This is a genomic window from Vibrio sp. NFR, assembly GCF_027587095.1.
GTDB lineage: Bacteria > Pseudomonadota > Gammaproteobacteria > Enterobacterales > Vibrionaceae > Vibrio > Vibrio harveyi.
In genome coordinates, this window is record NZ_JAPPTN010000004.1 from 173015 (window position 1) to 230685 (window position 57671).

Annotated in this window: 52 protein-coding genes (2 of these 52 running past the window's edge); 26 read left to right on the forward strand and 26 right to left on the reverse strand. The window is 44.0% G+C overall.

The window, feature by feature from the left end; all coding sequences use genetic code 11:
* From OH463_RS09520 to OH463_RS09545, 6 genes are all read right to left on the reverse strand, one after another.
* On the reverse strand, positions 1–620 hold the 5' portion of the coding sequence (locus tag OH463_RS09520; RefSeq protein ID WP_017189021.1) for an amino acid ABC transporter permease. Its footprint begins 301 nt before the window's first position; only the first 620 of its 921 coding nucleotides appear in the window; its start codon is at positions 618–620; the stop codon falls past the left edge of the window.
* Positions 621–698: 78 nt separating this feature from the next.
* Positions 699–1517, reverse strand: coding sequence for a transporter substrate-binding domain-containing protein (locus tag OH463_RS09525; protein ID WP_005451692.1), 819 nt, complete (start codon positions 1515–1517; stop codon positions 699–701).
* Between the two features lie 9 nt (positions 1518–1526).
* A complete protein-coding gene (locus OH463_RS09530; protein ID WP_009703114.1) occupies positions 1527–2324 on the reverse strand; it encodes an amino acid ABC transporter permease in 798 nt (265 codons plus the stop codon).
* Between the two features lie 3 nt (positions 2325–2327).
* Positions 2328–3062 (reverse strand): amino acid ABC transporter ATP-binding protein, encoded by a 735-nt coding sequence (locus OH463_RS09535; protein WP_005451695.1) that lies wholly within the window; start codon positions 3060–3062, stop codon positions 2328–2330.
* A gap of 135 nt (positions 3063–3197) precedes the next feature.
* Complete coding sequence (locus OH463_RS09540; protein WP_269991130.1) at positions 3198–3836, reverse strand: lysoplasmalogenase; 639 nt, start codon at positions 3834–3836, stop codon at positions 3198–3200.
* Positions 3837–4102: 266 nt separating this feature from the next.
* A complete protein-coding gene (locus OH463_RS09545; RefSeq protein ID WP_005451698.1) occupies positions 4103–5251 on the reverse strand; it encodes an iron-containing alcohol dehydrogenase in 1149 nt (382 codons plus the stop codon).
* Positions 5252–5432: 181 nt separating this feature from the next.
* Between OH463_RS09545 and OH463_RS09550 the strand changes: the two genes are divergently transcribed.
* Positions 5433–6314 (forward strand): AraC family transcriptional regulator, encoded by an 882-nt coding sequence (locus tag OH463_RS09550; protein WP_269991133.1) that lies wholly within the window; start codon positions 5433–5435, stop codon positions 6312–6314.
* Between the two features lie 277 nt (positions 6315–6591).
* Positions 6592–9756, forward strand: coding sequence for a chitinase C-terminal domain-containing protein (locus OH463_RS09555; RefSeq protein ID WP_239212079.1), 3165 nt, complete (start codon positions 6592–6594; stop codon positions 9754–9756).
* Between the two features lie 102 nt (positions 9757–9858).
* Here OH463_RS09555 and glgC read toward each other — a convergent pair whose 3' ends face one another.
* From glgC to OH463_RS09575, 4 genes are all read right to left on the reverse strand, one after another.
* Complete coding sequence (gene glgC, locus OH463_RS09560; protein WP_269991135.1) at positions 9859–11073, reverse strand: glucose-1-phosphate adenylyltransferase; 1215 nt, start codon at positions 11071–11073, stop codon at positions 9859–9861.
* 387 nt (positions 11074–11460) lie between these two features.
* Positions 11461–13215: a formate--tetrahydrofolate ligase gene (locus tag OH463_RS09565; RefSeq protein WP_269991137.1), complete on the reverse strand. Its 1755-nt coding sequence runs from the start codon at positions 13213–13215 to the stop codon at positions 11461–11463.
* Positions 13216–13452: 237 nt separating this feature from the next.
* On the reverse strand, positions 13453–14757 hold the full coding sequence (locus OH463_RS09570) for an inosine/guanosine kinase (RefSeq protein ID WP_009700365.1): 1305 nt from the start codon (positions 14755–14757) through the stop codon (positions 13453–13455).
* 130 nt (positions 14758–14887) lie between these two features.
* Positions 14888–15361 (reverse strand): CreA family protein, encoded by a 474-nt coding sequence (locus OH463_RS09575; protein ID WP_005451711.1) that lies wholly within the window; start codon positions 15359–15361, stop codon positions 14888–14890.
* A gap of 213 nt (positions 15362–15574) precedes the next feature.
* On the opposite strand from OH463_RS09575, the gene OH463_RS09580 reads away from it, so the two are divergent.
* The 3 genes from OH463_RS09580 to OH463_RS09590 all read left to right on the forward strand — a co-directional run bounded on the left by OH463_RS09580 (position 15575) and on the right by OH463_RS09590 (position 18820).
* On the forward strand, positions 15575–16084 hold the full coding sequence (locus OH463_RS09580; RefSeq protein WP_269991139.1) for a flavodoxin: 510 nt from the start codon (positions 15575–15577) through the stop codon (positions 16082–16084).
* Between the two features lie 72 nt (positions 16085–16156).
* On the forward strand, positions 16157–17911 hold the full coding sequence (locus OH463_RS09585) for an HD domain-containing phosphohydrolase (protein WP_005451713.1): 1755 nt from the start codon (positions 16157–16159) through the stop codon (positions 17909–17911).
* Positions 17912–18151: 240 nt separating this feature from the next.
* Positions 18152–18820 (forward strand): HAD-IA family hydrolase, encoded by a 669-nt coding sequence (locus OH463_RS09590; protein ID WP_269991140.1) that lies wholly within the window; start codon positions 18152–18154, stop codon positions 18818–18820.
* 567 nt (positions 18821–19387) lie between these two features.
* Here the strand turns inward: OH463_RS09590 and OH463_RS09600 are convergent.
* The gene (locus OH463_RS09600; RefSeq protein ID WP_269991142.1) at positions 19388–20818 is read right to left on the reverse strand and encodes a methyl-accepting chemotaxis protein; all 1431 of its coding nucleotides are present in this window, start codon (positions 20816–20818) and stop codon (positions 19388–19390) included.
* Between the two features lie 609 nt (positions 20819–21427).
* On the opposite strand from OH463_RS09600, the gene OH463_RS09605 reads away from it, so the two are divergent.
* Together OH463_RS09605 and OH463_RS09610 are read left to right on the forward strand one after the other, a co-directional pair.
* Positions 21428–22024 (forward strand): acyl carrier protein phosphodiesterase, encoded by a 597-nt coding sequence (locus OH463_RS09605; RefSeq protein WP_269991144.1) that lies wholly within the window; start codon positions 21428–21430, stop codon positions 22022–22024.
* Positions 22025–22099: 75 nt separating this feature from the next.
* Entirely contained in the window at positions 22100–23353 is a 1254-nt protein-coding gene (locus tag OH463_RS09610) for a DEAD/DEAH box helicase (protein ID WP_017819590.1), read from the forward strand.
* Positions 23354–23383: 30 nt separating this feature from the next.
* Here OH463_RS09610 and OH463_RS09615 read toward each other — a convergent pair whose 3' ends face one another.
* A complete protein-coding gene (locus OH463_RS09615; protein WP_269991146.1) occupies positions 23384–24172 on the reverse strand; it encodes an EAL domain-containing protein in 789 nt (262 codons plus the stop codon).
* A gap of 197 nt (positions 24173–24369) precedes the next feature.
* Positions 24370–25002: a hypothetical protein gene (locus OH463_RS09620; RefSeq protein ID WP_050937648.1), complete on the reverse strand. Its 633-nt coding sequence runs from the start codon at positions 25000–25002 to the stop codon at positions 24370–24372.
* Positions 25003–25132: 130 nt separating this feature from the next.
* Here OH463_RS09620 and OH463_RS09625 point away from each other — a divergent pair, with 130 nt between their 5' ends.
* The 3 genes from OH463_RS09625 to OH463_RS09635 all read left to right on the forward strand — a co-directional run bounded on the left by OH463_RS09625 (position 25133) and on the right by OH463_RS09635 (position 26655).
* Positions 25133–25375 (forward strand): DUF2164 domain-containing protein, encoded by a 243-nt coding sequence (locus OH463_RS09625; protein ID WP_009696700.1) that lies wholly within the window; start codon positions 25133–25135, stop codon positions 25373–25375.
* A gap of 174 nt (positions 25376–25549) precedes the next feature.
* Positions 25550–26089: a cytochrome b gene (locus OH463_RS09630; protein ID WP_017819592.1), complete on the forward strand. Its 540-nt coding sequence runs from the start codon at positions 25550–25552 to the stop codon at positions 26087–26089.
* A complete protein-coding gene (locus tag OH463_RS09635; RefSeq protein ID WP_005451734.1) occupies positions 26086–26655 on the forward strand; it encodes a YceI family protein in 570 nt (189 codons plus the stop codon). The genes OH463_RS09630 and OH463_RS09635 overlap by 4 nt, the downstream gene beginning before the upstream one ends.
* 125 nt (positions 26656–26780) lie before the next feature.
* Here the strand turns inward: OH463_RS09635 and focA are convergent, their stop codons facing one another.
* Positions 26781–28232, reverse strand: coding sequence for a formate transporter FocA (gene focA, locus OH463_RS09640; protein WP_005451736.1), 1452 nt, complete (start codon positions 28230–28232; stop codon positions 26781–26783).
* 286 nt (positions 28233–28518) lie between these two features.
* Between focA and OH463_RS09645 the strand changes: the two genes are divergently transcribed.
* Both OH463_RS09645 and OH463_RS09650 read left to right on the forward strand, forming a co-directional pair.
* On the forward strand, positions 28519–29424 hold the full coding sequence (locus OH463_RS09645; protein ID WP_005441888.1) for a LysR substrate-binding domain-containing protein: 906 nt from the start codon (positions 28519–28521) through the stop codon (positions 29422–29424).
* 297 nt (positions 29425–29721) lie between these two features.
* Positions 29722–30201: a DUF1097 domain-containing protein gene (locus OH463_RS09650; RefSeq protein ID WP_005451739.1), complete on the forward strand. Its 480-nt coding sequence runs from the start codon at positions 29722–29724 to the stop codon at positions 30199–30201.
* A 126-nt stretch (positions 30202–30327) separates the two neighbouring features.
* Here the strand turns inward: OH463_RS09650 and OH463_RS09655 are convergent, their stop codons facing one another.
* A complete protein-coding gene (locus OH463_RS09655; protein ID WP_005451741.1) occupies positions 30328–31962 on the reverse strand; it encodes a DUF2813 domain-containing protein in 1635 nt (544 codons plus the stop codon).
* Between the two features lie 537 nt (positions 31963–32499).
* Here OH463_RS09655 and OH463_RS09660 point away from each other — a divergent pair.
* The 4 genes from OH463_RS09660 to OH463_RS09675 all read left to right on the forward strand — a co-directional run bounded on the left by OH463_RS09660 (position 32500) and on the right by OH463_RS09675 (position 37098).
* A complete protein-coding gene (locus OH463_RS09660) occupies positions 32500–34242 on the forward strand; it encodes a bifunctional metallophosphatase/5'-nucleotidase (RefSeq protein WP_050941251.1) in 1743 nt (580 codons plus the stop codon).
* Positions 34243–34771: 529 nt separating this feature from the next.
* Positions 34772–35791 (forward strand): TerC family protein, encoded by a 1020-nt coding sequence (locus OH463_RS09665; RefSeq protein WP_017819595.1) that lies wholly within the window; start codon positions 34772–34774, stop codon positions 35789–35791.
* A 279-nt stretch (positions 35792–36070) separates the two neighbouring features.
* Entirely contained in the window at positions 36071–36262 is a 192-nt protein-coding gene (locus OH463_RS09670; protein ID WP_005451745.1) for a hypothetical protein, read from the forward strand.
* A gap of 137 nt (positions 36263–36399) precedes the next feature.
* Positions 36400–37098 carry a DUF1223 domain-containing protein gene (locus OH463_RS09675; RefSeq protein WP_005451746.1) on the forward strand — a complete coding sequence of 233 codons (699 nt, stop codon included), beginning with the start codon at positions 36400–36402 and terminating at the stop codon, positions 37096–37098.
* Between the two features lie 5 nt (positions 37099–37103).
* On the opposite strand, the gene OH463_RS09680 is transcribed toward OH463_RS09675, so the two are convergent.
* The 5 genes from OH463_RS09680 to OH463_RS09700 form a co-directional block, all read right to left on the reverse strand.
* Entirely contained in the window at positions 37104–38009 is a 906-nt protein-coding gene (locus OH463_RS09680; RefSeq protein WP_033007657.1) for a homocysteine S-methyltransferase family protein, read from the reverse strand.
* A 194-nt stretch (positions 38010–38203) separates the two neighbouring features.
* The gene (locus tag OH463_RS09685) at positions 38204–38761 is read right to left on the reverse strand and encodes an alkylphosphonate utilization protein (RefSeq protein WP_258456025.1); all 558 of its coding nucleotides are present in this window, start codon (positions 38759–38761) and stop codon (positions 38204–38206) included.
* A 268-nt stretch (positions 38762–39029) separates the two neighbouring features.
* Positions 39030–39239, reverse strand: coding sequence for a YgdI/YgdR family lipoprotein (locus tag OH463_RS09690; protein WP_005451749.1), 210 nt, complete (start codon positions 39237–39239; stop codon positions 39030–39032).
* 135 nt (positions 39240–39374) lie between these two features.
* The gene (locus tag OH463_RS09695; protein WP_253649667.1) at positions 39375–41819 is read right to left on the reverse strand and encodes a VolA/Pla-1 family phospholipase; all 2445 of its coding nucleotides are present in this window, start codon (positions 41817–41819) and stop codon (positions 39375–39377) included.
* Between the two features lie 22 nt (positions 41820–41841).
* Positions 41842–43092, reverse strand: coding sequence for an outer membrane protein transport protein (locus tag OH463_RS09700; protein ID WP_005451753.1), 1251 nt, complete (start codon positions 43090–43092; stop codon positions 41842–41844).
* 412 nt (positions 43093–43504) lie between these two features.
* On the opposite strand from OH463_RS09700, the gene OH463_RS09705 reads away from it, so the two are divergent.
* On the forward strand, positions 43505–44533 hold the full coding sequence (locus OH463_RS09705; RefSeq protein ID WP_050567825.1) for a site-2 protease family protein: 1029 nt from the start codon (positions 43505–43507) through the stop codon (positions 44531–44533).
* 133 nt (positions 44534–44666) lie between these two features.
* Here OH463_RS09705 and OH463_RS09710 read toward each other — a convergent pair whose 3' ends face one another.
* Positions 44667–45452: a M48 family metallopeptidase gene (locus OH463_RS09710; RefSeq protein ID WP_005451756.1), complete on the reverse strand. Its 786-nt coding sequence runs from the start codon at positions 45450–45452 to the stop codon at positions 44667–44669.
* A gap of 227 nt (positions 45453–45679) precedes the next feature.
* On the opposite strand from OH463_RS09710, the gene OH463_RS09715 reads away from it, so the two are divergent.
* The 5 genes from OH463_RS09715 to cutA all read left to right on the forward strand — a co-directional run bounded on the left by OH463_RS09715 (position 45680) and on the right by cutA (position 48727).
* Positions 45680–46114, forward strand: coding sequence for a hotdog fold thioesterase (locus OH463_RS09715; protein ID WP_009701824.1), 435 nt, complete (start codon positions 45680–45682; stop codon positions 46112–46114).
* Between the two features lie 16 nt (positions 46115–46130).
* Positions 46131–46364, forward strand: a complete 234-nt coding sequence (locus OH463_RS09720; RefSeq protein WP_269991149.1) for a DUF3389 domain-containing protein — start codon at positions 46131–46133, stop codon at positions 46362–46364.
* A 79-nt stretch (positions 46365–46443) separates the two neighbouring features.
* A complete protein-coding gene (locus tag OH463_RS09725; protein ID WP_005451761.1) occupies positions 46444–48150 on the forward strand; it encodes an SgrR family transcriptional regulator in 1707 nt (568 codons plus the stop codon).
* Entirely contained in the window at positions 48134–48385 is a 252-nt protein-coding gene (locus OH463_RS09730) for a hypothetical protein (RefSeq protein ID WP_269991150.1), read from the forward strand. The genes OH463_RS09725 and OH463_RS09730 overlap by 17 nt, the downstream gene beginning before the upstream one ends.
* A 9-nt stretch (positions 48386–48394) precedes the next feature.
* Positions 48395–48727 (forward strand): divalent-cation tolerance protein CutA, encoded by a 333-nt coding sequence (gene cutA / locus OH463_RS09735; RefSeq protein ID WP_017189039.1) that lies wholly within the window; start codon positions 48395–48397, stop codon positions 48725–48727.
* On the opposite strand, the gene OH463_RS09740 is transcribed toward cutA, so the two are convergent.
* Positions 48689–49285 (reverse strand): DUF2238 domain-containing protein, encoded by a 597-nt coding sequence (locus OH463_RS09740; RefSeq protein WP_005451764.1) that lies wholly within the window; start codon positions 49283–49285, stop codon positions 48689–48691. The genes cutA and OH463_RS09740 overlap by 39 nt on opposite strands.
* A gap of 222 nt (positions 49286–49507) precedes the next feature.
* Here OH463_RS09740 and OH463_RS09745 point away from each other — a divergent pair, with 222 nt between their 5' ends.
* Together OH463_RS09745 and OH463_RS09750 are read left to right on the forward strand one after the other, a co-directional pair.
* Positions 49508–50347 (forward strand): isopenicillin N synthase family dioxygenase, encoded by an 840-nt coding sequence (locus OH463_RS09745; protein WP_005451765.1) that lies wholly within the window; start codon positions 49508–49510, stop codon positions 50345–50347.
* Between the two features lie 113 nt (positions 50348–50460).
* The gene (locus tag OH463_RS09750; RefSeq protein WP_005451766.1) at positions 50461–51081 is read left to right on the forward strand and encodes a DNA-J related domain-containing protein; all 621 of its coding nucleotides are present in this window, start codon (positions 50461–50463) and stop codon (positions 51079–51081) included.
* Between the two features lie 103 nt (positions 51082–51184).
* On the opposite strand, the gene OH463_RS09755 is transcribed toward OH463_RS09750, so the two are convergent.
* The 4 genes from OH463_RS09755 to tesA form a co-directional block, all read right to left on the reverse strand.
* Entirely contained in the window at positions 51185–52840 is a 1656-nt protein-coding gene (locus OH463_RS09755) for an ABC-ATPase domain-containing protein (protein WP_005451768.1), read from the reverse strand.
* A 72-nt stretch (positions 52841–52912) separates the two neighbouring features.
* On the reverse strand, positions 52913–54823 hold the full coding sequence (locus OH463_RS09760; protein ID WP_199449439.1) for a bifunctional diguanylate cyclase/phosphodiesterase: 1911 nt from the start codon (positions 54821–54823) through the stop codon (positions 52913–52915).
* 218 nt (positions 54824–55041) lie between these two features.
* Entirely contained in the window at positions 55042–56241 is a 1200-nt protein-coding gene (gene fabV / locus OH463_RS09765) for an enoyl-ACP reductase FabV (protein WP_005451770.1), read from the reverse strand.
* Positions 56242–56324: 83 nt separating this feature from the next.
* Complete coding sequence (gene tesA, locus OH463_RS09770; protein ID WP_038898930.1) at positions 56325–56927, reverse strand: multifunctional acyl-CoA thioesterase I/protease I/lysophospholipase L1; 603 nt, start codon at positions 56925–56927, stop codon at positions 56325–56327.
* Between tesA and OH463_RS09775 the strand changes: the two genes are divergently transcribed.
* Both OH463_RS09775 and OH463_RS09780 read left to right on the forward strand, forming a co-directional pair.
* Positions 56926–57627 (forward strand): ABC transporter ATP-binding protein, encoded by a 702-nt coding sequence (locus OH463_RS09775; RefSeq protein ID WP_038898931.1) that lies wholly within the window; start codon positions 56926–56928, stop codon positions 57625–57627. The two genes, tesA and OH463_RS09775, sit on opposite strands and share 2 nt — an antisense overlap.
* Positions 57618–57671, forward strand: partial view of an ABC transporter permease gene (locus tag OH463_RS09780; protein WP_269991156.1) — the beginning only. 2403 nt of this gene lie beyond the right edge of the window; 54 of the gene's 2457 nt are visible here — the first part of the coding sequence; its start codon is at positions 57618–57620; the stop codon falls past the right edge of the window. Before OH463_RS09775 ends, OH463_RS09780 begins: the two co-directional genes overlap by 10 nt.

Genomic DNA, 57671 nt, shown 5'->3' on the forward strand with positions numbered 1-57671 from the left:
TCCCACTGTCCTTTATCGACACTTTGTAAACCAGCACGAACCACCTCAGCAATGTAAGCGGAAGAGAGCAAGCCTACGCAGAGAACTCCTGACGCTAGGTTCTCCCACAAATTCGCCGGACCAAAGAAGAAGCTTTGCAGTGCATTGGGTTCGCCGCGATAGTTGCGAAGTAGATCTTCTAACCCAAGTAACGGGATTAATTGGTTTGAAATAAAAAAGTAGAAAATAAAGACGAATACCAATGGTGGAATATTTCTCACCAACTGAATAAACGCGTTGGCAGGTGTGCGAAACCAAGCCGATTCCGAGAAGCGGGCTAAGCCAAGTAGGGTGCCTAATATAAGTGCGAAGCTAATGCCCCATAAACTCAGGCGTAACGTTGAAATCAAGCCTTGAAAAAAATATGGCAGCCCACCATCAGCACGCGGAGTAAACAACAAATCAATGGCTTCTTTCCAATGCCAGATGTAGTTCACCCCTACGGTGGAGCGGTGGTAAAGCCAAACCCCAACTAACGCGCAGATGGCAAGCAACACCCAATCAAGTAGGTTAAAACGGTTTAAGAAAAAGCCTGACTTTGTTTTGGTTGGTGCAACACGAGTGGTGGTTTGTCCGCTCAAGGTTTGACTCCGATAGTAAAGAGAGGACCGACCCTTCATTCGAGTCGGTCTGTGTATTCGATGTATTAGTTTTTGCGTTTATTGACCGTGTGCCACTTGGTCTTGCCAATCCAGTGTTGAGAACCAGTATTCGTAGCGCTCATCTAACCAACCGTCTTGGGTACGTGCTTCTATCCATTTGTTGAAGAAGGCTTTTTTGTCTTCTTCACCTAAGCGAACGGCAAAGGCTTCGTTACCTTTGGATAGACGCTCAGTAAATGGAATGAACAACTTATCCGCGTGTTTGATCGCTTCATGCTCAGGTTTAGGGCTCGATGCAATCACCGCATGTGCATTGCCGTTTAGAACTTCTTGGAATGCTTGTGCGTCATCATCAAATTGAAGGATTTTTGCTTTCGGGAATGTTTCACGCGCTACTTGAACGGTAAAAGCACCACGACGAGCTGCAATTTTCACTCGGCGAGAATCAAAGTCAGAAAACTCGCTAAAGCCAGCTGCCAGTTCTTTGTTCGCTGCAACTTGAACACCTGAGTGTGAGTAAGGTTCAGTGAACAGTACGCTCTTAGAACGTTCTGGAGTAATCGACATACCGCCAATGATAACGTCAAATTTCTTGGCTAGTAGAGCAGGGATGATTCCGTCCCATGCTGTTGGTACGAACTCAACCTTCAGACCTGAATCTGCGGCTAGGCGTTTAGCGACATCAATTTCAAAGCCAATCAGTTCGCCTTGTTTATTTCGCATTGCCCAAGGTACGAATGTCGACATACCAACGCGAAGTGTGCCTCGTTCCTTGATTTGATCTACGTTTGGTGTTGCTGCTTGCTCATTGGCTAACGAAGGTAGAGCAATCGCAAGCCCCAATAATGCAGTAATGGTCGCTTTGAATAACTTCATGTTATCTCCTTATAATTTGCGCCAACTGGCTCCTAGTTTGTGTTCTAGCCAAGCGGATAAGCCAGAAAGTGATAATGTGAGAGCAAGGTAGATTGCTGCCACAGTAAACCAAATTTCAAATGGCATCGCCGTTTCCGATACGATGTTTCTTGCCTCGGTCGTTAAGTCGAATATTGCCATAACACTCACAATCGAAGAGTTTTTAATCAATGACACGACTTCGTTCGTCAATGGCGGCAGGGTGCGCTGAAGCACCTGCGGTAGGATCACGTCTTTGTATGCAAAGAAAGGCGATAAACCTAGCGTCTTCGCTGCTTCAAATTGACCTTTTGGAATGCTGTTCAAGCCTGCTCGGAAGATCTCTGCCGTATATGCACCTTGGAAAAGCGACAACGCCAACACCGCAGTGCTGAATCGATCTAAACCAATGACTGGTCCAAACACAAAATAGAGCAGGTAAATTTGTACCAACAGCGGCGTATTACGAATCAGTTCCACATAAGCTGTGCCAATCGCGTTGCCTACTTTGGAATTGCTCAAACGCAATAAAGCGGTGATTAAACCAATGACCAAAGTGAAGAATAGACTAATGGCAGAGATTTTTAAGGTAACGATGAGCCCATCGACCAATTCTGCTGGCCACCATTCACCATCTTCGTAGAAGGCAATGTAGTCGGGCACGCGCTCCCATTGCCATTGGTAGCCCATGGCTTGAGCTCCTGAATCGAGCACCCAAATAATCGCAATCAAAAGAATCGCAATTTGTAATATGGCTTGTAAGACCGGTTTAAGGATTCGAACAACCATAGGCTAGTAGCTCAGGATTTGATTTAAGAATGCTTGCGTACGTGGGTGTTGTGGTGTTTCAAATAGTGCAACGGGGGAGTTCATCTCGATGATTTCACCTTCGTCCATAAACACAACACGATTCGCTACTTTCTTTGCAAAGCCCATTTCATGCGTCACACAAATCATGGTCATGCCGCTCTGGGCAAGTTCTACCATGACATCTAACACTTCGTTGATCATCTCTGGATCAAGTGCTGATGTTGGTTCGTCAAATAAGAGAAGGTCCGGCTCCATACAAAGCGAACGGGCAATGGCAACACGTTGCTGCTGACCGCCGGATAGTTGAATCGGATATTTGTTTGCTTGCTCTTCAATGTTGACGCGCTTGAGGTAGTGCATCGCTCGCTCTTCTGCTTCTTGCTTCGACAGTTTTAATGTACGAATTGGCGCGAGAGTAAGGTTTTCTAAAACGGTCAGATGCGGGAATAGATGGAAGTGTTGAAACACCATGCCGACTTTACCCGGCTTATGGGTTTTGGCGTTAGCTGGTTGCTCAAAGACGTTGAGTTCACCTTCTTGGATAGATTCTAAGTGATTGATACAACGAATAAGAGTGGATTTACCTGAACCGGAAGGACCACAAACAACAACGATTTCACCGGTATGTACTGAAAAATTAATATCTTTAAGTGCGTGGTATTCTCCATACCACTTGTTTACGCCGCTGAATTCAACAACGATATTTTTTTCTTTCAAGGCTGCCAACTTTTAGAATAAATTTCTTTCTACAATAACAAGTTATTAACCGTATTGCACCTGTTTATAAGGGTTAAACTGTCCAACTGGTGAGCAAATAACTCATTACAAAACTACCTGATAATGTAGTCAATTTTAAAGAAAACGGATCACTATCGCGAAGACAGACATGGTGATCAGAAACTGAGCTGAATAGTAGGTTGTCATGACGACTTGACGTGAAAATATCGAAGTGCTGCCAAAGCGCTCAAAGGCAAGCACAACGCCAGACATAGTGAAGATGAAACTGCCAAGCACCGCGAAAGCTGACGATTGTGTTTTACCACTTGCGTAATACTCCATCGCCATCCATAGCATCGTCATCAAAACAAAGATGTAGCTAGCAACGGACCATTTTTCTTTACCCAAGTCGGGCTTAAAGAATGAGTAAGCGCAAAGTCCAGCGCCGAATACAGCAAATGGGAGCCAAGGGGTGAAGTGCCAGGCTGCCATATTAATGAAGCCCAAGGCGTAACTGATCTGTGCGAGACAAAACAGTTTGATCCCAAAAACAAACTTATCTTTTGGGTGCATCATGATTAAATCACCGATCAGAGACAACGAAAGTCCGGAGATTACCCACTTTGTGTAGGGAAGGTGACTGGCTGGAGACATGAGTAACATGCCAATCATAGCGATGAGTGGCAGTGGTTTGGTCAGAAAGAACATCCACTTTGGACCAGTCTTAATGCTGATGATATGTATGAGCGCACAAGCAATGACAATCAGCCACATACGATTAACTCTTGAATAGACGACATTACGCTCAATGTTTGATGAGCAAGCTAAAAAGGACACTTCGAATAGTAAGCACTTGGTTTGTTTTTAGTCATTGGCTTACATAAACACATCGAACTATCGCCTATTTGTTATTTTTCTAGCAGAAAAGTTCAATATTTATTGCATTGTCAGTGTTCGGCTAAATTAACATAAAAAAACGGTATTGTGTCTACGAGGACACAATACCGTTAAAAAAGGCAGTATTTTGATAGATTGAGTCGTTAAGCGACTGCTAGGTCAAGAATCTGGCGGCTGCTTTCAAGATCGATTGCTTGGTTTTCACCAAGAACAGTCATGCCATGTTTGCTCAGTTGTGCGATCACTGAGTCAATTGCTGCTTCGCGGTCATCACCGTAACCTTCTAATTGTGTTGCTACACCTAGTTGGTGGTAGAAAGCTTCGATCGCTTGGATCGTGCGCTCTGCCAAATCATCACCATCAGATAAACCAAATACGTTGCGACCCATTTGCTCAAGCTTAGGACGCTTAAATTGCATTTGGTTGCGAAGTAGGGATGGTTGAATGATTGCAAGTGAACGAGCGTGGTCAACATGCCACAATGCTGTAAGTTCGTGACCGATCATATGCGTTGCCCAGTCTTGTGGAACACCACTACCAATTAGACCGTTGAGTGCTTGGTTTGCTGTCCACATCAGGTTTGCGCGCCATTGGTCGTTGTCACGTTCTTCAAACTGTTCGCCCAGAACTTTTAGGTTTTTCAGTAGTGCTTCTGCATAGCCGTCTTGAACCATTGCACCAGTAGGCAGTGTTAGGTACTGCTCACAAACGTGTACCCATGCATCTACGACACCGTTGATCAACTGACGCTCTGGGAGTGTTTTCATTACATCAGGATCAAGGACCGCAAATTTAGGCTGCACGGCAGGAGCAAGAAACGCCAATTTATCTTGAGTTTCCTTTTTGGTGATAACTGCGCCCATGTTTGATTCTGAGCCAGTAGCTGGAAGTGTCAAAATCGCGGCTAGTGGTGTCGCTTCTGTCACTTGATGTTTGCCAACCATGATGTCCCAGCCATCACCGTCGTATTTTGCCGATGCTGCAACGTACTTAGAACCATCAATAACCGAACCACCACCTACGGCAAGGATAAAATCAACGTTTTGTTCTTTTACGATTGCAACGGCTTTATCTAGCGTTTCTTTGGTTGGATTTGGCTCTACACCTGAGAACTCAAGCCACTCGCGGCCTTCTAGAGCTTGCGCTACTTGGTCGTAAACACCGTTCTTCTTAATTGAACCGCCACCATAAATGACAAGTACTTTTTGACCGGTAGGGATCGCGTTTGTAATTGCGGCGATTTGACCTTGTCCGAAGAAGATTTGAGTTGGGTTGACGTATGAAAAGTTCATTATTAGACCTCTTGCTTCCATTGTGAGGAGAGTGAATACATGCATATTAGTACGCATTGATGCGCCTTAGTAGGTCGATTTCTGTAATTTTTTTGCCTATTTCTACAAATGTGCGTTCGTTGTGCTGGAACTGTAATCAGAACTCCAAGTATAGTGCGTGGAAAGTTATTGGAGTGACACAATGAAGACACTTGCTCAGATCATGCAACAGTACGCCACTAAATTTGATTTGGACAAATTAGAAGGCATTAAAGAAACCGCTATTGACGGCGTGTGGTTTTATCGCAGTAGCAAAGGCAACAACCGCCAACCTTTTGTTTATCAATCTGGAATCATTGTTCTCGGGCAGGGATACAAGAACATCCATATCGGTCAGACGCCAGTTCGCTATGGACCAGATGACTATTTGGTGGTTGGAGTTCCTATGCCTTTAGAATGTGAAGCCATTGCCGTCGATAATGAGCCGTTGCTCGGGATTTCAATTGATATCTCGCCTGCGATGCTGCAAAAGCTGGTAAAGAAACTGGAATCGCAACGCTTTAGTAATGTATGTGAAGACGAGACCCGTTGTGGTTTGAAGTCAGTTCGAATGAATGAGCAGATGCTGGATGCGTGTAAACGTTTGATGACGGCTTTGTGCGATGATCTTGAAGTTGCAATGCTTGGCGACATGTTACTGGAAGAGATTGTATATCGAACATTAGTGAGTGAGTCAGGGCATGTTTTGTTCGAATTAGCACATCAAGAAGGGTCATATGCGCGCGTGGCGAAAGCGCTTAACCGCGTTCATCAAGAGTACCATGAACAACTGAATGTTCAGACGCTAGCTGAAGAAGCGAACATGAGTGTTTCAGCGTTTCATCAAGCCTTTCGAAGCGTAACGCTTGAATCACCTCTGCAATACATCAAAAAGGTTCGCTTAAATAAAGCACGCGAATTAATTCAGTTAGAAGGAAGACGGGTAAACGATGCAGCACGTTTAGTTGGTTACAGTAGCCCATCACAGTTCAGTCGAGAGTACAAGCGCCACTTTAACGAAACTCCAAGATCAACAAAGGCTTAGTGATCTTTATTTCAAAATTACGACTTTTTTCGTCTTTTTTAATAAATTGCGATCGACATATTTATTTGAGTAATAAAATTAGTTATTGGTGCAAAATAAGATGTCTTTTGTTGCAACGTTTTAGTGGATTCTTGAGAGGTGTTGCTGAAAATTTATAAATATATAGTGTGAAACTCTGTAGTTGTACTTAAGTTATTTTACGTCGAAACAAAAGTAATAGTGCGCGGTAGTTAAGCGTATTTTGTATTGTATTAACAATAACTTAAGGAAGAGCAATATGCACCTTAGAAACGGGAAAGCAGTGAAGAGTGTATTTACACTCAGTACGTTAACTGCATCTTGTCTAATGGCTTTCAACACCTATGCGGCGGTTGATTGTGCCCCTCTAGAAGTTTGGGACTCGTCAAAGGTTTACAATGGCGGTGACCAAGTTCAACACGAAAACAACGCTTACAAAGCGCGTTATTGGACCCAAAACAACAACCCTGCGCAATCAGGTCAGTGGGGTGAATGGGAAAACCTAGGCGCATGTGGTGATACGGGACCTATCGATCCACCTGTGAATGAAGTACCGACGGTTACGTTAACATCACCTTCTGCGTCGGCTTCGATCACCGCCGGTGACGTGGTTAACTTAGCTGCGGATGCCTTAGATACTGACGGCACAATCAGTAAAGTTGAGTTCTTTGTTGATGGTGCGCTGGTTGGCACTGCAACAGCTGCGCCTTTCACGGCTTCATGGACGGCAACTGAAGGTGCTCACGAGTTCTCTACCAAAGCGTATGATGACAAAAATGCAGTGAGTGCGGTTAGTGCTGTCACTCTTAATGTAAATGCAGGTCAGCCAGGCAACGAAGCCCCAACCGTTGATGTTGCTCTATCTGCAACTTCTATCGAACTTGGTGGCTCAGTCACGGTAACTGCGAATGCTGCTGATGCAGATGGCACAGTCGCTAAAGTTGAATTCTTCGCTGCGGGTGCGTTGATCGGCACCGCAACAGCAGCACCTTATGCCGTTGACTTTATGCCTGCACAAGCGGGTAGTGTATCTGTTTACGCGAAAGCAACGGACGATGCTGGCGCAACAACAGACTCTTCACTTGTTTCATTGACCGTCAATGGCGGCGCAGTGACGTCGAACTGCCGTCCTGACGGTCTGTACCAAACAGCGGGTCTAGATGTTCCTTACTGTACTATTTACGACGAAGAAGGTCGTGAAAAAATGGGTGCCGATCACCCACGTCGTGTCATCGGTTACTTTACTAGCTGGCGTAGTGGTGATGACCCACAAGCAGCATATCTAGTTAAAGACATCCCTTGGGATCAACTAACTCACATCAACTACGCGTTCGTAAGCATCGGCTCTGACGGTAAAGTTAATGTTGGGGATGTGAATGATCCAACTAACCCCGCGACGGGCAAAACGTGGCCGGGTGTTGAAGTAGATCCAGCGCTAGGCTTTAAAGGTCATTTTGGTGCATTAGCGACTTACAAACAGAAACACGATGTTAAGACGTTGATTTCTATTGGTGGCTGGGCTGAAACGGGTGGTCACTTCGGTGCAGACGGTAACCGTGTTGCTGACGGTGGCTTCTACACGATGACGACTAACGCAGACGGTTCAATCAACCATGCGGGTATCGAGAAGTTTGCGACATCTGCTGTTGAAATGATGCGTACATACAAGTTCGACGGTCTAGACATTGACTACGAGTACCCAACTTCTATGGCAGGAGCGGGTAATCCTTACGATAAAGACTTCATGGAACCACGTCGTCCATACTTGTGGGCGTCTTACCAAGAACTTATGAAAGTGCTTCGTGAGAAATTGGATGCAGCATCAGCACAAGATGGTCATCACTACATGCTAACGATTGCAGCGCCTTCTTCAGGTTACTTGCTACGTGGTATGGAAACCTTCGACGTTACTAAGTACCTAGATTACGTAAACATCATGTCTTACGACTTACACGGTGCTTGGAACGACCACGTTGGTCATAACGCGGCACTGTTCGATACAGGTAAAGACTCTGAGCTAGCACAGTGGAATGTATATGGCACTGCGGCTTACGGTGGTATCGGCTACTTGAACACGGATTGGGCATACCATTACTTCCGCGGTTCAATGCCGGCTGGTCGTATTAACATTGGTGTTCCTTACTATACTCGTGGTTGGCAAGGTGTGACAGGTGGTGAAAACGGCCTTTGGGGTCGTGCAGCATTACCAAACCAGTCTGAATGTGCGCCTGGTACAGGTGAAGGTGAGAAGAACAACTGTGGTCACGGTGCTCTAGGTATCGATAACATGTGGCACGATACTGACCCTAAAGGCAACGAAATGGGCGCAGGTTCTAACCCAATGTGGCACGCGAAGAACCTAGAGAAAGGCATTTGGGGTTCCTATGCTCAAGCGTATGGTCTAGATCCAGTTAACGACCCTTCAGACCAATTGGTTGGTACCTACACGCGTAACTATGATGATGTTGCGGTAGCTCCATGGCTATGGAACGCAGAGAAGAGCGTATTCCTTTCAACAGAAGATAAAGCGTCTGTTGAAGTGAAAGCGGACTACGTTATCGATAAAGAGATCGGCGGTATCATGTTCTGGGAGCTTGCGGGTGACTACAACTGTTACGTACTAGATGCGAACGGCAACCGTACAACGATAGATGCAACTGAACAAGCGTGTGCTGCAGGTAATGGTGAGTACCACATGGGTAACACGATGACCAAGGCGATTTACGATAAGTTTAAGTCTGCAACGCCTTACGGAAACAAGATCGCGACAGGTCCGATTCCAACAGAAGCAGTAGACATCGCTGTTAGCGTTGGTGGCTTTAAAGTTGGTGACCAAAACTACCCAATCAATCCTAAGATCACGTTTACGAACAACACTGGTCAAGCGATTCCTGGTGGTACAGAATTCCAGTTTGATATTCCTGTATCAGCACCGGATAACGCGAAAGATCAATCTGGTGGTGGTCTAAGTGTGATTGCTTCTGGTCACACTCGTGCAAACAACATCGGTGGTCTAGATGGTGTTATGCATCGCGTATCTTTCTCTCTACCTGCATGGAAAGACTTACCAGCAGGCGGTACTTACGAGCTCGATATGGTTTACTACCTACCAATCTCTGGTCCTGCTAATTACACCGTAATTTCTGGCGGTAAAGAGTTTGCGTTTAAGTTTGAGCAACCAGATCTACCAATTGGTGACTTAAACTCTGGCACCGGTGGTGGTGGCGGTACTGAGCCTGGTACTTGTGACACTGCAGGATTAGTTACTTACCCAGATCTGCCACAAACTGATTGGCAAGGTAACCCAAGCCACGCTAACCAAGGTGACAAAGTGATTCACAATGGTGTGGTATACCAAGCAAACTGGTGGACTGCATCAGAGCCGGGTAGTGATGGTAGCTGGTCAACAGTATGTAATATCTAATCCAATTTGAGTGGATGACAAAAGCGCGCGATTTACATCGCGCGCTTTTTTATTTGGTGAGCTTGGTTTTTCTCTATTGATGATTACATGAGAGCAAAAAAGCTAGAACTGGTAACCTTCCGGAATAACTACGATGCCTTTTTCAGAAACATGGAATCGCTTTGCGTCTTCAATTTTGTTTATTCCAATTTGAGTATGAGGGGGAATTCGAACGTGCTTGTCGATAATACAACTCACCAACTGACAGCCTTCTCCAACTTCGACATCATCAAAAATAATGCTATCTACGACAGTTGCACTATCATGAATGCGCACATTTGATGCTATCACTGAGTGCTGAACAGACCCTCCCGAATTGATAACGCCATTGGCGATGATTGAGTTTATAAAGATACCTTCATTACCAGTGGCTGATGAAACGGTTCTCGCTGGTGGAAATTGCGCTTCATAAGTGCGAATCGCCCAGTTAGGCTGATACAAATTCATTGGTGGTACGGGTTCTAAAAGGTCCATATTGGCTTCATAGAAAGAGTCAATTGTACCTACATCGCGCCAGTAGCAATCTTTGTCTACACGACCTTTACTGCCACAGAATTTATAAGCGTAAACGGATTGAGTATCGATGAGCTTTGGGATTATGTCTTTGCCAAAGTCATGGTTGGAATCGTCGAGTTTCGCATCTTCTTCAAGAGCGTCTTGTAGTACGTCCATATCAAAAATATAGATACCCATAGAAACCAAGCTTTGAGTTGGATCATCTGGCAGAGTAGGTGGGTTTTCTGGTTTTTCGACGAAAGATTCGACCAAACCATTCTCTTTGATGCCCATGACCCCAAAGGCGGTTGCATCTTCAACAGGAACATCCATACAAGCGACCGTTAACTTCGCACCGTTTTCTTTATGCTCTTCGAGCATCGCTGCGTAATCCATGCGGTAGATATGGTCACCAGAAAGAACGACGACGTACTTTGCATCGTTTCGCGAAAGTAGCCACATATTGTGGTAGATCGCATCGGCTGTACCTTCGTACCATGCACCACCTTTGCGCATTTGAGGTGGAACAGCCGTTATGTACTCACCAAGTTCGGGATTAAAGATGGACCAACCATCTCGCAAGTGTTTCTGTAGTGAATGTGATTTGTATTGAGTGAGAACCAATATCTTGCGTAAACCAGAATGAAGACAGTTAGTTAGCGTGAAATCAATGATACGATACTTACCGCCAAAAGGAACCGCTGGCTTGGCTCTATCATCGGTGAGAGGGCTTAACCTTGACCCCATACCACCGGCTAAAATTACCGCGAGTGCATCTTGCATAATCTTCCCTTTCCCTTATTTTACGTGCCTCGAAAGCGCTCTAAAGCCTGAGGAGTTAGCCAACTGCTGATTGCTATTCGATGTGCACAGTGAGTGTCCTTTGGTTTTTAGAAATCGTTTTGTTATATACCCTAGTACAAGATTCGAGCCATAGAATTTTATCAATGAAATCAATATATTTTGATAAATGAAGCGTTAACTTTGCACTATATTAGGGAGTGGGGAAATATGTCGTGCACTAAATTGGTGAGGTCGGAGTGACCAAAGGTTGTCTATAACCCGATTTACAATGTAAAGCGGCGTTAAAACAATGAGGTAACGGGGAACGAGCAGAAATTAAAACAGGAGCTCAAAGGCTCCTGTCCATTGTAGAAAACAGCAGTGAGGTTATGACAGACCGATGATGTTACCTTGATCATCAAGGTCTAAGTTCATAAATGCAGGTTTGTCTGGTAGCCCTGGCATGGTCATGACGTTTCCTGAAAGTGCGTATACAAAGCCTGCTCCGGCACACAAGCGAAGTTCGCGAATCGGAACGTTAAAGCCACTAGGTGCGCCTTTAATTGCTGAATCTGTACTGAGCGACAACGGCGTTTTAGCAATGCACACAGCTAAGCCGTCAAAGCCAAGCGTTTCAAAGTGCTTGAGCTGCTGTTTTGCTAGATCGCTCATCTCGATATTTGATGCACCATAACCAGCTTCACAGACCGCCATCAGCTTTTCTTTCAATGATTGCTCTTTCGTGTAAAGAGGGGTGAACTCCGATGGATTCTCGCATGCTTCAACAACATGCTTAGCAAGCTCAACGGCACCGTCACCGCCTTTTGCAAATGCGGTGCTGATGGCAACTTTTACTTCAGGATTAAAGCGTTCTATTAAAGACTCTAATTCAGACAGCTCTTCTACAGAATCTTGCGGAAATTGGTTGATCGCAACGACAGCAGGAATACCGTATTTATGAACATTATTGATGTGCCATTTCAGGTTTTCAAACCCTGCTTCTAATGCCGCTTGATCGGGGTTGAAAATCGAACCCGGAATAGCCATGCCCGGACGCAAATCGTAGTGACCGGAGTTTGCTTTTAGGCCGCGTAATGTCGCAACAATCACAACACAATCAGGAGCTCGACCAGCCGCCGCCGCTTTTATATTACAAGCTTTTTCGAACCCCATGTCCGAACCAAAACCTGCCTCAGTGACAACGTAACTAGATAGTTTAAGAGCAATTTCGTCTGCAATGATAGAGGAATTACCGTGAGCGATATTAGCAAATGGACCTGCATGAATAAGGGTTGGCACACCTTCTAGAGTCTGCATTAATGTTGGAGCTATTGTCTCTTTGAGTGTGACAGCCATTGCACCTGCGACTTGCAAGTCTTCTGTGGTAACCGGTTGTCCCTCGATATCGTATGCTACGACAATACGCCCAATACGCTGACGTAAGTCTTTAAGATCTTTTGCTAGGGCAAGGATAGCCATAAGCTCAGAGGCTGCGGAGATATCAAAACCTTCACTACGTTCAAAACCGTTAATGGTCTTGCCTTCTTCATTCAGACCAATCTTCACCATGCGTAGTGCACGATCGTTGTGGTCCATTACACGTTTCCACGTGATTCGGTCAACATCGATTTTAAGTGCTTTTAGTCCAGTTCGTGTCTCGAACGCCGCGTAGCCTTCTCGTTGCTCGTGATAGAGACGAGCGTCAAGCGCGGCGGACGCAAGGTTATGCGCTGCGGTAACCGCGTGGATATCACCAGTGAGGTGCAGGTTCAATTCCTCCATTGGTGCAACTTGAGAGTAACCGCCGCCAGCAGCCCCACCTTTAACGCCAAATACTGGCCCCATTGACGGTTGACGAATACATGCCATGACCGATTGATTGATTTTAGATAGCCCCTGAGATAAGCCGATTGTTGTAACGGTCTTACCTTCACCCAAAGGAGTAGGGGTAATCGCAGTGACCAACACTAACTTTCCGTCTTGATTTGTATTTGTATTGAGGCGCTCAAGACATTGGGGATGAACTTTAGCTTTGTGTTTTCCGTGTGTATCAAATTCGTGCGGCAAAAGACCTGCATTTGCTGCGACAGTAGCGATAGAAGACAACGGTGTGTTTCGGCAAATTTCAATATCAGACTGCATGGATACTCCAAAAAAATGGCTAACACGTGGCGTTCAACATCAAGCAATCGAAAGACTGTATTGCTGTTGCGCAAACGTTTGCGCGAGAATAATACTGGTAAAATAAGAGGTGTAAAGCAGTTCGTGCGCCTTAGCGTGCTACATAATAACAAAAAACACTAAATACTGCGCTAGATCAAAACAAAAAGGTCACCAAACGGTGACCTTCGCATATTTTTCGCTCTAAGTGCTTGGTTCTTAGCGATCCCAGTAGGTTTCTTCTAAGCTATCTTCACGCTCTGGTAGAGCACGGGATAGGCGAGGAGAGTGTTGGGTTAGCACTTCGTAACTTACACGGTTAGCGTACTTACAAATTTGAGATAGCGAAGAGTAAGTCAGGCAACGTACTTCGTGTTTTTCTGAGTTAGGAACTTCTTTCTGGTGGAAAGAGTTGGCAGCCATGTCGTGCAGAAGAGCAGATAGCGCGGCATCACCAGCACCGTTGGTATTCTTAATCTCAAGTGGTCCACCTAGGTAAGGACCGATATGAGAGTACACTTTCATCGGCTGTTTACAGTCTTCTTTGCGCATAGCACGGCTAAATTCGAACTTGTTGAACTCATCAATTGAGCCTTCAAGGATATCGTGCGTTGTTTCGCGTTTCACTTGTTCTTCGGTGTAACCAGCCATGTATAGACCATCAGGACCAGCAGTACACAAAACAAGGTCTACCCACTCGAGTGCTTTGTCTGCGGCAGCAAGTGGATCAGTTTCTCCAGTAAGCGCAGCGCCTTCTTCCTCGTTCATTGCAACAACAGATACGTTGTCTCGAATGTACTCTTGCCACCACTCAGCGTTGCCTTCGATCACGTATTTTGTACCCAGCGTTAGTACAACAGGGACGTCGTGCTTCTTAGCAAAGTCGATCGCTTTTTGAACGGCTTTTGGCATTGGGTCATCTTCTTTACCGCGCATTAGGTAAGATGAAACGACAAGAGCAGAGGCTTTTTCAAACACCTCTTCAGGAATGCTGTCAGGAGCTAGTTGGTTCATGTGACCTTCGTTAATTGCGAAAGTACGTTCACCATCTTGAGAAATTAGGGTGTAGCAGCGACCAATAGGACCATCTACAGTTTGCAGGTGGTTAAGGTTCATGCGTGAAGAGGTGCGGCACAGGTAACGGTATGCGAAAGAACCGACTTGAATGTTCTTAGACATAACACCAAGTAGTACAGATTTGCTGTCTGCCAATACAGAGTAGTTGTGCAGAGTGTTACCGATAGTGTCGCCTGGGTATTGATGAGTAATCAGACCTTGCTCTACTAACTCTTCATATAGTGCGTCTGCTTTGCTCTCTTCAAGAACGAGAGAATGACCTTTGCTAAGGTTGTATTTTTCTAAAAACGCATCGTCTACGCGCGCTTCGATATCTACGATGGTTTGACCAACGCCGACAATCGTAGGGCGGTACAGCTTAGGCGCCTGTCGAATTTGGTTGACTAATGGATCTCGAGCGTGAGTTGGGAAGTAGTGTTTAGATTTACGCTGTCCAGGAAACTTCATGCTTGTTCTTGAGTGAGAAAAAAAGAGGCGGGATTGTATCACAAAATTTTGAAAATCGTTGTGTTTTATTACAAAGAAATTCGCCCGCTGAAAAATGCAGCGGGCTGGTGTTTTTAGCAGCGATTTGGGGTTAATTTGTAGGAGTTACAGTCGGTTCGACGTAAGCTTTCGTGCCCCATAATGGCACCGTTGACAAGCTATGTTTGAAGCTGCCTTCGGTCTCTTTCGTGGTGTATGATAAGTAAAGTAACGTTTGATTCTCTGGATCGTAGATTCGACGCACTTTCATCGTTTTAAAGAAGATACTTTTCGATTTTTTGAATACCACTTCCCCTGACTTGCTCTTGTCTATTTTTGCAATCATTTCTGGTGTGATATCACCGGTTTGACGACAAGAGATTGAGCTGTCACTCGGATCAGACAAACTTAGGTTCGCTTCAATAGAAGCAATATGACAAGTTACGCCAGTTACGACTTCATCTTGTAGGTGACCAATTTTAATGTCTTTCATTGTGAACATGCCTAGTGAGACGTCGCCCACTTCATTATCACTACACCCAGCCAAGACCGTTACCAAACCTAAAGCAAGCAAGCTTTTTTTCATTTTTCATCCCTTAAATAGGCTAATTTATTGATTCAATTTATCAGACGCACACGATTAAAACAAAATTTGGCGTTACCTCAGGAGTTTAGCTAGGTTTGTAAGAGGCTTCATGCTAATGTACCGCTCCAGAGCAGGTGAGCACTACATTTCTAATCAAAGTCCTGTCTTTTTTACGCTGTCCAAAATTGAACTAGCAGCGCTTAAGGTAAGAAAATGAACGAACAACAGTTAGAAAGCATTAAAAGAAAAAACGAGTGGCTGCATGATTTAGTAGAAGTTGAATTCCCTACTAAAGAAAGTTTGGAAGGTCGTGAAATTTACAATCGTATGCTTGAGCAGAAAACCTACGAGGTGAGTCGTAATACGTTGCTCTTAGACAATGAGTCAAACTTATCGGTAGAAGACATATTCTTAGTTGATTTTCATCGACTTACCGTGATGTTTTCAATTCTTCAATCGCAGCGTTGGACAGACAAGCACGAACAAGAAATGATTGTTGAGTTCCTTACCCAAATCATCCTTACACCAGAATTTGAGTTGTATGTCGGATTTAAAGAAGGGGAACCGGTTGGTGCCGCGATTGTAAGTCAATATGAAGGCAACACCCTTATTTCTGATTTAGTGGTTTCTCAAAATTTAGATAAACGCCAGTTTGTCTGTGATTTAGGAAAAAAGCTGAACCACGATCAAAAGTTGAGTGAAACAATAGTCATTGAAAATTGATCGATATCGGTTCCCTGAAGGGAATCGATGTTTAGAATGTGCAAAATCTTCTTTTTCTCGGCTGGGTAAAACATGTTTAAGCGTTTGACGCGTTTATTGGGTCTTTTGTTGTGCCTAGGGACGGCCGCAGTCAATGCTGACAATACTGATTGGGAAATCGAACGAGTACTGGTGTTACACTCCTATGAGCCTTCATATCAATGGACCAGTGATATTCAAAAAGGCATAGAAGAGGGCTTCAAACAAACGAACAGCGAAGTAAAGCTGTCGATTGAATATCTGGATGCAAAGCGAGTGCATACCGATGGCTATTTTAGACGGATGGCCAATTACCTTAAGTTAAAATACAAAGACTATGAATTTGATGGTGTCATCATTTCTGACGATGCCGCATTGCAGTTTGCAAAGCGATACCTTGCGAATGATGAACGTTTTACCCCTCTCGTAGCGGTTGGAATAAATGACGCGGACGCCACGCTTGATACGTTGAGTTCTTCTGGTAGCGTGCTTTATGAACAAGACCGAGTCGCCGAAAATATTCTGCTTATCAACCAGCTACGTCCTCAAATCAAGAACCTTTATTACTTAGCTGATCGTAGCATGACGTCTGAGCTTATTCATGAGCGTGTCGTTGCGGAAATGAAAAAGTTTCCTCAGATCAACCTAATCGAGCTACGTGATGAAACCCTTGATGACGCATCAAAGCAACTAGAGAACATAAGCCCAAATGATGCGGTTCTACTCACTCATTTTAATACAGAGGCAGAGCAAGGGCATTACCACTCTTATCAACAAGTGGCGCATGTTATTGGTGCAAAAAGCGCCGCTCCTGTTTTTGTTCTGTGGGAAATGTACCTCGAAGAACCGGGCATTTTAGGTGGTTTTGTCAACCGCTCTGAACAATACGGCTACGAGGCTGCTGAGTTGATGGCTGGGAAATTGGGGTTGTCCATGACCAAAGTGGATGATGAGCTGATATCCGAGGCCGTTCTCGATTTTACTGCTATCCAAAAATACGGAATCAGCCGTTACGATATTCCTGAAAGCGCACACATCATTAATGCGCCACCACCGGCGATTCAAGTAAACATCAAATTGCTCTTGTTTGCTTGTGCGCTGATTATTCTGTTGTTTCTGGTCATCGTCAGTCAGTTTATGACCATGCGCCAACGTAAAGTCATTGACCAAAAGAATCGAAAGATTGTAACGCTACAAAAGCGAACGTTGAGTGTTCAAAAGGAAATGATTCACATATTGGGCGAGGCGATTGAATGCCGATCTGGGGAAACTGGGCAGCACGTAAAGCGCGTCGCGAGACTATCTGCCACTCTGGCGGAATTTTATGGTCTTAGCCATCGCGAAGTGGAAATGATTGAAGTCATAAGTCCAATGCATGATGTGGGGAAAATCTCTGTACCTGAATCCATCCTAGATAAAAAAGGTAAGTTGGATGCAGATGAATGGGAGATCATGAAGCGTCACACTACGAAAGGCTTTGAGTTACTCAATAATCGTGAAGGTGAAATCACCAAACTTGCAGCCATCGTCGCACACGAACATCACGAGCGTTGGGATGGAACTGGGTATCCAAATGGCTTAAAAGGTGAAGATATCCACTTGTTTGCGCGCATTGTTGCGATTGCAGATGTCTTTGACGCTCTATTTACCGAGCGATGTTACAAACGCGCATGGACAACTGAAGAGGTCGTCGAGCTGTTCAGGCAAGAAAAGGGCAAACACTTCGACCCTGTCTTGACTCAACTTCTGTTAAATAATTTGGATGATTTTATAGAAGTGCGTTATTTGTACCCAGATAACGAAGTTTAATGCTAATTACCACGCTAAATGAAGTTTCATCTTTCTTAATTTTGGGGCTTCATTCGGTGATCTTGCTTAAAAAAATGTTAATTGCTCTTTCTCATTTCTACGAAATGCCAAGTCTGTCGTTTAAACATTTCTAAACTTACCTATCATGAGTATACATATTTAGTACAAATAAATAAGTCAATAAGTTCAAACTTAATTGAACAGCAGAGTGTGTAATATTCGTTGGCGGGGGACTGGCGTATGGCTATTAACAATATTAAATGCGTCATATTCGATTGTGATGGGACCTTGGTAGACAGTGAACGTTTGTGCTGCCAAGCATTGGTGAACGTGTTTAGCCAGTATGGCGCTGAAATGAGCTTCGAGGAGTGTGTCGAGCATTTTAAAGGCGGTAAGTTGGCAGACATTCTCCGTGATGCGAAAGAGTTGATGAGCGTAAATGCCTCTATTGATGTTCTTGAACCGCAATATAGAGAAGAGTTACAAAAGCTATTTGTGCGTCACTTGCAACCAATGGACGGGGCAAAACGACTCATTCAGTTCTTAGATTCACACAACATTGAATATTGTGTTGCTTCTAATGGTCCTAAAGACAAGATTGAGTATTCACTAGAGCTGACAGGGCTATTGGACGCATTTAAAGGCAAAGTATTTTCTGCATTTGATGCGAACAGTTGGAAGCCGGAACCGGATCTCATTATGTACAGCGCAATGAATATGGGCTTTCTCCCTAGTGATTGCTTGTACATTGATGATACGCCTAAAGGAGTGGAAGCTGGTTTAAATGCAGGCGTAAGAACCATTCAGCTTTATAACGGCGCACCGATTAATCTAGTAAACGATGAGCGCGTTATTCAAATTTCACACCTTGATGAACTAAAAGAGCAGCTCTTAGGCTGCTCAGTTTAGTGACAAACATTGCTTAAACTATGGATGTGTTTGAATTTAGTTTGTAATAACGGGGTTTGATGCAAGCATTGGATAGATGAAAAGTTTTTTGTATGGAATCCACAAGAAGCACATGTGAATTTTTCGCCATCTGATGAAATCATATATTCATCGCATTGGCATAGGGGACACTGAAGATCATCAGTGTCTTTTGTTTTGTTGTAATTATTCATATTGTTCACCAGCAGCAAATTTTATTGGCAATATCTAGAATAGCGGAACGTCTAACCTTTGAACATTCTTTCATCAAGTTCAGAGAATTATTTCGATTCACTTCAAAGTAAAGTGATTTGATATCCAGATAATGCTTGATTAGCAAAATTTGTATACTCAAGTGCATCAAAGTTACAAGTGCATCAAAGTTACAAGTGCATCCAGGTTACATAGTACCTTGCGTTGTTTTCCTTGCTCTCGAATCAATGACAACGCTCTGAACCCTGCATCTTGAAGTCACTTGGGTATAACAATAAAATCCACAACAAATAAAAAGGGCTCCTTGCTCGGAGCCCTTTTTTGTCTTAATTTCGATTATGCTGTGCGGTAGCGTTTCAATACTTCACCAAGTGAGACAGACGCTTGCGTTAACGCAGCAACCCCACTTGTTGATTGTTCTGCTACTTCTCTGATCGTATTAGATTGAGAACGAATGTCTGACAGTTCAGATGCAATGTCGTTTGCTACTGCGCTTTGTTCTTCTGCAGAGGTTGAGATTTGAATACTCATATCCATCAGTGAACGTGCTGAGTCAGCAATTGCTGTTACATCACCACCGATTTCATCAATCAGTTGGCTACTAGTTTGCGCTTGTTGAACGGTACGATCTGTAATAGAAGCAATGTTTTGGCTCTCGACCTGGAGCTTCTCAATCATAGCTTGAATTTCAACCGTTGCCTGTTGGGTGCGACTTGCAAGTGTTCGAACCTCATCAGCAACCACAGCGAAGCCACGACCTTGTTCGCCAGCGCGAGCCGCTTCAATGGCTGCATTTAGTGCGAGTAGGTTGGTTTGCTCAGAGATCGCATTGATGGTGGTGATAACGTCGTTAATTTGCGTTGTGTTTTCGTTCAAGCTGCCAACAGAAGCTGACGCTTGCTCAATGTAGCTCGATAAAGTTTCAATTTCGGTGATAACACTCTGTACGCGGTTACGACTGTTCTCAATCTGTTGCGCATCTTGGTCTGATTGAAGCGTTGCTTGCTGAGAAACACTCGATACTTCTTTGGCTGATGCTGTCATTTCTTCCATTGCCGTCGCAACAGAATCTAATGTCTGGTATTGATGTGCGATTTGCGTTTCGCTTAGCTTCATATCTTGTTCGAAGGAAGCCGATGTTTCGCTTAGGGTATTTGCGTTATCTTTTACGCTGTTTACTAGCTCGGTCAGAGTCTCCATTGACTTATCGAGCGCACAACCGATAGTGCCGAACTCATCGCGCCCTGGATGAAAACCTAATCGTGACGTTAAATCGCCGTCGCCAATCTTTTCAGTTGTTGTGTACAACACCCACAAAGCACCACCAATAAAGGTTGCTACCCAATAAGAGAATAGGGCGAACGGTACAGCCCAAAGTAAGCTTAGAAGGAACGTAGTTAAAGCCCCTGACTTCGCTTGTTGATATTGGCTAGATAAGTTTTCAGTGAGTTGAATAGCTTGACCTGATTTTAATGAAGAATAAACGGTCACCGTACCGTTTTCAAACTTCGCATCGTTGACCGAGCTTACGTTCACAACGCCATTGATGCTGCGTAGGCTATCTGGTTGTGATTCGACCACACCCGAAAGCCGAGCTTGCGCAGCAATGATCGACTGCTGCTCAAATTGTTGAATGTCATTGAAATAGCGGCTGCCTGCCACTGAAGTTAAAGTCACTAGGAACAGAAGGAAAATGACCCACATTTTGTCGTTGATAGACATTTTGATAAACAATCTGTCTATCGTTCTAAACTCAACTTCTCTCATTTATAGCTCCATTTGAGATGAAAACGGTGTTGAACAAACTTATAGTTATATCGAAACAAAATATGCGCGGCTTATCAGCAAAATATGTAACAAGTGGCTAATCGATTTCAAAATATGAGATCTGAAGCCACCTATAACGGTACATCATATCCATTAATGACAGAAAACTAATTAAAATCTGACAATTGCATGCATATGAAATGGTAGTGCTTTGACGTTGGTGTCTGGTTTTTTGAGAATATTGACCGCAAACGTTTACTTATGATTTCTGTCATAGCTTTCCAAAACTTTACTTTTCGCTGTCATGAATGTGTCATATAAAGGCTATAAAAAGGAGTTGCTGTCATCGATAAAGAAGAAGTTATGGCAGTAGAATCGAAGCATGAATGCTTCAGGAGATGTAACACAAAGGAGGTCACAATGAGCGACCAATACCAAAACGACGAATGCCTAGAGATGCTTGATGCACTCGAAATCGGTATTATCTTGTCGGACTACATTGGCTCAGAAGAAGAAGCCGAATAAGTACAATTAGTACTCTCACCGCGTCACTACAGACGTTATACTAAGTTCATGTAAGACGAGCCAAAAGGCCACTCACAGCGTCTAATGAACTTTCTAGCCCACCTGCATATTGCAGATCACTGTAATAGCCATTTAATGGGAAACTTGCTTGGAGATTTCGTAAAGGGAGATCCAAGCAAGCAATATCAAGCTGATATTTCCAATGGTATTAAACTCCATCGTTTTGTGGATCGTATCACCGATCACCACGCTATTGTCGAAGAATGCAAACCACACTTTACTAGCGTTGCACGACGCTTTGCACCTATCGCTCTTGATATGTTTTGGGACCACTGTTTAGCCAAGCATTGGCATTCTTTTAGCGAGCAATCTTTAGATTCCTTTGTTCAATATGCTTATCTTCAAGTGAATGAACAAATATCAGAACAACTTCCTCCACGATTTTTGTTGTTACATAGTCGTATGTGGAGTGGTGGTTGGTTGCAGTCTTATCAATACTTAGAAAACATCGAATTTGCCCTTCATCGGATGTCGCAAAGAACGCCGCGTATGGCAGACCTCACGACGACGTTTGAGGTTCTGGATAATGAATATGAACAATTGGAAGGGAAGTTTGCTGCGCTGTATCGAGATGTGTTGAGTCAATCTGCTGAGTATCATCAACAGCTAATTAATTCATAACGCATTGACTGCTAAAGGTAGTATGCCCAAAGGCGCTCTGGTAAACTCTGCGCTCCAAAAATTAAGAGGTTTATCATGTCCGTTAATTTCGCTGATCTTGGCATTGAACAACCGTTGGTTGAGACCCTAGGTGGTTTGAATATTGTTACGCCGACTCCTGTTCAGGAAAAATCGATTCCACACGTACTGGAAGGTAAAGATCTGCTTGCTGCTGCACAAACCGGTACAGGTAAGACAGCGGCATTTGGCTTGCCAATCATCCAGACTGTTCAGCAACAGAAACGTAATGGCACGCCGCAAGCACTGATTCTCGTGCCGACTCGAGAACTGGCTCAGCAAGTGATGGACAACCTCACGCAATACTCAGCAAATACTGATCTTAAAATAGTGTGTGTTTACGGTGGCACGAGTATTGGCGTACAAAAGAAAAAGCTTGAAGAGGGCGCAGACATCCTTATCGCAACACCGGGGCGCCTACTTGACCATTTGTTTAATGGCAACGTAAACATTTCTAAAACAGGCATCCTTGTTTTGGATGAAGCGGATCGTATGTTGGATATGGGTTTTTGGCCTGATCTGCAACGTATCCTTCGTCGTTTACCACAAACGAAACAGACGATGCTTTTCTCAGCGACGTTTGAGAAGCGCATTAAAACCATTGCTTACAAATTGATGGATTCTCCGGTCGAAGTGGAAGTATCACCAGCAAATACGACGGCAGAAACAGTGAAACAAATGGTTTACCCAGTCGATAAGAAGCGTAAACGCGAACTGCTAGCGTACTTAATTGGTTCACGTAACTGGCAGCAGGTATTGGTATTCACCAAGACTAAGCAAGGCAGTGACGAATTGGCTAAAGAGCTTAAACTGGATGGCATTAAAGCGGTTTCTATCAATGGAGATAAATCTCAAGGTGCTCGTCAGCGTGCGCTTGACGAGTTCAAAGAAGGTAAAGTACGTGCGTTAATTGCAACTGATGTTGCCGCTCGCGGTTTAGATATTCAACAACTTGAGCAAGTCGTTAACTTCGATATGCCATTTAAGGCGGAAGACTACGTTCACCGTATTGGTCGTACGGGACGTGCGGGTAAATCTGGTCTTGCGGTTTCTTTGATGAGTCGTGATGAAGAGTATCTATTGCACGCCATTGAAAACCTGCTTGACCAACGCTTACCGCAAGAGTGGTTAGAAGGCTTTGAACCAAGCTTAATAGAAGAAATTGAACCTGAGCGTAATAGTGGTGGTCGTCGTAAGAGTCGTTCTGCTGAAAAACGTAAGATGAAGGCAAAACTGGCAATCCATAAAAACCGCGGAAAAAACCGAAAATAAAAAGGTGATTGCGATTATCAATAACCTTGATTACGCAGTCTTTGCTTCTTGGTACGCTTCAAGCGTTTGAGGCATCGCTAATAAGTAGCCTTGATACATATCGAAACCGAGTTTTTTCATTAAGTTAAGTTGATGCTCGGTTTCAATTCCTTCAATAACGGTTTTTGAGTTCACATCTCTCGCTAGCGAGAGTGCTTCCATCAAACACGAAAAGTCGCCATTTTCGTACCTCAATAGCAACGATCGATCTATTTTTATGATGCTCGGTTTTACGCATCTAACGCGCTCAATCGTTGAGGCATCAATTCCGTAATCATCAATGGCAAGCATATAGCCATTATCACTGAGCTCTTTCGTAGCTTTGTAGAGGAAGTTTTCATCACTTGCATCAAGTTCAACTAACTCCATGACGATTTGCTTTCGGCGCAAGCCGGCTTCGATGATGGATTGATTTAGCAAATTACTATAAGACACGTCTTTTGCCAGCATCTCAGCTGCTTTTGGTAAGACATTTAAGAACAGCTTTTTATTGCTAAACTTGGACTGACCGAAATTGCTGATGTGAATGAGTCGACTTAAGCGCTCAACATTGATTTGATCTTCACTGGAGATGCTCGTTGAGTGGAAGAATTGGTCTGGTCTAATCATGAGCCCATCTTGATTGCTGATACGTACCAGCGCCTCAAGACCGATGATAGAAAGATCTTTCTGATAGATGGGTTGAAATACGCTTCTCAACGTCAGTTGCTTATATTGTGCGACGTATTGTCCATCTAATTGTTTTGAAATGCAGCCCAGTAGCTGCGAGATACTCATCATTATTGTTTGTAACCTAGACCAAGATACTTTCACTGATGCCTAACTGATTGTTGTGCATCTAGTTTTACTTCAGTAAGTCGAATCTAATTGTGCTGAAGGGGTCAAGGCAAGAGAGTTAGCTTGTATTGAATGGAAATATCGATCAGCCTCAAACAAATAGATGAATAGGCTGATAATCTACCTGTTGCAATTTGATGTTACCACTGTAAAACCGCGTACAGTTGAAGGTACTTTCTGACCAGTTGTTGCTTGTTTGAGCGGCGCAAAGGATGTCCAAATTTAATGTAGCAAGGGCTGATACCAAAGCGCGTATCCAGGGAATGGGTAAGCTGTGACTCGCTGGTAAACAATGTGATGCCTTGCTCGGTATATTCATTAATTGGCTCAGGTAGCTCACCCATCCACCAATGTAATAACTCTCGACTGGTTTTACTACGGCTGATCCAATGATCGCTCACCAAAAATAGTAAGTCATTCGGCTGTAATGCATAGCCGTACTCACTTTGCCATTCAGTGATAGAAGAAAGTAGGTTTTCGCGGCATGAATTGCCTGCACTGACCATATGATGGCTTAATACCCAGACCGTACCAATTTCAGATGAGATGCGATAATGGTGAGGTAAATCTGGGGCATCAAGTACTTCAATTGGTTTGATGATACTACTGTAACCAAAGTGACGAAATGTGTGCTCCATACGTCGTGTAAATGCAAGACCGAGATGGTGTTCACTCATACCTTGGTTATGTACCGCAGGATAATGCTTCTCACACAGTTTGAGACAATCGTCCTGAAAATCATTGACACTTTGAATGACTAAGTCGAGTAGCAAAGAATATCCCTTAACGGTTAACAATATGAACGGCGAAAGGTTAGCATAGTCCTTTTAGGATAGACTAATTTAGATAGGCAACTTCTTGATCTAAACATCAAAATTGAGAATAGAGTTCCGTAGGTAAAATATGATCAAACTAGAAAGAGCACAAAAAGAAACATTGGCGACAGCCATTCAAGATTACATGCAGGACGAACTGAGCCTTGAAATCGGGCAATTTGACAGCGAATTTTTGATTGATTTCATCACAGAAAAACTCGCACCGATCTATTACAACAAAGGGATTGAAGATGCAAAAACAGTAATTGAACGGCGTATGTTAGAAATGAGCGATGAACTGTATGAAATAGAACAAGAAGTTCAGATCTAAGTTTACGTTTTACAAACGATTTTAAGTTCCTTCAAATTTTTCGAACAAGATGTTTTAACAAGCAATATTGGTTAGATGTAAAGGATGGTAAATAATCTGTTTCATACAAGGTAAATAAGTTAATGTTGTGTTTCTTGCTCAACATCAACTTAGGAACATATCTAGGAACGTGAGATGGAAACACTGGTAAAGAACTACAACCTACCTGCACGATTTATGCATTGGTTATCAGCACTTTGCATCATCGGTTTGTTTGCTGTGGGTTTGTGGATGGTCGACCTTAGCTACTACAGCGAATGGTATCGTACGGCGCCACATTATCACCGCTCTGTGGGCATTCTATTGGCAATACTTACTTTGGCTCGCATCGTGTGGAAACATGTGACGGCGTCACCAAAAGTAGAAGGTAAACCTTATGAAGTGGCTGCAGCAAAGGCGGCACATGGTGTGATGTACTTATTGCTCATCACTATCTTTATTTCAGGTTACCTCATCTCAACATCTGATGGTCGCGGTATCGAAGTTTTTAATTGGTTTACGGTACCAGGCGCAGGGGAGTTATTTCCCGGTCAATCAGATATTGCGGGTGAAATTCACTTCTATGCAGCTTGGGCTGTAATCCTAATGGCTGGTATGCATGCCGCTGCTGCACTAAAACATCACTTTATCGATAAAGACAACACATTAAGAAAAATGTTAGGAGCTTCAAAATGAAAAAGTCACTTTTCGCTACAGGACTAGCAATCGCTATGGCACTACCGTTTGGTGCTAACGCTGCAGATTACGTTATCGATACGAAAGGCGCTCACGCATCTATTAACTTTAAAGTAAGCCACTTAGGTTACAGTTTCATCAAAGGTCGTTTTAATACATTTTCTGGTGACTTTTCTTTTGATGAAAACAACATTGCTGATTCGAAAGTAAACGTAGTGGTTGATACAACTAGCCTTGATTCAAACCATGCAGAGCGTGATAAACACATCCGTAGCGGTGATTTCATCGATGCAGGTAAATACAGCGAAGCTACGTTTAAGAGTACAAAAGTTGTAGACAAAGGCAACGGTAAGCTAGATGTAACAGGTGACCTCACTCTTCACGGTGTCACTAAGCCAATCACAATCGAAGCAGAATTTGTTGGCGCGGGTAACGATCCATGGGGTGGTGAGCGTGCGGGCTTCATTGGTCAAACCCGTCTTGAGCTTGCTGATTTCGAAATCCCTGTAATGGGCTCATCGAGCTACGTTGATATGGAATTGCACATCGAAGGTATTAAGAAGTAATTTCTTGCTCTTGTGTGTATAAATAAAGAAAGCGCTCTAAATAGAGCGCTTTTTTATTGGTGCCAACTTTTGTTGTTAGTTGTTAGTTGTTAGTTGTTAGTTGTTAGTTGCTGGTTGTAATAGTTTTATGCTGTTTCTAGAACGTTATCTTCAACTAGGTTTAGACGCTCGCCATATACCGGACGAAGAGCTTTAAGAACTTCACTACGTGTCACCACGCCAACCATCAGACCGTTTTCTAGTACAGGCAGCACTTGAGGCTTGCTTACTTTGATACTTTTCGCGCGTTCTTCTAAAGAAAGAGAGGTAAAGCGAGTCGCCATGCCCATGCTCGTCGTTGGGTAAAGTTGTTCTTTATCGATACATAAGAACTCAACAACGTCGACTAAGCGGTCATTTGCATCAATTGCTACTACGTCACGGCTCATCAAATCGACAACTTTTTGTTCTTGAGCTGGGATGTAATCTTGGCACCATAATTCAACCATTACGTCGTGTGCTGAGAAGAAACCAACCAAACGGTTTTCAATGTCAACAACAGGAGCACTGATTAGATTGTTGTCCAACAGGGTATCTAGTGCAGTTGATACTGGCATTTCTACGCTCAGAGTAACTGGGCTCGGGTTCATGATCTCTTTTACAATCGATGCGTTTTTCATAGTGCGTTCCTTAACTGACGTGAGTGTTGTAGTGTTTGTAATTGATGCAACTTTTGCTGCTTTAAGTTCTGGTCGACGGTAAATGCACCAGTTAGCTAAACCAACCAATACTGCACCACCAACGATATTGCCTAGAGTCACTGGAATTAGGTTTGCAGTGATGAAGTGACCGACATTCAAATCTGCATATTGAGAAGCTGGTACACCAACCGCAGTCCAGAAAGATTCCGGTGCGAAGTTTGCGATAACGATACCTAGCGGTACCATGAACATGTTTGCCACACAGTGCTCAAAACCACTGCTAACGAACATCGCGACTGGCATGATGGTCATTGCTGCTTTGGTCATAGCGTTTGCCGAGCTGAATGTCAGCCAGATTGCAAGACAAACCAATAAGTTACATAAAATGCCTAATGCAAAAGCTTGTACCAATGTATGGTGTAGTTTGTGCTGTGCGATGTTGAGTGCGTTTAAGCCCCATTGACCTGCATCCATTTGGTACAAGCCCGCCGCACTTACCAATGCAAGTAAAAACATTGCACCGATGAAGTTACCTACATAAACCTTGCCCCAAATCGACAACATTTTGCCGAATGAGATTTGTTTGTTTGCCCATGAGATGCTCGAAAGCACTGAACTGGTAAACAACTCACCACCGCAAATGACGATGAGTATCAAACCCATACTGAATGCTAAACCACCTGCAAGACGGCTAAGACCCCAACCTGCATCCGCACTACCTGTTGTCACTGTGATGTAGAACAAGAATGCTAAACCTATGAATGCGCCTGCCATAATTGCCAAACCCAGTGTCATGCCGCTGGTTTTGTTTGCTTTACTAAGTGCAAACTTCTCAGCTTCAGCCATCATTTCTTTTGGAGAGAAATACTGGATATTTTGAGAGCTGGTCACCGCCATAATGACTCCTTAGTCTGTGGTTCCATATGAACTCCTTGGTTAATGAAATCGAGACGTTTTCTGTACTCGAAAGAGAAGGTGTTATTGTTTTTTGTTGCGGTGTTCCCGAACCGCATATCGAGATTAAGCAGGTCAGGGCTACAGGTAAAATTGATAATATTTAGAATCCTCATCAAATTATTTGATAAGTTCTTAAAGGCAGGTAAAATGAACCTCATTGCGTATCGACGCATGTATTTTGGGGTTGCGAGAGTATGGGGAATACTCGCCAATTAGGGAGGACACTTTGCGCTACTCACTTAAGCAATTAGCGGTTTTTGACGCTGTTGCAGATACCGGCAGTGTAAGCCAGGCCGCGGATAAACTGGCTCTGACACAATCGGCGACGAGCATGTCGCTTGCTCAGTTGGAAAAAATGCTTGGTAGACCTTTATTTGAAAGGCAAGGCAAACAAATGGCTTTAACACATTGGGGGATGTGGTTAAGACCAAAAGCAAAGCGTTTACTGCAAGACGCGCTACAAATTGAAATGGGTTTTTACGAGCAACACTTGTTGAGTGGGCACATTCGATTAGGCGCGAGTCAAACACCTGCAGAACACCTAGTTCCTGACCTTATCAGTATCATTGATAATGATTTTCCAGAGATGCGTATCTCCTTAGGCGTACAGAGTACTCAGGCCGTCATCGATGGAGTCTTGGATTACAAATACGATCTGGGCGTGATTGAAGGTCGCTGTGACGATAACCGTTTACACCAAGAGATTTGGTGTCGAGACCATCTTACTGTAGTCGCAGCGTCCCACCATCCATTTGCGCGTAACTCATCAGTGAGCTTAGCTCAACTTGAACAAGCGAAATGGGTGTTGCGAGAACATGGTTCTGGTACTCGCAAGATTTTTGATAGTTCGATTCACCATCTTATTGAAGATTTGGACGTGTGGCGTGAATACGAACACGTTCCAGTTCTAAGAAGCTTGGTATCCAATGGTCAGTATTTGACGTGCCTGCCTTATCTTGATGTAGAACGTTACATTGAAGCTGGTGATTTGGTTGCGCTGAACGTACCTGATCTGAAGATGGATCGAACATTATCGTTTATATGGCGTGCTGATATGGCGGAAAACCCATTGGTTGACTGCATCAAACGTGAAGGCTTACGCATGATGAAAGGCAAACCTTCAGTGCTTTAAGCGATATTCGAAACAAAATGATCGCATCTTAGTAAAGGCTCTGCATTGTGCAGGGCCTTTTTTGTCATCTATTGCTTATTTCGCCCAATTTATTGTGATTTTGTTATTTTCGAAATCTGTTGATTTATCGGTTGCGTCAAATTTAACGTGTAAAACATGCAACGTTATAGGATGTTAATGCGATCTTGATCACCGAAGTCAATGAGGGATGTGCCTAGTATTGACTGCCTGATTTCAATGTATGAAGGCAGTTTTCGAACCAAGTGGTACGAAACTAGTCAAGCGGGTAAGAATACCATGACCACACTTTTAGCAATTTCAATTACAACTGGCATTCTCTCTGGCGTATGGGGCTGGATCGCTATCTCCCTTGGTCTGTTGTCTTGGGCAGGCTTTCTTGGCTGTACAAGTTACTTTGCATCCCCGACAAGTGGCTTAAAAGGGCTAGCAGAAAGTTTGATCACCAATATGACAGGCGTATTTTGGGCGTTGGTAATCATTTACGGTTCAACTTACGTAGGTGTAGAGATTATCGGTTATGTAATTACTGCTGTAGTTGCGTTCTTTATGTGTATTCAAGCGAAACAAGCTTGGCTAGCGTACATCCCTGGCACTTTCATTGGCTCATGCGCCACTTTTGCTGCAGACGGCAATTGGCAACTTGTAGTGCCATCGCTGATTTTAGGTGGCGTGTTTGGCTACTTAATGAAAGCAACAGGACTTTGGTTACATGCGAAATCAGCCGCTACTTCTTCGCTCGCTGAGCAAGTACAGTAGTGAACCCCCGATCTTATTTGTATCCGCTGTGTGTTGAGACTTATCCCGCTCAATACAGTTAATCAAAATTACTGATTCTTGATACAAGCACACCAGGTTGGTGTGCTTTTTTTATTTATACGCTTGTTAGGTGTTTCCGTTTGCCATGGTAACGACACGTTTCAACGTCCAGCGCAGTAACACAGGGATGCAATCTACACCTCGTTCCTCACAATGAGCGACAATCGCTAAGGCGAGATCGGGTTTTGCTTGTTTCTTCAGAACGCGATTTACGACTTTCTTTGCTGGGATTGGGTGCTCATGAGGAACTTTGATAATGTCCTTAAAGAAAAGTTCGAAACCATTGTTATAGAGAAAATGCTCGATGTCTCTGTCAGGTAATTCCGTTAAGCGATGGCGTTCTTGGTCGTTATCCAAATGCGCTCTTACTGTATGAGCGTATTTCTTACCCGCAGGATCTCCGTCAGTGACGACGTGCCAATCTATCCCAAATTCTTTGGCGACTTTGATCAGAGACTTCAACCCAGACTGGGCAAATTCAACGATTTGTACGCCTTCTGCCGCTAAGTCATACCCGCATTGACGTGCCAGTTCGTTAAATAACCAAACTTCTGTTTCACCCTCAACCAATAGCCAGCAACGAGCAAATAGGGCACCAGCACGATGAAAACGAATGTGGAAGCCAATCCGACGGAGTTGGTCGACACTAAAGCGGTTTGTGTTGAGTGACTTTGCAATGGTTCGATCTGACAAACGAACTAATCGACGAATCGATGCCAACGGTACAGAGCCGAGTAAACGGGCACTGTTTGTGGTGAGAATCTTCTGCATCGGAAGCAGTTGCAACAAGCTCCAAGCGCGGGATAGATGAGTAGGATGTAAACGACCTTCTGGATCTTCAATGATCAAGATGGGACGTGCACAACGTCTTAAGTCTGTCGGGCCTTTGGCTTGTAGGTACGCGTTTAACAATCCCATAAGTAGTAAGCGAGTTTGCTTGTTATTCGTCTCTTTCAAAAACTGCGATAACCCTTTTTCAGCAGAAGGGCTGGCATAGAACAGACCGTCTCGCGGTTTTCTCGGGTGACCTTTCTTCACGCTTCGGAATGCAAAATAGTGCTCGACTAACGTGTGCATTGAATCAAGACTGCTGCGAACTTCACCTTTGTTCACATGACCAGGCATAGCAAACAGGCGACGGCAGGTATTATTAATGCGTTTTTCTATACGAGCATTTTTGTTGTCACCATTAATGTGATTGGGTTCGGGGAAACGGCGTGAGTCGCGTAATCGGATTACTGGGTGAAGGGTCATCAGTTCAATTGCGAGTTTCTCTGCATGATGCAGTTGCTTCGCTTCGCCATCACAGTCCAAGAATGCGTACTTGGTTGTGATGTGGTGACCATCTCTACTGGCACTTAAACGGTAATAAATGACGTGTTCGTTGTCTTCGTTGATGCACCATGTAGGTTTAATGCGACGATAACGTCCAGCATTCACTTCTTGTTTATCTTGAGATTTAAAACAGAGTACGATTTGAAGATGCTGTGTTTGTGGGTGCGAGATGGAATAGTCGACGTGGAAGTCCGTCATTTCAAATTGATAGAGAGAGCCATCTGCAGGTAAGGCGAGAGACAGGGCGTCGAGTAGGGAGGATTTACCCCAAGTGTTCTCACCGATTAAGGTCGTCAGTTCGTCAAAAGAGAGTGAAAGGCGTTTAATGCCTCTAAACCCAGAGATTTCGATGCGTTCTAGTCTCATCTCACTCCTCCTTGCAATTATTTGAATTATCGAGAGTTCTTTTGCTCCTCATAAGCATATATGAAATTGATCATGGCAAGTTAAGCTCAGTTCACAAATTTAAGAGCATTCATCCTATGAATAGAGACCGTTTAGGCGTAAAGTCACTTTCAAACTTGTACGCAAAATGAATCTTGATCACGTAAAAATGAAATGACAATTTCTCTGTTTCATAAAATTCATGATTCTGTCATGATTCAGTTCTAATAATGATGTCCAAGTAACCTCGAGATGCTTAGTTCAGCGAGAATGACTTGGTTTGTAGACTAGGCAACGATTTGAAAACCTAGTGGCCCTAAGTTAAAAAGCGTTAACAACGTATACAAACCAAGTCAACTCGCCCGAAGGGAGCGTGTCACTGATTCAATTTCTTTGTCAAACAATTGGGAAATAGATGACTATTACGCTGCATCGTTTTCCTTGAACTTAAATCAGTGACATCGCTCTGAATACTGCGTCTTGAGGTCACTTGGGCATTTCGGAATGAAAAGAGAGAAGATGACAATGAATAAAAATCATAAGCCAGTCAGAATCAAACTGGCACACATCAATGACACTCATTCCTACTTTGAGCCAACGTCATTACAGCTAAAACTCAATATTGATACCGAACGTACACTAGAGCCTTACGTGAGCGCTGGTGGGTTTTCACGTATCGCAACACGTGTAGAACAGCTTCGTGATGATGCCCAACGTCAAGGTCAGGGCATGTTGTTTTTACACGCTGGCGACTGTTTTCAGGGCACTCTGTACTTCTCGTTATTCAAAGGCAAAGCAAACGCCGACCTATTAAACGCGCTTAACATCGATGCGATGGCTCTGGGCAATCATGAACTTGATATGGGTAATGAACCGGTTGCTTTGTTTTGTCAGCGTACCAACTTCCCGTTGCTTGCAGGTAACTGGGACTTATCCAATGAATTGCCAACTAAAGATCACCGCATGGGCGATTGCGATAACGTATTGAGCTTCGACACTGAGACTCAAAGCGCGCAATATCTGGTGAAAGAATTTCACGGAGAGAAAGTTGCCATCTTTGGTTTGTCTATCGACAAGATGAGCGATATTGCCAACCCAGATGCCGACACACCATTTATCTCTGCAATAGAAACAGCAAAACATACTGTTGAAAACATCCACCAAGCGGGTATTAAAAACATCATCCTTTTGAGCCACTTAGGTTATGAAGGGGATCTCGAGCTTGCAGCTCAAGTGGATGGCATTGGCATCATAGTCGGTGGTCACAGTCATAGGTTACAAGGTAACTTTACCGCTATTGGCTTAGGCGAAGATGACCCATATGGCGTCAAGGTAAACGATACTTATGTCGTTCAAGCTGGTTATCACGCATTAACCATGGGGCATTGTGTTCTTGAATTTGATGAAAATGGCACCGCGACCATGTTAAGTGGTCAAAATGAATTGCTACTCGGAAGACGCATTTTCTGGGATTCGACACTAAATGAGCAGCTTGACCAAGGTGTGTTTGAAGAAGCGTGTGACTTTATTCATGGTCAACCAAACGTAGTTGTTTGTAAAAAGCACCCAGAGACACAAGCGATCTTAAATGATAAGTACATCCCAAGAGTGCGTAAGCTTCAATCACAAGTAATTGCAAATGTGGCAGAGAAGAAGCGCCATGTACGTATTCCTGACGAATTTGGCGGAAGCGAACTTGCTCCAGCAGTAGCGCATTCATTCTTGTATGCGCTTAACAAGCGTGGGCACAAGGTTCAATTTGCCATTCATAATGCGGGAGGTGTGCGTACTTCTCTCAATCCGGGAAATATTACCGTGGCAGACGTTGCCGGACGATTGTTGCCATTTGCCGTTCCTATCGGTTTTTATGACGTACAAGGCAAAGTTGTTCGTTTAGCATTGGAAGGCGCGATCAATAATGCACTTAACAATGGTGTTGAAGGCACTGGTTCTGGTAGCTACCCATACACACATAATTTGAACTTTGAATATCAAGCCGATGCGCCAAAAGGACAACGCATTAAAAACCTAGAAATTTTTGATGGTAAGCGTTGGTGTGAGATGGAAGATGAGCTTTGGTACCGTGGTACTTCGTCTGCTTATACTATGAAAGGTAAAGAAGGTTATGAAGCGTTGCTGGATATGAAAGGTGAAGGCTTTGTCAGTAATCTTTCCATGGCAGATTGCTTTGTTGAACTACTAACGGACGAACCAAACTGTTTGAACCAAAGTCACAAACTTTACTCGCAGAAGAATCAATAACCGTTATTGGTATCTTTTTTGCTCACTCCCTAATGCACATGCGATGAAGAGGGAAGAGAGTATGTGGAAAAAAGATTGGGCTGACGCAGCGGTTGTCGTTGCTTGGGTCGCAGTTTGGTCAACACTGGTTTACTTTGTACCGCTAACTGGTTTTTAAAGATCGACTATTCAACAAATGAGGGGCGCATAAGTGCTCCTTTTTTGTATCTGAACCGGCTTGAATTCATGATGTTGATAAACATTCTTCACAAAATACTTTGTTTTTATCGATAACGATTTTTTGTTGGAGATCGACGCAAGCAGGGGTATGATGGCGGCGTTTGGGGAGTAGTTAGCGCAAGTTTATTTATCGTCATCTCGTTAAGCATCAGCTTATCCGGTAAATAAAGGTGTCACTTGATTCATCACGTGATCACTTCAACGAGACCAACGCATTCATTGGCTAGCAGACACATGGGTAATGTGACTGCTGGTTTGTATTGTTTGCGGAAGGTCAGCCCGAATAATGTCCTTCCGCGTGGGAGGAAGCATGTCTCTTATCGAAAATACCACCCAATTATCCCAGTCTGTTCCACTACAAGAATCACTGACAATGTACGGTGCATTCGGTCTATTTACTTTGGTTTTAGTCGCCCTCGATATCTATCAGACTCGTGGCGGCGTGATTACCATGAAAAAAGCAATTGGTTGGAGCGTATTCTGGTTCTTATTAGCGTTTGTCTTTGCAGGCTCTATCTATTTCTTTTGGGATTATTACGCGCCTCATAGCGTTTATACACACGAAAAAGCGACCATATCATTCTTAACTGGTTACTTGCTTGAGAAATCGTTAAGTGTCGATAACTTGTTTGTGTTCGCAATCATCTTTGCGCAATACAAGGTGCCAGAGCATTTGCGTCCACGCGCTCTATTGTGGGGTGTGATTGGTGCGTTAGTTCTACGTGCAATCATGATCGCAGTAGGTGCTCAATTGCTTGCTCAGTACCACTGGGTGCTTTACCTATTCGCAGCATTCCTAATTTGGACTGGTATTAAACTGGCGCGAGATAAAGGCGAAGAAGAAGAGGTGAACCCATACCCTGAGCAGTTCATTCGTAAATTCTTACCAGTGACAGAAGAGTATCAAGGTAACCACTTGATCTTGAAACAAGCAGGTAAGTGGGTTGCAACGCCAATGCTGATCGTTGTTGGTGTGATTGCAGTGATGGACGTGATGTTCGCACTGGATTCGATCCCTGCAATCTTTGCGGTAACGCGTGAACCGTTCTTGGTATTAGCAGCTAACGTGTTCGCTCTGCTTGGTTTACGTTCTCTGTACTTTGTACTGCAAGCAATGTTGGACAAGTTTGTGTACCTAAAACCAGCGCTGTCAGTGATCATGATGTTCATTGGTGTGAAGATGCTACTGGTTGGTACGCAATATGAAATCCCAACGGTTTGGTCATTAACTTTCCTAGTGACAGTGATGACGACAGCGGTTATTGCTTCTATCTATAAGAACAAAGAAACCAATAGCTCTAGCGTTAAAATTACTAATCAAAACTCTTAAGTATTTTGTAAATTCAAAATCCTTTAAAAGAATATTTGGTTAATTAAATGTTGCAAATAAACTTGGGTTTACCTGTGTAAATCCAAGTTATTCAACTAAAGATTCGCTTTTTTGAATAAGTATGCGGTTAGTTGGATTTTGTATTCTTATGGTTTGTAACGGAATTGTTTTATAAGAAAAACTAATCTGAATAACCAAATTTTGTCATTTTTTGCTCAGAGAAAAAATGACTAATATACGACCAACAAAACAATTTACTGCTTTTAAAGAGAGGCAATCATGGCACAAGCAATGCAAATGACAAATGTAGCTTTACCAACCTCTATGGATAAGAAGACCTACGCGGTTAACTTCAAAGGATTGATTGCTCACTTACTGGATATTCTTTTCGTAGATAACTCTGCACCTCGCAGCTACTACGCAGAAGACCTATCTGCACACATTCAGAAAGACATCGGTATGTACCGTTAATCTGAATGGAAAGCGAATTCGAAATGCCGGCTTAATCGCCGGCATTTTTGTATCTGAAATCGCTACACCTAAGACCGCATTGAAAGCTATCTCTTGCTCGTACGGTCATAGTCAGTATCAAAGAAAAGGAGCTGCCTATGATTAACGCGATTGCACTTGCTGCTATTACCAGTCTTTCTGCATCACAAAGTTGGGTTCATGAAGGACAGCCCGCACAAGTGATAGAACTATTTACTTCAGAAGGCTGTTCAAGTTGCCCACCTGCAGACAAATACCTTTCTACGTTTCAATCCAGCCCTGATTTGTGGGAAAAGTACATTCCTGTCGCATACCACGTTGATTATTGGGACTATCTTGGTTGGAAAGACAAATTTGCAAAGCCTGAATTCTCTCAGCTGCAACGTTTGTATCGCGCTTATGGCGCGGTAGGGAGTGTCTATACTCCAGCATTTGTCGTTGATAGTGAAGAGTGGCGCGGCTTTTTTAATTGGCGCAAGCGCGTATTACCCAGCAACGACAACGTAAAAGCCCAATCATTGACACTAGAGCGCTCTGGCAACCAATTCTCTTTACGGTTTGAAGAGAAAGGCTCGTATGATGCAACGATTGTGTTTCTCTCAAGTAATGAAACCACACCAGTTAAGCGCGGTGAAAACCGAGGGAAAGTACTAGAGCATAATTTCGTTGCATTGGAGAAACAACAAGGGCGCTCAAAGAGTGGAGAGTGGACGTTTAAGCTCAATCAGCCCATCAACAACATTGATGCTGTTGCGGCGTGGGTGACTGAGCCTGGGACCTTTAATCGTGTGCAGACTGTCGCGGGTGAGATTCGATAAATGAACTAGAGGGATGCCTTCCAATCCGAAAGCGCTTTGATGTGTTCTGGTCCAATACCGCAGCACCCACCTATAATGGTAGCTCCGCGCTGATACCATTCTTTTGCAAAGGTTAAGTATTCGTCTGGTGAGAGTTCTCGCATCGCTTGTAATGCGCTGTTGGCTTCGTGATTAGATTTGATTGCGGTGAAGTTGTTCGCGTAAACCCCAATTTCAATATCGAGCTTGTGTTGGTCTAAAACTGCTTTGGTATCACTGACCGCTTTTGCCATTACTTCAGGTACCGAGCAGTTAAAGTAAACGCTGATGGTATTGGTGTTGTCTGCACTTTGTGCAATATGCTCAATGGCTTGGATAACGGTTTCCCCAGAGCGCAACAACGCGGTTTCCACTGAGTCATCACTTAAAGAAAAGGCATACACAGTAGGTTTGATGCTGCTTGTGAAGACTCTTTGTAAACACTTTAGCTCCTCTAAACTGCATATGGTCTCCGCTAGCCAAAGGTCTACATAATCTTCTTGAGCTTCAAACAAAGTCTTGAAAATGATTTCACCTAATTTGGGTTCGAACAGATCTGGTCGATAACTCCCAAACGCTGGTGGAATACAACCAGCTACTAGAACGCGTTCCGGTGACTTATCTGCACATTCACGAGCAATTTGGGCTGCAAAGCGTGCTAGTTCACTACCTTGTTGTTCGTAAAGTTCTTGTCCCAGATGGAATGGTACACAAGCGTAGCTGTTGGCAATGATGATCTCTGCGCCAGCGTGGATAAAGTTGTTATGCGCTTGGTAAACGAATTCTGGCGATTCAATCAGAGCTTGTGCGCTCCAAAGTGGTTGAGAGAATGGGGCTCCCATGCGTTTCAGCTCTCTTCCCATACCACCATCAAGGATGGTTAACTTTTTCATACTACAGTCCATCTTAATTCTTCCTTGTTGAACCTTAAATGAAAATGGCTATGAGCGAAAGTGACGAGCGGAAAAGGATAGGTCGTGTAGGTGGGTAGTAAGTAGTGAGCTAGATAAGACAAAAGGTGCAGGACTGCAGAAACGAAAACGGGGTTCCAACTGGAACCCCGTTCAATTCGAAAGTAATGTTGGGATTACTTCTTACGGCAGTACTCAGCGATCACGTACATTGACTGACCACCGTTTGCCTTACCTGAAACAAGTTTAGGATCATCACCAAGGCTGATACCGCGAATAACAGTACCTTGTTTGATTACTTGGTTTGTACCTTTAACTGGTAGGTCTTTGATTACTGTTACATCGTCACCTTTCTTAAGTTCAGTGCCGTTGCAGTCAACAGTTTTATCGTCAGCAGACATACCTTTCATTGCCCAGTTCATTTGCTCTTCTTCCATGTACATCATGTCAAGAGCATCTTGAGCCCAGCTTTCTGTGTTTAGGCGAGTAAGTTGGCGCCATGCAGTTACTTGTACTGCAGGAACCTGACTCCACATGCTGTCGTTCAAGCAGCGCCAGTGGTTAATGTCTTTAGGGTCTTCGATCTCACCATGACACTTATCACAAACCATGATAGCAGTATCAACCGTTACGTTGCCGTGTGGTGGCACAGCGTAAGCATTTAGTTGAGTTTCAGAAGAACACAGTTCACATTTTGACTCGCAGCGAGCAAGCAGAGTAGCTTCGATAGACATAAGGACTCACCTTAGTAATGTTTTTTGGTGGCGGTATTATCCACTTTATCCTGAGAAATAAAAGGGTGTTAGAGAATTAAAGGCGAGATTTTACAATATTCCAACCTGAAAGGAGTGAAGATGTAAAATATTGGCTAAACAAATAATATCTAGAATATAAATAAGGGTGTTGATTGTTTTGAATGATGAATCAGTTGCATTGATGAATGTTATCGATGGTAGGGAGATTGATTGAAAATGCCCCCTGACTTGACAGGAGGCAAAGGATCTAACGTTCGATAATTTGTACGATTTGGTCTTGTGAGATACTCATTTCTTTGCCATCCACGTCTTCATACTCGTACATGCCAGTATCTTCATTGAGATCTGGTTTGCCATACGAGGTAATGATTTTCCCTTCATTCGTTGACATAAGATATTGGCTGCTGCCGCAAGCGGCAAGAAGTAGTGCAGTGGCAATCACGGTCAATACGCGCATAGAGTTTTCCTTTTCAAACAAGTGAGTTAGACAAAGACATCGTTTTAACTATAGCAGAGGAAACTATGAGTGGGTCTGAAAGGCATAGAAACAAAAAAGCCCAGTAGAAACTGGGCTTTGAGGGGATGTACAAGATTATTTTAGTACTGTCGCATTACTTACTTTGCTTAGTGCATCATCCACTACAAAATCAGCATTCTCAGCCTGCATTTCTGCGTGGTGAGGAAGGTCTGCCAACGTACCTGCCGGAGAGGCAAACGTGCTGTGTGATGCCGTTGCGTTAAATTGGACAAAGCTTGCTGTTGCATTCACAGCAGTGTCTGAGCTGTTAACCGTTTTCAAGCCTAGCTTCTTCGCAAGTGGCTCGGTACCTGCAAATGGCGCATTAGGTACGTTGTTTGGAACGGTTGCATCACCATCTACTTCTGTCATGAAGAATGGTGTTGATAACGAACCAGTCTTCATAAGGTCAGCAGCATTTGTGAACGGGTCAACGGTATCAAGCGTTGTTTGCGCGGCATAGATAAAGCTAGAGAAACCAGCATTTAATTGAGCCAGAGCTTCAGGGCTTGCGCCTTTCTCAAACGTTTCGTAACACACTTTATCGCTAAGTTCTGCACAAGATGCATCTGCATAACTCGCATAGTCTGCGGACGCCGCGTACGCTAGGTTATGTTTGATTTGCGGACCAAAGTTGGAAGAGCCAAGCAGTAAGTTACCGATTTGACCACCAGAGTTTTGGATAGATGCACTACTGAAGTTGTACAACGCATCTGCTGATACTGAGCCCAGAGAGTTGTTTGCCGCTGCAACGGCTGACGTACCAACGATGCCTCCTAATGAGTGACCAAGCATCTTAACTTTTGAGCCAGTTGCTGGGTTAAACCCTTTAAGTGGGCTATTCGCAAGAAGACCCGCTTGAGCAGAAACCACAAGACTTGCGCGAAGACCTAATACGTCAAGGACACTTTGGCGAAGGTTATCACGCGCTACTGCCAAGTTAGACAAGTTCAAATATGCTAACACGTTTGAATTTGCAGAACGTTGGTCATCCAAGCTACGAGTGCCATGAATTGGTAAGTCGATAGCGATCACCGCTACGCCTGCTTTAACCATGTTAAAGGCAAAAGCGTAAGCATTTTCTTTTGCTGAAGTAATGCCATGTTGATAAATCACAACGTTGGTCGGCGTGCCAGTTTCTGGAGTGAACAACAGGAACTCGACATCTTCTAAAGACTTAACCGCTGGCACTGGTGAGTATCGAGTGATCACTCGGTCACTATCCAGTGGAGTGCCGTCAGATAGTTTTAGATTGGCGCCAACAAGTTTTAGCTGCTCTGTAGGATCAGTAGCGAGCTTGCTCACATCAACAGGGTCATTTGCAAATTCACCACTAGACAACTGCTGAATTATGCCTGCTTGTTCATCTTTGTTTGATAAGGCGGCTTGCAGTTTCACAAGGCTTGGCATTGCTGAAACCATTGGCTGCATGTTCCAGTCAGCACCTTTCTCTAGATAGTAAGGTAGTCTCACCACACCCTGAGTTACGTTGACTGAAACACCGGCATTCGCGTAAAGCCCTTTTATTGCGGTCTTTGTTGAGTCTAAGTCACTGATGTATTTGTTGAAGTCTTCATCTGCGTCTAACGCAGTAATGAAGTCTTGAGTCGCACCCAATGACATTGTGTATGCAGTCGCAAGGTCGACCGAACCTGGGTTAGTGTCATTCTTGTAAACCGTGTTGAGCGTGTTTGCACCGGTAGCAAAACCGGTTGCGGTTACGCCTTTCACTGCTGCAAGTGTGTCACCTACCGACTGTGTGCTAAACCATGACGAGTAGATGATGTCTGAAGGTACAACGTTTAGTAAGCCAGATTGAGTAGCAAGACCAAAGATTCCTTCAACCGCCGTTGTTGCAGCTTGTAGAGAAGCAAGATCACCAGATTCGTATACGACTTCTTTCGATTTTGCCGTCGCGTAACTACCGGATGTACCGATTGCGTCGCCATTTACATCTTTTACTGCTTGAGTCACTGCAAAAATGTATTCGCTTGATTCATCGAATGAGTCTGCGAATTGGATGTAAAGACTCTTACCACTTGATACGACTTGGAAGTCTGCATCAGCAGTTGCGCCGTCTTGGATCTTTAAAACTTTTTCGATTGGGTTTGTCTTACCATCCCAATCGGTGATGCGTTGATTTAGCTTAATAACGCTAATACCCGACGTTACTAAACCATCAGCGAAGCCTGCACCGTTGAAATTCAGAACGATTGGCATTGATGTTGACCAACCATCCATGGTGTTCATGGCGGCGCGAGGGTTGGTTAGCGCATCATCACCACCAGTCGGCAGACCGAGCGTGCCATCTGTTGTATCCATTAGCAAGTAAGAAGGCGCTGGTACATCAGCATTCGAACCTTGAACCGTGAAACTAACCGACGTGTTACGGTCAAGTAGTGCCTGAACCGCAGGTTCAAACGTTGCGGTATCTGAAGTGCCTGAGCTAGAAGTGTCGTCACCACAACCTGCAAGTAGGATTGCAGAACAAAGCAGTGATAATTTAAACGTATGTTTCATTGGTTTACTCCGTTAATCCTGATTATTTGAAGGTGTAGTTCATCTGTACAGCACTGATGTAAGCCGTACCTTCTGAATCAAATGTGATCTCTTGATCTGCTGCGTTTGTTTCAGTGAACGAGCCAGACTTACTCTTAACAAAGGCAAAACCAGCATCGAAGCTTAAGTTTTCTTGCATTACATAAGTCACGCCCGCGCTGTACCAGAAACGGTCGCTATCAGGAATACTCAACGTCGCTTTACCCGCTTGTTCGTCAAATGCGATACCAGCGCGTAATGTCCATTGATTGTTCAGAGTATATGTACCACCGAAAGAGTAGCGGTTATTGTCTTCGTATTTCTCAGGTTTAAAGAAACATTGACCAGCGGTGCCGTCGTTACATTGTGGGCTCGTCGCTTTTAGTTCTTTAAATGTGCTCCAATCTGTTTGCTGCCAACCGTAGTGGATAGCCCACTTGTCGTTTAGTTGGTGGAATGCAGATAGTTCGATGATAGAAGGAAGCGAAATTTGTAGTCGACCATCGACTTTTGGTGCCGTTGCGATGCCAGAGTCATAGCTACTGAACTCACCATTGTCGAAGTCTAAATCCACTTTAGAGCGATAGCCGAAACCAAAGCGGTTATTTTCGTTGTACTCATATAGCGCACCGATGTTCCAGCCCCAGGCAAACGTATCGCCTTCCATACCAATTAGGTTGTCAGACTTTTTACTACCAGGACCAAATAGGGGAGCTAGGGCACCTTTATGACGAGTCAATTCCGCTTGCGCGTAGACAAGGTTGATACCACCACCAACACTGAATTGTTCATTGATGCGGTAAGCAATGTTTGGGTTGATATTTACAGACAGCAAAGAAGTATCGCCTGCCATATCACCGGCAGAGATATCATTCGGGTAGTCAGTGGCAACACCGTAGGTTGTGAACATACCAAGACCCCAAGCCCATTGATCGTTAATAGGGCTAATGTAGTAGCCAGCAGGAACGATTTGCAGCGGAGCTACGTCTTTTGCATGTTCTTTATGGTAAGTGTCGTAGACGTTAACTTCAGGATCGACGATGGATAGCGCACCTGAAAACTGAGCTTCTTTAAAAAGTGTCATCGCAGCCGGGTTACGCGCTAAAACGCTTGCGTTATCCGCAACCGCGCCTTCACCTGAAAATGCTCTACCAAGACCAGATGCCGAGTGTTCAGCAACCTGAAAGCCCGCAGATTGGGCATTACACGCAAACAATATTGAAATTGTAAGCAGAGAGCAGTGCTTCTTGTTCATCCTTGACCCTCCTAGGGTGTCATTATGTTAGACCGAAGTCTTTGTATTTGTTATATGCCTTTTACACCAGTTGCTGTCGGTTAGAATTACAACTGCAATGTAAATGTAATGTTAATTGTATGTTTATTATCTTGTCAAAGATTAGACGTATATTGCGTTTTAAATTTGATGCATAGGTCAAACAGCAATTAATAAGGTCATGTATTATGGTGATATTTTTATAGCAAATGGTACGACCAGACTTGTTTTGTAAATCTTATGGTTAATCGCTAACCAAACACCTGTTGTTAACATGCTTTGCGTTCTATTCCATTACAGGCATAATTCCCACTTTGTGTTTATCGCATTGGAAATCTCGTTGGAATTACTACACATCGAATTTTTGGGGAAATCGCTTAGGCTGGAAGGTTCTATGGCGGGTTGGCAACAACTGTTTTGGGATAACACTCTGGTATCACAAATTGATGCTAGTGATGATGATTCCGGCAAGACGCAACATCAATTCAAACTTTCTTCTGGAGAGCAGGTATTGAACTGCCAACTGAGCTGTGAGTTAAATTGGCAACCTTTTGACTTCAAATATCAAGCTACGGTTAATGAGGCTCTTGTGGCTGAAGGAACTCGCAATGAAAAGGATATTGAGCAACAAGTTCCAGTTGAGCCGCCACCAACAGAAAAGCGCTTTAGCATCATTGGTCTTGTGTCGCTGGGAATGAAAGCGCTTAAGAGTGCGAAAGTGATTAAGGTTGCGTTAGCGTCTGCGAGTTTAGCTGCCTACTCATGGTTGTTCTCGATAGAGTTTGCGCTTGCGCTCGTTGCATGCCTGGTCTTCCACGAATACGGGCACATCCGTGCAATGAAATACTTCGGTATGAAAACGAAGGGGATATATCTCATTCCTTTTTTGGGCGGGTTGGCGCTAAGCGATGAAAAGATCAATACACGCTGGCAAGACGTTGTTATCTCGATCATGGGACCTTTCTTTGGATTGGTGTTGAGTATTGTATTTACAATTTTGTACTGGGTGACGGGAGAGATGATCTTTGCCGGCCTTGCGGTATTTAACGCCTTGTTAAACCTCTTTAACCTATTGCCGATTTTACCTCTAGACGGTGGACATGTACTGAAGAGTATTACTTTCTCCATGAACTCATGGATTGGTCTAGCCGGTAGCGTCGCGACTGCAGCATTGGGTATCTATATTAGCTACGCATTCGGTTTAACGTTGTTGGGATTCTTGCTCATCATGGGGATGTTGGAAGTTGTGGTGGAGTGGCGCACAAGACACCATAGTCATTTGTTGCCTTTAACTCGATATGGGCAGCTTTTCTCTTTCGCTTGGTATCTAGTCTCCATTGGAGGCTTCATCGCTATCATTTGGTATTTTGCGGGTCTTGGCGACAGCCTGTTAAGCCTGCCACTGCAAATCCTTGGTACGTAAAGGGCTAATGCGAATTAAATAAAAAGAAAGCTCCCAATGGAGCTTTCTTTTTGACTTCTATTTGCTCGTTTAACTCGTTTGAGAAAGCGAGCTAGAGAGTAGTAGGTTGCTTACACTAGATTGGCTAAGCAATTTAACCACATTTCGGTGCTTTTACGTTTGAAGCAGGCAGCGTTTTAATCGTCGCCTGCAAATCACGAATACGCGTGCTGTGTGATGGGTGAGTAGAGAAAAATTCTGGCGGTTGGGCGCCACCAGCTGCGCTCATATTTTTCCAAAGATCGACGCTTTGATTTGGATCGAAACCTGCTTTCGCCATGTACCCTAAACCCACAATATCTGCTTCGGACTCTTGCGTACGACCGTAAGGTAAAATTACCCCATATTGCACGCCAACACCAAGCGCTGCCATTGTCATTTGTTGGTATTGTTTATATTCAGATGCACCAATTGCGACATTGGCTAGAGACAATCCAGCATTTGCTAATTGGCTTTGAGACAGACGCTCATTACTGTGGTCAGCAAGTACGTGTGCAACCTCGTGACCAATTACGGTCGCTAGCTGATCTTGGTTCTTCGCCACTTTCAATAAGCCCGTGTATACACCAATCTTCCCTCCAGGAAGGGCGAAGGCGTTGACTTGGTCACTATCAAAAACCACCACTTCCCAATCTTTAAAGCCCGGCTGAGGAGGGATAGTGTCTGTGATTTGCTTCGCCACGCATTGAACATAAGCGTTGGTCTTTTTGTCTTTGCTAATCGGTATTTCTTTCTTCATTTGCTCGAAAGATTTGGCACCGAGAGAAGACATCTCTTGGTCGGAAAACATCAAGATTTGGTTTCGACCTGTCGGTGAAGCGCTACATGCTGTTAAGCCAGCAACGGTCATAAGAATTGAGGCTTTAATCCATGTTCTCATAATGGGGTCCATAAGTATTTTTTCTGTTTTGTACCAATAGTATAACGCTTAGTAAAGAAACTTTAAGTCATTCTCGCTTAACGACGTATCTCTAGGTTATTTGGGAATACATAAATCACATTATGTGAGGCGTTGCGCCTTGAAGTAGCGATGCATTCAGGTCTATGCTAGACGCACTTTTAAAGACTGAGCACCAGTGCAATACTGGATGAGATAAGAGCGAACAAATGAGTATCTGGAAAAAGCCAATCGACTTGGACATTCTTAACGCCACATCAAAAAACACCATGATGGAGCATCTGCAAATCGTTTACACCGATTTTACTGATGATTCGTTATCAGCAACCATGCCTGTTTGCAGTTTTACACATCAGCCACTGGGTATGCTTCATGGTGGTGCGTCTGTCGTCTTGGCAGAGACTTTAGGCTCGCTCGCTGCAAACTTTTGTGTTGGAGAAGGCAGTTATTGCGTTGGATTAGATATTAATGCTAACCACGTCCGTGCAATGCGCAGCGGCTATGTCATTGGCACTGCAAAGCCCGTTCATCTCGGAGTCTCAACTCAGGTGTGGCAAATCGACATCGCTGATGAACGAGGTCGATTAGTTTGCACCAGCCGACTGACGATCGCCGTGAAACACCAAAAAGAAAAGTCACATTAACGAGTACAAGACGAACATGGTTATTGAATTTTCTCTTGGTAAAATCATCGCAACGCAGCGAGAAGTCGTTATTAAACTCAATGGTAACGGCATGGTTACAATGCAAGCACAAGTCGATGCGATTCAGTTACTTGGTCGTGGTGCAAACGTTGTTTTGGCACATGGTGCAGAAACAAAATGGTCGATCAAACTCGATGATGAAGATCAATTACGCCAACTAGAGCAAGAAATTGGTATCGACATTCAATAATTTGCATGTCTAGGTTTGCACTTTTTGCAAAAAATGAGGAAACTTAGTTTATCGTTATGAAAACTAAAATTTCCTCTTTATGAGTAGCCCTCGTTTACGTGTTCAATTCGAAACACTGTTTGAAAAATTCTCTGGTAATAACACGGAAGTTCAACTCGAAGATATTACCGATGCACTTTTCTGTACTCGCCGAAACGCTCGAATCGTCCTCAATAAATTAGAGGAAGAAGGGTGGATTGAATGGCATCCTGCCGCTGGTCGAGGAAAGCTTTCTACACTCATTTTTAAACGTAATCGCAGTGATGTTAGCGAGAACCTCGCACGCCGTTATCTAGATGAAGGTAAAATTGGTCAAGCGTTGGAGGCGCTAGATAATGACGCCGCCAAGCTTACCCAAGTTATTCAAGGTTATCTTGGTCTCCAACATCGTCAAGGTGAGCAAGTTGTGCGTTTGCCGTACTACCGACCACTTGCGATGTTGAACCCTCAAAAGCCGATGCGCCGTTCTGAGCAGCATATCGCACGTCAGGTATTCAGTGGATTAACTAGACTGGATGATAATGAACACCTCCAACCGGATTTGGCGCATTATTGGGAAGCGCTTTCAGACACTCATTGGCGTTTCTATTTACGTCGAGGTGTTCGTTTTCATAACGGTGAACTACTGACCACCGACTGTGTCATTGAGAGTATTAGTGCGTTAAGCGAGTTGAATCTTTTCTCTCATATCGAAAATGTAATGTCGCCAGAGCCTTGGACGGTGGATATTCATCTTGTTCGTCCAGATAAATACTTACCACTTGCTCTGAGTGAATCCCAAGCAAAAGTACTCTTACCGAGCACGCTGCGTTCGGAAGAATTCGATAGAAAGCCAGTAGGGACTGGACCATTCCAAGTTAAAGTAAATGACGACAAGCGCTTAATTTTGACTGCGTTTGATGGCTACTTTGGGTTACGTCCTCTGTTAGACCAAGTAGAGGTGTGGGTGATCGATGAAGCCTATTCGTCAATGGTTTACCCAAGTTTGACCAAACCCCAAATGGATAAACAAGCCTCTACTGACGAGGTTGAGCTGGATCCCGGTTGCACCTTCTTACTACTGAATAAAAATACAGGTGTTGCAAAAGACCCACGTTGGGCTGAGTTTCTTAGTCAAACATTAAACAGTTACCAGGTGTATGCTCATGTACCTCAAGACAAAATCATAGAGCTGGGTGTGTTACAAGCCTTTGGTTTGAAGCCGGGCTGGATCGATCTGAGACCAAGTGTTGCGGGTGAAGTACCTCAGAAAGATAAAGTCATTTGCGTCGCTTACCAAAAGAAGCACCCAATGTTTCCTGTTATTGCTAAAGCGATCAAAACCTTGCTAAAGCCACATGGTGTTGAGGTTGAGTTCATCCGTTATGACACGCAACCACCGTCACCAGAAGAAGTGGATATTTGGATCAAAGCAATGGGGATCGCCACCAACCGTAACGATGCGCTCGCAGGATGGTTGTTAGATTACAGTGACATTGACAAATTCAGTGCTGGATATGATTTCTCTGGTTGGGCAGGGCTGGTGGATCAATGGCGTGCTGGTCAACACAGCGATTTCCCAGCTCGTGAGTTAGGTAGGCAACTTGTGAAGAGCTGCCAAGTGATCCCTATGTTCCATTGTTGGCTAGGCGTAAACAAAGACCATAGTGGTGCGCTACAAAACGCCAAATGTAATGCACTAGGGTGGTTCGATTTCAGCAACGTATGGGTAAAACCAAAAATAGAGAAAGATGGCGAAACCGAATAAGAAGCAACCGACTAAAACCGTCGAGATATATTGCGCCAAATGTAAAGCGCAGCTGTTCAAGTACCGCAAGAGCGGCAAAGGTGCCCTCGTTAAATGTTTTAAGGAACGTATTGTCGAAGACTTTACCAGCACGCCTTGCATTTGCCCTGGTTGTGAACAAGAGTTTGCAAGAGACACCTTAGTAAGAGGAACGCCTGCCTACAAGATGATTGGTGGTAAGGTTACGATGAAGTAAGAGTAAGTTATGAGCGAACAACACGAATACTGTATGGTCTTGAGTACTTCTGGTACAGAGAAGAACCGGGACGAAATCATCAAAGGGTTACTGGAAGGGCAGTTAGCCGCTTGCATTCAGACGATGGCAATAGAGAGTCATTATGTGTGGAAAGGTGAAGTCTGCAGCGACAATGAATGGTTGTTGATCATCAAGACACGCAAAGATCTCTATGCATTAGTAGAAGATAAAATAAAAGACCTGCACGAGTATGAGGTCGCTCAAATCGTACAGGTCCCAATTGTCGAAGGTTTTAACCCGTATTTAGAATGGCTTCGCCAGTCGACGCTGAGTTGTCAGTAAAAGTAACGACACAATTGCTCCCATGGTGTCGCACAACATGTCTTTCTGGGCATCCCATATATCACCCTGTGAACCCAGAAAGGCAATACCCTCATCACCACCAGCTATTGCCGCATACCACCATTCAATGATTTCGTAACCAGCTGCGAGTGACATAATCGCAAACAACGCAAACCAAGATGCAAATCCGGAACTGATCCTTTTCTTGTTAATTAGATATTCAGCAATAGGATAGGCATACAAGCCGATAGAAAAGTGAGCGACGCGGTCAAAGTTATTACGCTCAGAGCCAATTAAGTTATTAAACCAATCAAATGGGACTTCTGCGAAGGTATATTTTGCGCCGATCGTATGAAGGCATAACCAAATAAACATCAGTACATAGGCTGTGTTACTAAACTGATAGCGAATAGACAGTGCCCAAATGGCAATAAGAATACCGATAGCTGGTACGATTTCCGCGAACCAAACTGCGCGTGAACTTGGCTCGAGAGCAGAATATAGAAAAACGATGGCGTAGAAAATGGTCAAACCCAACAGGGTAGAAGTGCTTTTCATACAGAAATTGATCCTTCAATTAAATACTGACTCTATGATTACACTTAATTGAACGGTGTGCAATTAATAAATTTAACAAGGAGATGATTACTTTTTATGTTGATATATTGCCAAACTGCTCAACAATAAAACGTTTGCGCGTAAACATTTCATTAAAGTTTGATTTACAACATACCCATCCATAGAATTCACCGTTCAGTCTAATAAAAAAGAAGTAAAGTCATGAAACTGGAAACTGTCGATTATCTTGCTGACGATGCTGCTCAACAGTTCGTCACCTCACTGCGCGAAACGGGTTTTGGTGTTCTTAAGAACCATCCAATTCCTCAAGAGCTGGTCGAATCTATTTACAAAAACTGGTACGAGTTTTTCTGCTCAGAGCAAAAGAACGATTTCCACTTCAATGTTGAAACACAAGACGGATATTTTCCACCATCAGTTTCTGAAGTTGCGAAAGGTCATTCAGTCAAAGACATCAAAGAGTACTTTCACGTGTACCCTTGGGGTCAGATGCCAGAACAGCTAAGAGAAGAGATTCTAGAGTACTACGAGCGCGCTAATGCATTCGCTCAAGAACTGCTTGGTTGGGTAGAAGAATACGCACCAAAAGACGTTCAAGAGAAATTCTCAATTGCGCTGTCAGAGATGATTAACAACAGCGATAAAACGCTACTTCGTGTTCTTCACTATCCACCAATGACGGGTGAAGAAGAGCCTGGCGCAATTCGTGCTGCCGCGCACGAAGACATTAACTTACTAACGGTTCTGCCAGCAGCAAACGAACCTGGTCTGCAAGTAATGAGCAAAGAAGGTGACTGGTTAGATGTGCCATGTGACTTCGGTAACTTGATCATTAACATCGGTGATATGCTGCAAGAGGCGTCTGGTGGCTACTTCCCGTCAACAACGCACCGCGTGATTAACCCAACCGGCGGTCGCCAAGAAAAGTCACGTATTTCGCTTCCGCTTTTCTTGCACCCGAAACCAGATACGGTACTTTCAGAGCGTTACACTGCGCACAGCTACCTGATGGAACGTTTAAGAGAATTAGGCGTTATTTAAGTTAACGAGATCTTGCTTCAAAAGGCTGATGGTTTATGACTGTCAGCCTTTTTGTGTTTATGGTACAAATTGACTAGCTTTATATAACAGGTACTTAAACGGTTAGGGGATACATGGACGAACAACTCAATGTTTGCCAAAACAGTCAGCAATACATGGAAAACCCATTATTGTGGCCCATTTTAGACATCCTCAGAAAGCAGCCTTCAAATTGGAAGGTGCATACTTTAGCTCATGAGCTCAGCCAAAAGGGCTACATACAACAGTTAGATGAATCTCCGGATAAAGATCTTTTCAAGCGAAATTTCTTATTAATGAACGCGCTCTATCAATTGCAAGAAACGCTTTATCCCGATGGTTGGTTGCAAGTCGAAGCAATGAATATTGTGCTTATGTCCGCCATAGAAGCCTCTCGCCACAGCGTTGATACCAATGATCCTCTAAGAGAGTATTACCTTGATTGGAAGAACTACGAAGCGGACGAAGGCGAGGTACGCCGACTACTTAATGATTTCTGGAGTAGATATCAACGTTACATCGGGGGAAATGTCTCTGATGACCTAGACCGAAGTAAAGCACTACATTTGTTTGAGCTAGATGCAGACGCAACCCGAACTGAGATTCGCCGACAATGGCGTAAGCTGGCATTACGTTGGCACCCAGACCGAGAGAACGGTAATGCAGATAGGTTTAGAGTGCTATGCAATGCTTGGAACGTACTTCGAAACGGATAATGAAGTCATTTTAAGTTACATTGTCACGTGTTGGGCGTCATGATTCGTACAAGATTAAAAAGGCAGCGTTTATCGCTGCCTTTTGTTAGCTGCTCGTTGGGTATTAACGAGAAGGTTTGAACTGAGACTTACGCATACGGTTCAGCGCTGCCATTACGTCCAATGTACGAGGTTTCGCTAAGTCGCCTTGTTTAGGCAAGGTCGCGTACCATTCACCAGTAAGCATGTCTTCGATTTCTTTTGCAGGGTGGTTACACCAACCCGGAAGTTGAGCAATTTGGAACCACAACCAACCAATCGTGTTTACTTCATCCGCTGACTCAAGTTGCTCAAGCGCACTTAGATCTGCGAACTCTTTACCGAAGCGAAGAGAATCTTTGCCTTTTGCATTCACACGGAACTTGCCGTCTGTCAGGATGTTCATTAGCGCTACACGGTTTAACGCACGAGGGCGGAATGTTTGCAAGCTTTCCTCTGACTCGTTGTGGCGCTGAGTCGGATGCTGTGCAATAACTTGCTTCGCTTTTTCTGTTACATCAACTGCTTGGTAATCGTGCATTTGGATAACGGTATCTGCAACGTCTAGGTAGTCACCTGAGCCACCCATAACGATGATGGTCGAGATTTCAAGCTCATCACGCAATTGTCCGATGCGATCTACCAAAGGTGTGATAGGCTCGTCGCCTTTGGCAACCAATGCCTGCATACGTTCATCACGAATCATAAAGTTAGTTGCTGACGTATCTTCATCAATAAGCAGTGAACTAGCGCCGGCCTCGATAGATTCTTGCAACCAAGCGGCTTGAGAGGTTGAACCAGAAGCGTCTTGCGTAGAGAAATCTGCCGTATCTTTACCCATTGGTAAATGGTTGATGTAGTTAGATAAATTCAAGTGATGAACGCAGCGACCATCTTCTGCACGAATCTTCATCGCGTTCGCATCAGTGACGATGTATTCGCGACCATCACCAGGGATGTGATCGTAAATAGAGCGTTCAATTGCATTTAGCAACGTTGATTTACCATGGAAGCCACCACCAACAATCAATGTGATGCCTTTTGGAATACCCAAACCTGTTACGTAACCTTTGTTTGGCGCATGCAAAGTTACTTGAAGTGACTCTGGTGCTTTAAATTCAACCGCGTCTTTCATCGGCAAGTCACAGTTACCTGCAATACGCGGAAGGATGCTGCCATTCGCCACAAAAGCGACTAGGTTGTTTGCTTCAAGTTGCTCGCGCAGAGATGCTTGGTCCTCAACCACTTTACAGTGCTCAATCAATGCGTCTTTGTTCAGCTCGCGCTCTAATGTTGCGCGACGAATAAACTTCGGCAAGTAGAAAGTCAGAATGTTATTCGCTTTTTTGCCAAGAACAGAGCGACCTTCGGCAGGCAGGTTAACACGGAAGCGAAGCTCAATACCTTCTTCAGTGAAAAGTACTGCCGTATTGTCCAAAACGGTTTGACCGCTAAGTGAGATAGCTACGGTATTCTCTTGCTTTGCAAACTCATCAAAGCTACGTGCAATGAAGTCACGAGCTGCACGCTGGAATGCTGGAGATTCATCTTTTAGCCATTCGAGACCGGTCAAAGACCACGCGCGAGTTGCACGTAGGCGAGAAGCAGATGCGTACGGGTCACCTTGTACGTAGTCGATGTACAAGTCGAAATCACCGAAGTCGTATTGACCTTTGATTTGTTGGTATGCGCGGTAGTTCTGCTTTTCGATTTTCTTAAGCGTGGCAGTCAACTGATCCATGAAGATAATGGCCTTTTTATTGGAAGCGGGCGGCGATTATAGAAACCACCGCCAACAGAGTAAAGGAAATGCTTAGGAAGAATAGGTGTATTGACCACCTAATAGGTTTTGATTAAACAAACTTTGTTCGAATTCATTACAAGGCATTGGCTTACCATACAAAAAACCTTGTCCGATATCGCAGCCTTCACCAATTAGAAACTGCTCTTGTTGGCTGGATTCAATACCTTCAATGACAACTTGGAGATCAAGCTTTTTAGCAATATGGATAATGGAACAAATAATGGCTCTGTCATCGTCGGATTTTTCCATCTGCTGAACAAAGCTTTTATCAATTTTAATCGCGTCAAAAGGGTATTTCTTCAGGTAACTGAAAGAGGCATAGCCCGTCCCGAAATCATCTAGTGACAGTGTAACGCCAAGCTTGTGTAGTTTATTCAACGTGTTACGTGCAACGACTTCATCTGCGATTAAAGCGCTCTCAGTCACTTCTAGCTCAAGGAAGTGTGCTGGTAGATGGAAGGTTTCAAGTAGATGTTCTATCTGTTCGGCAAAGTTAACGTTTTGCAATTGTATAGGCGAAACATTAACGGCAATTTTGAAGTTATCCACTAACTCAGACCATTGCTTGGCTTTGTCTATGGCTGTGCGTAAAACGAATGAACCCACCTCAAAGATCAAGCCGTTTTGCTCTGCCATATGAATTAGCGCTTCATTTGAGACATCACCTAAGACAGGATGACGCCAACGTAACAGCGCTTCTGCACCTATCCATTTGTGCGTGTGGGGAAGCACCTTAGGTTGGAAGTACAACATCAGGTCATCATTACGAACTGCCTGTAGAAGGTAGCTTTCTAGTTGATTGTGGTTGTTGAGATCTTGCGTATGACTTTCGCAGAAATAATTGTATGACTCGCCAGACTCTTTGCACAACAACATTGCATAGCAAGCATTTTGCAGCAGTTGCTTGGCATGGCTGTTTCGATGAGCTTGGACGACACCAATGTAGGAATGAAGATGCACTTCATTGTCATCGATATAAAAATTGCCAACACTCACATGAGTAATTTCGTCAAGTAAATGTTGGACTTTCGGCTCGATATCTTCGCCTGAAACAATGAGCACAAGATCGTTGGAGCTTGGTCGCCCTGTGACAAAATAACTGGATTCACTGTGACCAAGACGAAAGCGAAACTCCTTCAACACTTCGTCGAAAGCTTCGAATCCGTATTTGGTTTGGATGCTACGGGCGTTACTGAATCCAATGTTAATCACGACCAAAGATTGCTCGTCATGGTTGATGGACTCAATGACTTCGTCTAGTTGTTCTTCTAAAGCTGCGCGGTTAAGAAAGCCAGTGCCTTGGTCGTGAGTTTGTTGATAGTTGACTTGTTTCTCGGCAGCTTTGCGTCTGTCGATCTCTTTCGTCAATGAATAACTGAGTTGCGCAAGGTCGGTAGTGCGCGTTTCGACTCTGTTTTTTAGTTCGCTATTTAGCCTTACTAATTTGTGTTGCTGGAATACAACCGCAAGTTGTGCCTCGATAGATTCTTTGAAAGAACTTAATAACTCACGGTAGGTGTCGCTGTATTGGTTCTCTTTAGTATCTAGCATACAGATGGTACCGAAGGTTTCACCGTTCGGCCAGTACAAAGGCAGCCCACAATAGGAGATCATACCAAGTTTGATATCCGGGTTGTCTTTCCATTCCTGGTCTTTGAGTGCATTTGAGACCATGAGTTCGCGCTTGTGTTGAATGACATGTTCACAATACAGACCATGTCCAAGGGCTTCTTTGTCACCCACTTTATAGGGGTTATTTTCCGTTTCGCTAGAGGTATTGACTTCGATATGCTCTGGATGCACACGCATGATAAGCGTAGTGGGAACATCCGCAATGCGGGCTAACAAGTTGACGATGTTTTGCCAACTTCTCCGCATCGAATCGGGGATCTCATAATCCAAGGTTTGCAATGTGCCCATAAAGGTAATCCTTTCCCGTAAGTTCACGTCCTGTGAATGAAAGTCGTTGTAATTTTTATGTGAGCTTATTCTTGTTGTTGAGTAGTTATTTAACCATTCGTTTAGTTTAAGTATAGGGGCGGCAGAACCCGAAACAAAAAAAAGTCCTGAAAACCTTTCAGGACTTTGAAATACTTGGCACTATCTCAGTAGTGAGACGCTAGAATCCAAGTGCAAGCCTATGGCTTGAGCGCCTTGAGTGCTTTCATCGATATATCTTGAGAGTAATCGACGCCTTCAAAGTTGAAGCCATTTAGCTTCATAAATTCGTCTTTGAATCCAGCATAGTCACCCACTTGTTTGAAGTTATCTGCGTTCATTTGTGAAAGAAGTTCACTGACTTCTTTCTGAACTTGAGGATCTAACTCCAGATCATCGATTCGAATCAAACGTTCACCATCGACAGGTACTTTTTCTTGGTCGTACAACTTCGTCGTGAACAGACGTTGCATCTGCTCGATACAACGTTCGTGGGTGCCTTTTTCCTTCATCACACGATAAAGAGCGAGTAGGTAAGGACTGAGAGCAGGAATAAACACACTCGCTTTTGTGACAAGCGCTTTACACACGGTCGCGTAAGCACCACCACCAAAGTTTGCCATCTTTATGTTCAATGCATGACTGGTTTGGTGTAAATCGACTTTTGCACGACCTAGCGTGCCATCAAGATAAATTGGGTGTGTGACTTCGGGTCCCATGTAAGAGAAGGCGATCGTTTTGCAGCCTTTTGCCACCGATTCAGAGTTGATCAGCGTATCGATCCAGCTTTCCCAATCTTCTCCGCCCATCACCTTAATTGTTGCTTCAGCTTCTTCCTCTGATGCTGGAGCAAGAGTGGAGTCTATCCACTGATCGTTTTCCAGCATAATCGATGCACCAGTGACAGATTCACCAATAGGTTTGATGACACTGCGCCAAAACTCGTCAGATTCTGCCTTCGGACGAACACCAGTCGCCAAGCTGTAAATGACTAAATCTACTTCACCTTCAAAGTGAGTTTCGATAGCTTCGATTACTTGGTTGCGCACAGAATCAGAAAAAGCATCGCCCACGATGTTTACTGCTGTTCGACCGTGATGAGTCGCTTCTTCTTTAAAGTAAATGTTGTTGTACCAACCAGCACTACCAACGCCCTTATCAGATGGTCCACGCTCGAATGAAACGCCGATCGTGTCGGCCTCAGCGCCGCCAAAGGTGAGGGCGATGCGAGCAGCCAATCCGAAGCCGGAAGACGCACCGATGATCAAAACCCGTTTGGGACCATGTTGGATCTGCGGAGCTTGTTTTACGTAATTAATTTGCTCTTTGATGGAAGCGCGGCACCCATACGGATGTGCCGATCGAGCTACAACACCTTGAATTAACGGTTCTATTTGCATTGTTATTATCTAACCTTGGTGAATAAGATGCCGAGTAGAGTAACGTAAAGTTTGGTAAAACTTATTGAGCTAGACCATCAAAATTAGAGATGTTTAACCAATTCTTGCGCAACGAAGTCTGCGATAAAAGGCTGAGCTTCTGGTTTTGGGTGCAAACCATCATCCATCATCCATTCAGGTTTAATGATGACGTGCTCTAAGAAGAAGGGCATCAGAGCAACTTTTTGGTGTTCAGCAAGCTTAGGGTAAATATCGTAGAACATATCGCTATAGCGCTTACCGTAGTTTGGTGGCACACGGATTTGCATCATCACAACATCCGCACCAGAATCTTTGATCATGGTAATCATTTTCGATAAGTTCGACGTAATAAGTTTAGGTGGGAATCCACGAAGACCATCGTTGGCACCGAGTTCAATAAGGACGACGTCAGGAGTGTGCTGCTCAAGGAGAGCTGGTAAACGCGCAAGACCATTACCTGTGGTGTCCCCTGAGATACTGCCATTTACAACTTTTACATCTTGACCATGTTCTAGTAACGCATCAGGAAGTAAGCTAGGCCAACTCTCTTCGATTGGCATTTGATAGCCAGCGCTTAGGCTGTCACCCAAAACAAGCAACTTTTCGTTCGCCTGCGTAGAAGCGGAAAGACAGAAAAAAAGAACTAAGGAAAGTATACGAATCATGCAAACACCTGTACTTAAAGCACCCATTGTTCAAGCTAATTTAGTTTCTAAACAAGTCTCTACTAATCAAGAACATTTAACAATCCTTAAAAATGTAAATGTTGACATTAGAAAGGGCGAGAAGATTGCCATTGTTGGTACCTCTGGCGCGGGCAAGTCTACATTGATGACACTGCTCGCTGGATTAGATACACCAACCTCAGGCGAAATCACCTTATTAGGGCATGAGCTTTCAAAGTTAGACGATGAAGCTCGTGCAAAAATTCGTGCGGACTCGTTGGGCTTCGTATTTCAAAGCTTTCTTCTAATTCCAAGTTTGAGCGCATTACGAAATGTCACGTTACCTTGTCTTCTACGTGGTGAAGCTGAAGATGATGCAAGAGCAAAAGCATTGCTGACAGCGGTTGGGCTGGAAAAGCGTCTCGACCACTTACCAAGTCAATTGTCGGGGGGAGAACAACAGCGTGTCGCTCTTGCACGGGCATTTATGACTCAGCCAGAACTGCTGTTTGCCGATGAACCAACGGGAAACCTCGACCATCAAACCGCCGAAAGAGTCATCGAGCTTCTGTTTGATTTGAATGAACAGCATGGCACAACGTTAGTACTGGTTACTCACGACAGTCATTTAGCCAGTCGTTGTGACCGTGTATATCGAATGGAAGCAGGCGAGTTGCAGGAGGAGGTGATATGTCCGTGATCTCTTCAAGTGAGCAAGACTCAACTCAGATGCCTAAGCAGGCT

Bases quoted from the DNA above. Each gene is read 5' to 3' on its own strand.
- OH463_RS09525 (WP_005451692.1), bottom strand. From the start codon at position 1,517: ATGAAGTTATTCAAAGCGACCATTACTGCATTATTGGGGCTTGCGATT.
- OH463_RS09530 (WP_009703114.1), bottom strand. From the start codon at position 2,324: ATGGTTGTTCGAATCCTTAAACCGGTCTTACAAGCCATATTACAAATT.
- OH463_RS09540 (WP_269991130.1), bottom strand. From the start codon at position 3,836: ATGTGGCTGATTGTCATTGCTTGTGCGCTCATACATATCATCAGCATT.
- OH463_RS09545 (WP_005451698.1), bottom strand. From the start codon at position 5,251: ATGAACTTTTCATACGTCAACCCAACTCAAATCTTCTTCGGACAAGGT.
- OH463_RS09550 (WP_269991133.1), top strand. From the start codon at position 5,433: ATGAAGACACTTGCTCAGATCATGCAACAGTACGCCACTAAATTTGAT.
- OH463_RS09555 (WP_239212079.1), top strand. From the start codon at position 6,592: ATGCACCTTAGAAACGGGAAAGCAGTGAAGAGTGTATTTACACTCAGT.
- glgC (WP_269991135.1), bottom strand. From the start codon at position 11,073: ATGCAAGATGCACTCGCGGTAATTTTAGCCGGTGGTATGGGGTCAAGG.
- OH463_RS09565 (WP_269991137.1), bottom strand. From the start codon at position 13,215: ATGCAGTCTGATATTGAAATTTGCCGAAACACACCGTTGTCTTCTATC.
- OH463_RS09570 (WP_009700365.1), bottom strand. From the start codon at position 14,757: ATGAAGTTTCCTGGACAGCGTAAATCTAAACACTACTTCCCAACTCAC.
- OH463_RS09575 (WP_005451711.1), bottom strand. From the start codon at position 15,361: ATGAAAAAAAGCTTGCTTGCTTTAGGTTTGGTAACGGTCTTGGCTGGG.
- OH463_RS09580 (WP_269991139.1), top strand. From the start codon at position 15,575: ATGAACGAACAACAGTTAGAAAGCATTAAAAGAAAAAACGAGTGGCTG.
- OH463_RS09585 (WP_005451713.1), top strand. From the start codon at position 16,157: ATGTTTAAGCGTTTGACGCGTTTATTGGGTCTTTTGTTGTGCCTAGGG.
- OH463_RS09590 (WP_269991140.1), top strand. From the start codon at position 18,152: ATGGCTATTAACAATATTAAATGCGTCATATTCGATTGTGATGGGACC.
- OH463_RS09600 (WP_269991142.1), bottom strand. From the start codon at position 20,818: ATGAGAGAAGTTGAGTTTAGAACGATAGACAGATTGTTTATCAAAATG.
- OH463_RS09605 (WP_269991144.1), top strand. From the start codon at position 21,428: ATGAACTTTCTAGCCCACCTGCATATTGCAGATCACTGTAATAGCCAT.
- OH463_RS09610 (WP_017819590.1), top strand. From the start codon at position 22,100: ATGTCCGTTAATTTCGCTGATCTTGGCATTGAACAACCGTTGGTTGAG.
- OH463_RS09615 (WP_269991146.1), bottom strand. From the start codon at position 24,172: ATGATGAGTATCTCGCAGCTACTGGGCTGCATTTCAAAACAATTAGAT.
- OH463_RS09625 (WP_009696700.1), top strand. From the start codon at position 25,133: ATGATCAAACTAGAAAGAGCACAAAAAGAAACATTGGCGACAGCCATT.
- OH463_RS09630 (WP_017819592.1), top strand. From the start codon at position 25,550: ATGGAAACACTGGTAAAGAACTACAACCTACCTGCACGATTTATGCAT.
- OH463_RS09635 (WP_005451734.1), top strand. From the start codon at position 26,086: ATGAAAAAGTCACTTTTCGCTACAGGACTAGCAATCGCTATGGCACTA.
- focA (WP_005451736.1), bottom strand. From the start codon at position 28,232: ATGGCGGTGACCAGCTCTCAAAATATCCAGTATTTCTCTCCAAAAGAA.
- OH463_RS09650 (WP_005451739.1), top strand. From the start codon at position 29,722: ATGACCACACTTTTAGCAATTTCAATTACAACTGGCATTCTCTCTGGC.
- OH463_RS09655 (WP_005451741.1), bottom strand. From the start codon at position 31,962: ATGAGACTAGAACGCATCGAAATCTCTGGGTTTAGAGGCATTAAACGC.
- OH463_RS09660 (WP_050941251.1), top strand. From the start codon at position 32,500: ATGACAATGAATAAAAATCATAAGCCAGTCAGAATCAAACTGGCACAC.
- OH463_RS09665 (WP_017819595.1), top strand. From the start codon at position 34,772: ATGTCTCTTATCGAAAATACCACCCAATTATCCCAGTCTGTTCCACTA.
- OH463_RS09670 (WP_005451745.1), top strand. From the start codon at position 36,071: ATGGCACAAGCAATGCAAATGACAAATGTAGCTTTACCAACCTCTATG.
- OH463_RS09675 (WP_005451746.1), top strand. From the start codon at position 36,400: ATGATTAACGCGATTGCACTTGCTGCTATTACCAGTCTTTCTGCATCA.
- OH463_RS09680 (WP_033007657.1), bottom strand. From the start codon at position 38,009: ATGAAAAAGTTAACCATCCTTGATGGTGGTATGGGAAGAGAGCTGAAA.
- OH463_RS09685 (WP_258456025.1), bottom strand. From the start codon at position 38,761: ATGTCTATCGAAGCTACTCTGCTTGCTCGCTGCGAGTCAAAATGTGAA.
- OH463_RS09690 (WP_005451749.1), bottom strand. From the start codon at position 39,239: ATGCGCGTATTGACCGTGATTGCCACTGCACTACTTCTTGCCGCTTGC.
- OH463_RS09695 (WP_253649667.1), bottom strand. From the start codon at position 41,819: ATGAAACATACGTTTAAATTATCACTGCTTTGTTCTGCAATCCTACTT.
- OH463_RS09700 (WP_005451753.1), bottom strand. From the start codon at position 43,092: ATGAACAAGAAGCACTGCTCTCTGCTTACAATTTCAATATTGTTTGCG.
- OH463_RS09705 (WP_050567825.1), top strand. From the start codon at position 43,505: ATGGCGGGTTGGCAACAACTGTTTTGGGATAACACTCTGGTATCACAA.
- OH463_RS09710 (WP_005451756.1), bottom strand. From the start codon at position 45,452: ATGAGAACATGGATTAAAGCCTCAATTCTTATGACCGTTGCTGGCTTA.
- OH463_RS09715 (WP_009701824.1), top strand. From the start codon at position 45,680: ATGAGTATCTGGAAAAAGCCAATCGACTTGGACATTCTTAACGCCACA.
- OH463_RS09720 (WP_269991149.1), top strand. From the start codon at position 46,131: ATGGTTATTGAATTTTCTCTTGGTAAAATCATCGCAACGCAGCGAGAA.
- OH463_RS09725 (WP_005451761.1), top strand. From the start codon at position 46,444: ATGAGTAGCCCTCGTTTACGTGTTCAATTCGAAACACTGTTTGAAAAA.
- OH463_RS09730 (WP_269991150.1), top strand. From the start codon at position 48,134: ATGGCGAAACCGAATAAGAAGCAACCGACTAAAACCGTCGAGATATAT.
- cutA (WP_017189039.1), top strand. From the start codon at position 48,395: ATGAGCGAACAACACGAATACTGTATGGTCTTGAGTACTTCTGGTACA.
- OH463_RS09740 (WP_005451764.1), bottom strand. From the start codon at position 49,285: ATGAAAAGCACTTCTACCCTGTTGGGTTTGACCATTTTCTACGCCATC.
- OH463_RS09745 (WP_005451765.1), top strand. From the start codon at position 49,508: ATGAAACTGGAAACTGTCGATTATCTTGCTGACGATGCTGCTCAACAG.
- OH463_RS09750 (WP_005451766.1), top strand. From the start codon at position 50,461: ATGGACGAACAACTCAATGTTTGCCAAAACAGTCAGCAATACATGGAA.
- OH463_RS09755 (WP_005451768.1), bottom strand. From the start codon at position 52,840: ATGGATCAGTTGACTGCCACGCTTAAGAAAATCGAAAAGCAGAACTAC.
- OH463_RS09760 (WP_199449439.1), bottom strand. From the start codon at position 54,823: ATGGGCACATTGCAAACCTTGGATTATGAGATCCCCGATTCGATGCGG.
- fabV (WP_005451770.1), bottom strand. From the start codon at position 56,241: ATGCAAATAGAACCGTTAATTCAAGGTGTTGTAGCTCGATCGGCACAT.
- OH463_RS09775 (WP_038898931.1), top strand. From the start codon at position 56,926: ATGCAAACACCTGTACTTAAAGCACCCATTGTTCAAGCTAATTTAGTT.
- tesA (WP_038898930.1), bottom strand. From the start codon at position 56,927: ATGATTCGTATACTTTCCTTAGTTCTTTTTTTCTGTCTTTCCGCTTCT.